The sequence below is a fragment of the Flavobacterium sp. LAR06 genome, from assembly GCF_041946075.1.
GTDB lineage: Bacteria > Bacteroidota > Bacteroidia > Flavobacteriales > Flavobacteriaceae > Flavobacterium.
The window spans coordinates 1-57,671 of record NZ_JAUTYT010000010.1; the positions used below are offsets into that span (position 1 = coordinate 1).

Sequence of the window (57,671 nt, forward strand, 5' to 3'; positions counted from 1 at the left end):
TCGAACCCCCGGACCTGTTACAGTCAACAGTTTTCAAGACTGCCGCATTCGACCGCTCTGCCATTTCTCCAGTATGTTGCGATCATTTGCTGATTGCGAGTGCAAATATAAGGGGTTTTTTCGATTGTAAAAATTTTTTTGGAACTATTTTACAAAGAAAATAATATAGTAAAAAAAAAGAAACCCTTAACAAAAGTTAAGGGTTTCAAGTTCAGCGGAGAAAGAGGGATTCGAACCCCCGGACCTGTTACAGTCAACAGTTTTCAAGACTGCCGCATTCGACCGCTCTGCCATTTCTCCAGTATGTCGCCATCATTTGCTGATTGCGAGTGCAAATATAGTGCGCTTTTCCGATTATAAAAACTTTTTCATTGATTTTTTCAACTTAATTTTCAAGTATCTAATAATCAGTATTTACTAAAAGGATATTTTTGTGTTAAATAATATAATTAATCCAAAATAGGCATTGGTTTCTTGTTTTCATCGATTGCAACAAACGAAAAAGTTCCTGAAACTACGGTTTCACGAAGCTCGGAATACATTTGTTCCATGAAAATATCCACATGAATTTTGCAACTTGTTCTTCCAACGCTAATCACTTTTGCAACTAATTCGATTAAAGTTCCTGCCGGAATTGCTTTTTTAAAGTCAATTTGGCCTGTAGAAATGGTTACCATTTTCTTTCGGCTGAATCTTGTAGCGCAGATAAAAGCAACTTCGTCCATCAAATGAAGCGCAGTTCCTCCAAATAAGGTGTCATAATGATTCGTCGTACTCGGAAAAACCGCCTTGAATATATGAGTCTCAGATTTTGAAATTCTCTCTTCTAATGTACCCATATTAGTAGTTTACGTATTCAGTAATTTCAAGACCGTAGCCAATCATTCCGACACGTTTTGTTTGTTCAGTATTGGATACTAATCTAATTTTAGAAATATCGATATCATGTAAGATTTGAGCACCAATTCCGTAGTCTTTACTGTCAATGATTACTTTTGGAGCCTTCATTGTACCCCCTGCCTGTAATGATTTAAGTTCAGAGATACGGCTTAATAAGTTTACTGCCTGCATATCCTGATTAATAAAAATTACAGCACCTTTTCCGTTTTCATTAATAACTTTAAACATACCGTCTAATTGTTGTTCGGCGTTGTTGGTTAGAGTTCCTAATAAATCATTATTTACCTGAGAGGAGTGGATTCTGGTTAAGATTGGCTCTCCAAGATTCCATGTTCCTTTAGTTAAGGCGATATGAATTTGTTTATTGGTAGTTTGCTCGTAAGCTCTTAGTCTGAAAGTTCCAAAACGGGTTTCGATATCAAAATCTTCTTTTTTAACGATCAAACTGTCGTGCTGCATTCTATAGGCAACTAAGTCTTCAATTGAAACTAATTTTAAATTGAATTTCTTTGCCACTTTTACCAATTCAGGTAAGCGAGACATAGTTCCGTCTTCATTTAAAATTTCGCAAATAACACCGGCAGATTTAAATCCTGCTAATCTTGCGAAATCAATTGCAGCTTCTGTATGACCAGTTCTTCTTAAAACACCACCTTGTTTTGCGATTAAAGGGAAAATGTGCCCTGGGCGCGCTAAATCATGTGGTTTTGTATTGCCATCAACTAGAGCCTGTACTGTTTTAGATCGGTCTGCTGCTGAGATTCCTGTTGTAACACCATGGCCTTTTAAATCAACAGAAACGGTAAAAGCAGTTTCCATGTGATCAGTGTTATTGCTTACCATGGCGCGTAAATCAAGTTCCTTGCAACGGCTTTCCGTAAGTGGTGTACAGATTAACCCGCGTCCGTGAGTAGCCATAAAGTTGATCATTTCCGGAGTTGCTTTTTCGGCCGCCGCCAGGAAATCACCTTCGTTTTCGCGATCTTCATCATCGACTACAATGATTACTTTACCTTGACGAATATCTTCTATAGCTTCTTCAATGGTATTCAGTTGTATTTTTGTTGACATAATTATTATGGTTTTTGAGCAGGAGTAAACCGTTCAGAAATTTTTTGAAATAGTTGTGAAATCGGAGTTGTAATCGCATCAAAGTTTATTAAGCCGTTGTCGTTTGTAGCACGATACGTCAATAAAATAGCTAATGGAAGTAATATAAAGGAAGACATCCATGATCCCATAAAGGGAGTCATTCCGCCTTCCTGTGAAAGCCTTTTTCCAAAAGTATTGATGAAATGAAAAGTAATAAAAATTAATACCGCAAAGACAATAGGTAAGCCCAGTCCACCTTTACGAATAATAGCACCTAATGGAGCACCAATGAAAAACATTAAAAAGCAGGCAAAAGCAATCACAAACTTTTCGTATAAAGCAGTTGAGTGTTTGTTGATATCTCTTTGTTTGTCTTTTAGTTCTTTTTGAGTAGCTTCTATGGAATAAATGTTACTGGTAACGTTGCTGGTCGCCATTTTAAGTATGTCCAGCTTTTGTTTATTGTCATAAAGAGATAAAAGATCGTTAGGTAACGATTTTTTCTTTTTAGGGTTTTTTATTACTACTGGAGGTTGTTTTTTAAATCCAACACGCTGATTTATATTTTCTGAAAAGGATAAAATTTCATTGTCCAGGTTTTTATTTAAAGAGTCTAATGTATAACGAAGTTCGCTTACGTTCAGCATTCCGTTGGTACTGCTGATTTCCTGATTATCATCAACTTTATTAAGTTCCGATAAATCAATATTAATGATTTGCTTTTTGAAAGAGGCTTTTACAAATGGCAATTTAGCACGATCCTCATATTTTTTCGGCGTGACGTCCTGATAGTAATATCCATCATTTAAAACGAGTTTTAAAATACTGGATTTCTCATTACTGATCAGTTTACCATTTTTAGCTTTGATAACGGTTTTATTTTCTCCAACGTTATTCGCTTTTTCGTGAATCGTAACTCCGGTAAGGATGTTTCCGTTTTCTCCTGATTTCTTATTTACTTTAATGTTATAAGTTCCAACATCGTTAAACTGACCTTCTGCAATTGCCATGGCCGGTTTGGCCTGAGCAATGTTTTTTCGGAAATTAACAAATTTGTATTCAGCGAACGGAATCACATTATTGGCGAACCAAAAGGCTACAATACTCAAAACAAAAATAAATGCGATTAAAACACGCATTGCTCTTTGAAGGGATATTCCGGAAGATTTCATAGCAGCGAATTCATAATTCTCGGCCAAATTTCCGAAAGTCATAATGGATGCTAATAAAACTGATAGTGGTAATACTAACGGTATAATTCTCGGCATTGAAAAAAGAAGGAATTTTACAACCAATATCAAATCAAGGTCTTTACCTGCCAATTCAGAGATAAAAAGCCATACGGTTTGAAGTATGAATATAAAAAAAAGGATTACGAATACCGTGGTAAACGTAATCAGAAATGTTTTTAGTAAGTATTTGTCTAAAATTTTCAACCTTGGTTTAATCTAATTTGTTGATGTAGTATTTTGGATATTTGCTCGCTACAAAGGTAAATTGATTTTTTGATAAAGGCTGATTGGTTTTAAAAGAATTAACGGTTAAAGTGGTTTTTGTTCCATTTTTTCCAGTTTCAATCAAATTATAGATGTGTTTTGTTTGTACATCAATTCCTAAAAGAATCTCTTTTCTTTGATCCTTAGTGTTTGTTGGTGCTAATTTGATGTATTGAATTTTTCTTCCTTTAATATTTTGAACGATGTCCATATTGTATTTGTATCCGGAATTGAAAAAAGTCAACATTTTTGAAGGCGTGATCGCATTGTCATCTTTCTCATTAACTTTAGAGATAGTAACTTCTTCGTCTTCAGGGTTGATAGTGTAGCTTTTTTGCCCGTCAAATATCTTAGTAACACCCATAAAATTCAATACATATTGATTGCCTTTCATGATCACGTTTCCTTTGCTGTCCTGATTAATATTTTCTTTTGCGTTATTTAAAGAGTATTTAAAATCAATAGAAATATTATCGTAGCTTTTTATTTTTGCTGTTACCTGGTTCAATAAATCTTTGGCTTTTTTATCCTGTGCCTGAATAGAAGTGAAGCTCAAAAGCAATAAAATTGCCATTTGAAAACACTTTTTAGTCATGTTAGTGATAGAATTGTTGTTGATTTCCTGAATTTTCGTTTTCATGATGGGATTAATTTTGTTCATTGTTAAAAAATTGATCAAGAGCACTTAAGTCAGAAATGTTTACACTTCTTGCTTTACTGCCTTCAAACGGACCAACAATTCCAGCTGCTTCCAGCTGATCGATCAAACGACCGGCTCTGTTGTAACCCAATTTTAATTTTCTTTGCAGTAATGAAGCGGAACCTTGTTGTGCATTGACAATAATCTCTGCAGCTTCTCTAAATAAAGTATCTCTTTCGGAAATATCCATATCAAGATTGATGCCAGTTTCTTCTCCAACGAACTCTGGAAGCAAATAAGCCGTGGCGTACGCTTTTTGTGAACCAATGAAATCTGTAATTTTTTCAACCTCCGGAGTGTCAATGAAAGCACACTGAACACGAACGACATCATTTCCGTTTGTGTACAATAAATCTCCACGACCAATCAACTGATCCGCTCCTTGTGTGTCTAAAATTGTTCTTGAGTCAATTTTTGACGTTACCCTAAAAGCAATTCTCGCAGGGAAATTCGCTTTAATTAAACCTGTAATTACGTTAACCGATGGTCTCTGTGTCGCGATAATCAAGTGAATACCAATAGCACGCGCTAACTGTGCCAAACGCGCAATCGGAATTTCGACTTCTTTTCCTGCAGTCATAATCAAGTCGGCGAACTCATCGACAACCAATATAATATAAGGTAAGAAGCGATGTCCTGCTTCTGGATTTAATTTTCTGGCTTTAAATTTATCGTTGTATTCTTTAATATTACGAACCATCGCATCTTTCAATAGTGAATAACGATTATCCATTTCAACACAAAGAGAGTTTAAAGTGTTCACTACTTTGGCGTTGTCTGTAATAATGGCATCTTCAGTATCAGGAAGTTTGGCTAAATAATGTCTTTCAATTTTATTGAATAAGGTTAACTCTACTTTTTTCGGATCTACCAAAACGAATTTTACTTCGGCCGGATGTTTTTTGTATAAAAGAGAAGTTAGAACTGCATTCAATCCTACCGATTTTCCTTGTCCGGTAGCACCCGCCATCAAAAGGTGAGGCATTTTGGCTAAATCGACAACAAAAGTTTCGTTTGAAATTGTTTTTCCCAGAGCGATTGGTAACTCCATTTCAGCTTCCTGAAATTTAGCTGATCCAATAACGCTTTTCATTGAAACCATAGTTGGATTCTTGTTCGGAACCTCGATACCAATTGTTCCTTTTCCTGGAATTGGCGCAATAATACGAATTCCTAAAGCGGATAATGACAACGCAATATCATCTTCTAAACTCTTAATTTTAGAGATTCTGATTCCGGCTTCCGGTACAATTTCGTATAAAGTTACCGATGGACCAACGGTTGCTTTAATCTGTGCAATTTCAATTTTGTAGTTACGAAGTGTGTCTACAATTTTGTTTTTATTTTCTTCTAATTCTTCCTGATTGATTGTAATTCCGCCAGTCGAATATTCTTTTAATAAATCGATAGTTGGGAATTTATAATTCGATAAATCCAAAGTCGGGTCAAATAAACCAAAATCGGCAACCAGGCGAGAAGCCAGGTTTTCTTCGATAATATCTTCCTCTTCAGGTTTTTCAACAACAAATTCTTCAGTATGAACCGGAGCAGTTACTGTTGCTGGTTTGATATCCATTTGAACTGGTTTTATAACCGGATTTAAATCAATTTCTGATGAATTTGAAATGGTTGGTTTTAAAGCCTCTTTGTTGATTTCGAATTGAGTGTCTTCTGTTTTTAAATGAATATTGTCTAATTCAGGATCTTCTTCTTCAATAGCAAATTCTTCTAAATTGTAAGCACTTTCAGGTTGTTGCGGTGTTTTTAAAGCATCCAGTTCTGATTTGAATTCATTTTTAGTGGAATCAAAATAAGATTGAATTTTCTCCGGAGATAGCTTTATTTTGAAAATTAAATACACGATCAATCCAAAAAGCAAGGCCAATAAAGTTCCTGTTTTTCCTATGTAATCCTGTGAAAATAAATTCAGTTCGTACCCAATAGTTCCGCCTAATTCAGGTGCTGAAGTGGCGAAAAATCCAAATAAGACAGAAACAATAATAATGGCAAATAAATCCCAGAACCAAATGCTTTTCAGTCTTTTGGTTGACATTTCTAAGGCCAGAAATAATCCGGTTAAGAAAAATAAACGCACTAATATAAAAGAAGCAAGGCCAAAACCTCTGTATACAAGCAGATCAGCAAGAAAAGCTCCGAATTTTCCGAGCCAGTTTTGCACTTCTTCAGAGCGATCGCCAAGATGGCTTACCGCGCTTTGATCTGTTTGCCATTGTCCGTTGACATAAAAAGAAATAAATGCCACTAATAATGCAATAGAAAAGAGTACCAAAAGACAGCCTAAAACAAATTTTTGTTGTTTGGTTATCTTCCAAGATCTTTTATTCTCGGTGTTTGGTTCGTTTTTTTTATTTACAGTTTCTTTTTTGGTTGTTTTTGCCATTCTTGCGTTCCTTGCCTATATAAATTTGGGTAAATAAATAATTAAGCCTATTGCTATCGCTGTCATTGCAGCAAAAAATACTGCACCAGCCGCAATATCTTTAATAAATCCGATTCGTTTACTGTAATCAGGGTGAATAAAATCGGCAATTTTTTCAACTGCTGTATTCAATCCTTCAATGCCTAAAACTAAACCGATTGCCAGTGTTTGGCAAAGCCATTCTGTTTGTGAAATATGAAAGTAAAACCCGGCAATTGTCATTATGATTCCCAATGAAAATTGAACCATAATGCTATGCTCTGTTTTTATAAGTTTAACAGCTCCGTTAAAAGCATATGTCATGCTTTTTAACCGACCTGTTACAAAAGTATTGTCTTTTTCGAATGCCATTTAATGGATATTATAGTGCTGCTAAAGCTGCTTCGTAATTTGGTTCGTTTGCAATCTCTGCAACTTGTTCTGTGTGCAATACTTTTCCATCAGCATCAACCACAATGATTGCTCTTGAGTGTAAACCTGCCAATGGTCCATCAACAATTTCTAAACCGTTTGTTTTACCAAAATCTCCAGCCTGGAAATCAGATAAGTTTACTACATTTTCCAAACCTTCAGCACCACAAAAACGTTTTTGAGCGAATGGTAAATCTCTTGAAATACAAAGTACAGTTGTGTTTTCTAAATTGCTTGCATTTTCGTTGAATTTTCTAACAGAAGTTGCACAAGTTCCTGTATCAATACTTGGGAAAATGTTTAAAACTAATTTTTTACCAGCGAAGTTGCTTAGTGAAGCTACTGATAAATCGTTTTGTACTAATTTAAAATCAGCTAGTTGTGATCCAACTGTTGGTAATTCTCCTGAAGTATGAATAGGATTTCCGCCTAATGTTATTGAAGCCATGATATTTGTTTAAATTAATGAGGTTCAAAAGTAAGGATTAATATTTGAATCTAAAAGTATTTGTTATGGGTTGTGAGCACAATTAGGCGAGTTTTAAGAGTAACGGGAAAAGGGTGTGTTTTAGTATTTGATTGGGGTGAGAGGGCACGCGGATGACACGGATTTTGGCGGGTTTGGACTGTTTTTTTTTTTATTTGTTGTTTTGTGTTGAATAAAGGTTTGTTCGCATTTTTGTCATCCCGAGGAACGAGGGATCCCCGTAAGAAACTCCTCAATCTAAATCGCCAATCTAAATCGCCAATCTTTGTCGAACTACTTACGTGGATCCCTCGTTCGGGACGACATACTTTATGTTTACTATTTCTTTATTCTTTCCTCTTTGTTTTATTCTCTTTACTCTATGATCTTTTTCCGCTCGCCAAAATTATAATGATAGTTAATTTTGAATTTTAATAAACAATTAACCAAGAACTTCTAACACCTAACTTTTCCCCACAAAAAAAGCGTCTCTTATCCAGAAACGCTTCTTCAGTCCTATTTTTTTGTTTTTTCTTTGAAAGAGGCCGACTATTTGTCGATAGAACCTAAAACACGTTTCATGAACGCATTTAAAGCTTCTTTTTTATCTGTGCCCTGAACTACCATTTTATGTACTTCAAGCGCACCATACATGTTGGAGATCAATTCGCCAATTACATCTAATTCTTCATCTTTTAGAGACGGAATCTCAGTCATCGCTTCCAGAACTTCAATCGTTTCGATGATATAATCCTGGTCGTTTTCTTCGATAAATTGGGTCAATTGCTTTATTACGGGTAATTTCATTTTTTAGATTTTTAGATTACTTACGCAATTGCGTTTACCAAGTCGATTAAAACTTCTTGTTTGTTGGTTTGTGTTTCTCCAACCAATTGTCCGTTTACGAAAGTAGCGAAAGTAGGCAAGTTGCTTACATTGGCTAATTTTCTTGATTCCGGAGAATTTTCAGCATCAACCAAAACAAAAGTGATAGCTTCATTTTCTGTTGCTAATTTTTTGAATTTTGGTTTCATAATACGGCAATTTCCACACCATGAAGCTGAATATTGTACTACTACTTTTTCGTTTTTAGCAACTAAATCTGCTAACGTATCTTCGTTTAAGTCGATTAACATACCTTATAAATTTAAATTCCAAATTTTTTAAATCCAAATTCCAAATCTTGTGATTGAACGTAGAAATCTATTTTGAAATGTTATTTTTTGAAATGAAATTCCAGCTTTATAAATTCCAAATTCCAAATCTTACAATTGAAATTTAAAAGATTAAATATTGAAATGTTATTGATTTTTTTGAAATGAAATTTCCAATTTAGAAATTCCAAATCCCAAAATTGGAATTTGGAATTTCAAAAATTTGGAATTTATTTTTTCTTAGTTAGCACTCAAGTACTCAGCAGTACTCAATCTGTCTGCAGACATCGCTTCTTTACCAGCTTCCCAGTTTGCAGGACAAACTTCACCTTTAGTTTGAATGTGTGTGTAAGCGTCAACCATACGTAAGTACTCGTTTACGTTACGTCCTAATGGCATATCGTTAACACTTTCGTGGAAGATTTTTCCAGTTTCGTCAATTAAGTAAGTCGCTCTGTAAGTTACGTTTGAACCTTCGATGATAACTGAATCAGTTTCTTCGCTGTATTCTGTAGAATCGATATCTAAAATTCCTAAAATGTTAGATAAGTTACGGTTTGTATCCGCTAAGATTGGGTAAGTTACACCTTCGATTCCACCATTGTTTTTTGGAGTATTTAACCAGGCAAAGTGAACTTCGTTTGTGTCGCATGAAGCTCCAATTACGATAGTATTTCTTTTTTCAAATTCTGGTAATGCAGCTTGAAAGGCGTGTAATTCAGTTGGGCATACAAAAGTAAAATCTTTTGGGTACCAGAACAATAATACTTTTTTGTTGTTGTTTACTGCTTCTTCAAAAATGTTGATTTTTAAGTTATCACCCATTTCTGAGATAGCATCTACTGCAATACTTGGGAATTTTTTTCCTACTAAAGACATCTTATTCGTTTTAAAGTTAAAAATTTATTTGTGATGCAAAAGTAGGGTATAAGTAGAGTTACTTACAATAAGATGTAATTATAAAAATTTATTAAGTGATAGTATTTAGTTATGTCTGGCGGTAATGTTTTTGTAAGTTATTGAAGGTCAATGTTTACAGGAAGAATTCCATTGCAGGTTTTGTTTTCTAAAAATTGAATTCCTGCATTTTTTTGAAATTCTTCAAAATCCTGATACACCTGAATGAGTCCCGAAGCCTTAGAAAGATTCGGAATAATAGGTAAAACGTACGGATTTCCGAAAACATAAACGATACATTTTTTGGTTTGAAGCAGGTCTGAAAGCAATGCTAAAACTTCGTCATTAATTTCGAAATTGTTCATAGGTTTTGCCTTCGGAACAAATAAAGAAATTAGAATCGTTTCGAAATTATCCAACTCTTTTTTAATTATATCAATATCAGAAACTTCCAGGCTTTCAAAAGCAAATTCTGGCGACTTTAGTTTGGAATTTATAGTTTGGAAGAACGTATTTTCTACATTTTTATACAAACTCAATTTGGCGAATTGATTGTTTTTCTGCGCTTCAAAAGCCAATTCTGTATTGGAATTGTCAATGATTTTTGTAATGGAATCCTGAGCGATTTCTAAATTAAGTTCTGATGCTTTTTTGAAGTTTAATTCGCCTGAAGTAAAGTTGTCTTCAGATAAAATTCCAACTTTTTTCTTGGCTTTCATAATTCTGTTGAAACTTTCTTCGATTCTTTCCGGAGAAGCATTTTTAAGAATAGATTCAATTCCTTCCGGAACATTTTCAGCAAAACATAACACATCGTTTCCGGCGTTGAAGGCTTCCCATTCTAAATCGCCTTTTGTTTCGTACAATTTAGAAACACTGTGCATGTTTAAAGCATCAGAAATAACCAGACCATCGTAACCTAATTTTTCACGCAAAAGGGTCTGAATAACCGCTTTTGATAAAGTAGCCGAAGTATCTTTTCCGTCATTTAAACTTGGAACCGCCAAATGTCCAATCATAATCGAATCGACATTATTTTCGATTCCTTTGATGAAAGGATATAATTCGTTTTCTAATAATTCTTCTAAAGTTTCCTTTAAAACCGGCAATCCTAAATGCGAATCGACATTGGTATTTCCGTGTCCGGGAAAGTGTTTCAGGCAGCCTAAAACGCCAACTTCAGACATTCCATTCAAATATTCAACAGCAAAATGGGCTACTTTTCCTTTGTTTTCGCCAAAAGAACGATAACCAATAACCGGATTATTCGGATTGTTGTTGATGTCTGCCAGAGGCGATAAGTTATAATGAATTCCGGCTGCTTTTAAGTCTAAACCAATTTGTTTTCCAACTCCGTAAACCAAATTAGATTTGCTTTCCGGCAAAGCGCCAAGCGTAATCGCGTACGGATATTGCGGTGTTTTTTCGATGCGCATGGCTAAACCCCATTCGGCGTCTATGCTGATTAAAAGTGGGGTAGAAGCCGATTGTTGATAACGAACAATCAGTTCTTTTATTTTTTGATAACTGTCATCATTAAGCACCACTTTTTTCTTGCTTTCATAGTTCGTAGCCGCACTTGCACGGCTGTGAAAAAAAGTCAGTCCGCCGATATTGTGTTCTTTTATTAAACGTTCGGTTTCCTGAATATTTTCTTCGGTATCGTTGATGAAAACTGCGGGAAAAAAGAATTGTCCCACTTTTTGTCTTAATGCTTCAGCTGTCATTTTCATTATTATAAAGTCTTTTTCATGCAAACACTATTCTCCATAGCCTCGTAAGGCGGATAATTTGAAATGATAGTGTAATCTTGTTTTTGGTATAGATTAATAGCTTCCGGCTGTTTTTTTCCGGTTTCTAAAATCGTGTAATCATAACCTGTTTCTTTCGCCCAAATTTCCAGTTCCTTCAGAATGGCAGATGCAATTCCTTTTTTTCTGTAATCGGGATGAACGAACATACGTTTGATTTCGACTGTATCTGATTCTTTTTCCCTAAAAGCGCCACAGCCTGCAGGAACACCGTTTTCATAATAAACGATAGTATGTTTTATCTTATCTGTTTTATTAAACTGATTGTAAAAGGCGTGATCTTCTCCGTCTCTAATTGCTAAATCTTTATCTAACAAAGCAACGAGATTTATAAAATCAATATCGTCAGAGTTTGTTCTTTTGAGCGTAATCATGATAAATGCGTAAAAGTTTATGCTTTATTTCAATTTTGCTTTCTTTTGCTTAGCCAATTGTTTTTTGGTTTCAATTGCTTTTTCTAATCGGTTTTTGAAACGGAAAAGTTTCGGTAAACCTTCCAGTCGGTCTTCGAGTGTGATTTCTTCAAAAACAATGATAGCTTTTTCAAGAACCCGAATTTCGTTGTCAATATCATTTTGGTTTTTGTAGATCGTAGCTAACCGATCATAAGGATGATTTCCTTTAAAGCTTTCCGCGACATTTTCTTCATATACTTCAATTGCTTTTTCAAAATCTCCTGTTTTCTCGAACTCAGCTCCTTTTAGGTTGCGTTCGGCTTGTAGATTTTCGTTGAATTCCATATTTAAGATGTTTGATTTGGGGTTAAACTTCTTCCGATTTTTTCCCAAAATCTTTCGGGAAAATTAAAAAACGTGATAAAATAAGGCCTGGAATTGTAGCTAACAGCACCCATACAAAAAAGTTCTGATAGCCTAAAAATTGTTGTATATAACCGCTTAACATTCCAGGAAGCATCATTCCTAAAGCCATAAATCCGGTTGCAAGCGCGTAATGTGCTGTTTTTGATTCTCCTTCGGCAACATGTATTAAGAACATCATAAAGCCGGTAAATCCAAAACCGTATCCAAACTGTTCTAATATGACAGTGATGCAAGTATAAAGATTAAGTGGGGAATTTATTTCGAAAAAATAAAGGTTTATATGCAGATGGAAAATTTCTTCCGGCTGAAAATGAGCCAATCCAATAAAGCCAATGATTGGTAAATGCATAGCCAAAAACATAGGAAACATCCATTTGGTAAGCCCTTGTTTAGAGATCGCAATACCGCCCAAAATACCGCCAACTGTTAAAGCGAAAATTCCTAAAGTTCCGTAGATAATTCCAACAGCTTCAGTGTCTAATCCCATTCCGCCTATTTCTTTTTTGTCTAATAAAAAAGGACTTAGCATTTTAAGTAATTGTGATTCGCCTAAACGAAATAACAAAATAAAAGCCAATACTAAACCGATTTGTTTTTTCTTAAAGAAACTGATAAAGATAGTGGCGAAGTTTTGATGATGAACTTCTGCCGTATTTTCACTAGCATTGATTTCATTTTTTGGAGTAAAAACGAAATTATAAATGGTAATAACCGTCATTAACAAACCAACAGCAATCATCGTGTACGACCATGCTTTGGTATTATCTCCATATTTGTGTTCTAAATATCCGGCAAACAAAACGATTAATCCGTTTCCTGCTAAAAGTGAAAGTCGGTAAAAAGTACTTCTGATGCCGAGGAAAAACGATTGCTGTTCTTTTGGTAAAACCAATAAATAAAAACCATCGCTGGCAATATCATTAGAAGCCGAAGCAAAGGCCGCAACCCAAAATATCGCCAATGTCATGATGAAAAATCCACTAGCTGGAATGGTGAAACCGACCAACAGAAACGCAATCGAAATAAGCAATTGCATCGAAAGAAACCATTTTCTTTTGGTTCCGTTTAATTCAATAAACGGACTCCAAAGTGGTTTGATAACCCAGGGCAGATATAATAAACTGGTGTAAACTCCAATGTCTTCATTAGAGATTCCGAGATTTTTGTACATGATAACCGAAACGGAAATGATGACGGCGTAAGGCAATCCAGACGCAAAATTTAAAAGCGGAATCCAATACCAGGGTTTATTATCTGTTTTCATTTGGTTGGTTAGGGTAAGCTATTTTAAATGGCTTTTTTAAGTCAATAATAGTAGGTGTACTTTCGTTTGCAAAATAATCAATAAATGTTACAGCGCAAGCTTTATACGGATTCATTTTTGCAGCAGTAGCCGAAATTAAAATATCCCCGGTGTCCTGGCGTACTACCACTTTGTCGATGATTTGACGGGCATCATTAATATCGATTTTCGAAATATGATCTGCACCGTAAAGTACCATATAGCGCACTTTGGTATTCAACGGATCCTTAATAGTGAACCTGTATTTCAAACTGTCCTGTCCAAATTCAGTAACCACAGGTGTGTCAATAATGACATGTTTTAAATTGGGAACCGGAGCCGGAAGTGCAGGATATTTATATTGATTTTCTTCTAAAAGACGAACAATATCAAAATTTTTATCTGTAAACCATTTGGCACTGAAATAAGCACTTCCGCCTACTTTTTTGAAACTTCTGGCATAATCAATCTGGGTTGGAATTTCAGTTAAATAGTTCCAGCTTTTATCAGCATCGCCTCTGATTTTGTAGGAAGCGTGACCGATATAAAGGGCAGTATTATTAGAGTTTTCTGACCACCATTTTACCAATTTAGAATAAGAAGCTCTCGGATTATTCATGCTCCAATACAATTGCGGCATGATATAATCGATCCATTTTTGGTCCATCCATAAAACAGGATCAGCGTATAAATCGTCGTAGTTGGATGTCGATTGCGTTTCAGAACCTTTAGGGTCCTGTGATTTATTTCTCCAAACTCCAAACGGACTGATTCCGAATTGCACCCACGGTTTGCTGGCTTTTATAGTCGTAGAAATCGTGTGCACAAAATTACTCACATTCGCACGACGCCAATCGGCAAGGCTTAAGCCTGATCCGTATTTTTTGTATGAGGCGTTGTCGTTAAATGTTTTTCCGGGAACGGTGTAAGGGTAGAAGTAATCATCAAAATGAATCGCGTCGATGTCGTATTTATCAACAACTTCTTTTACGACTTTCGTTAAATGTTCCTGAACTTCAGGCAACGCAGGATCGTAATATATTTTTCCGGCGTATTCGATCATCCATTCCGGATGTTTGAAAATGTCGTGAGTTGGACTCAATTGCTGTTTGTTTAAATCGAAAGTCGCACGATACGGATTCAGCCAGGCGTGAAATTCGAAACCTCTGGTATGTGCTTCCTCAATCATCCAGGCCAATGCATCGTAATACGGATTGGGAGCCTGACCTTCCTTACCCGTTAAAAAACGGGACCAAGGCGCTAATTCTGAAGGATAAAAAGCATCTCCAACACTACGAATCTGAACAATTACGGCATTATAATTTAATTTTTTATACGCTTCTAATGTGGCAATGTAGTCTGCTTTTTCTTTGTTAACACCGTCCATGGCTGTTTTGGGCCAGTCGATATTGACGACGGTAGCGATCCACACCCCTCTAAATTCGTTTTTAGGATGTAGTAGTTTTTCCTGCGCGTTGGATGTCCATCCTAAGAAAAGTAAGAATATGATAGAGAATAGTAGTGGCTGATTTTTATGCATTGCAATCTTTTTTAACAGAAACCAAAAATAGTTTTTTTAGCTGATTATCGTAAATAATTAATAGATTATAATTTTAACGGTATTAATTTGAATTTCTTATGTGTGTTTTTTGCCACAGATTACAGGATTATAATGATTAATGCTTTTTTTTTCGCCACGAATTCATGAATTATTTTTGTACAAAGTATTAAAAAAAATAATTAGTGAATTCGTGGCTATTTTTTTCTCTCAATCTGGAAATGAAATTTTTCCCATTGTGACGGAGGGAATTCCTTTTTTTGTGCCAAAGTTATAATCGCCACCAGCAACCGTTTCATTGGCTAAAACGGCAAATAAAACCGCTTCTTTCGCGTCACCTGAAATGCCGAGATCGTCACTTTTTTGAAACGGGCACGACAATAATTCTTTTAATCCCTTTACCAATAACGGATTGCTTGCGCCTCCGCCGGACATATAAACTGTGAAATCTTCGATTGGCGTTCCCGTGTTTTTTACGACAAACAGTATCGCTTCTGCAATCGTTTCGGCGCTTAGTCTTGTTAAAGTGGCAAGCAAATCTGGTGCCGAAATATTTTCGAGTTTGGTTTTTGCCAAAGCCGAATCGACAAAAGCTTTATTGAACAATTCCTGACCGATGGTTTTGGGGAAGCTTTTCTGGAAGAAAGCATTGCTTTTTAATTCGGTTAAAAGGGTTTGGTTTACGGTTCCGGTTTGGGCGATTTCGGCATCTTTATCGTAACTTTTTTCAGGGAAAAAGTGTTTCGTAAAAATGTCGATTAAAGTATTTGCCGTTCCGGTATCGGTTACAAAAACTTCCTCGGCGTTTTGGGAAGCGGGTAAATAGGTGAAATTAGCGATGCCGCCCATGTTGAGCATAATGCGGTTTTCGCCTTTTTTGCTGAACAATAAATAATCGCCATAAACCGCCAAAGGCGCACCTTCGCCACCGCCAGCCACGTGTTTTTGTCTGAAATCAGATAAGGTTATAATTCCGGTTTTTACGGCAATATGATCGCCGTCACCAATTTGCAAAGTCGCATTGGGGAATTTTTCCTGCTGATGTAAAAACTTCGGAGCGTGCAAAACCGTTTGCCCGTGTGAGGCAATTAAGTCGACTTCGTGCGCGGGGATATTCCATTTTTGAAGACAATCGTTGACCATACCGGCGTGCAAAAGACCGATCCATTCGTTTAATAAAGCCAAATGCTGAAAATCGATGGTTTTCTGGGCAAACACTTTACGGATTTCGGATTTAATGTCTTCGGTATAAGGGATGGTTTCGAATTCCAGAATTTTTACAGCGGTATTTTCGCCCGCGCCAGAAATAGCACAAAGCGCAATATCCAATCCGTCAAGCGAAGTTCCGGACATTAAACCTATTATTTTTCGGGTCTCTTTTTGAGCGATTTCAAAAAGGGCACTTATATTTTTATTCATTAAATGCTGTTTTAAGGAAGTGTTTTATTTGGTAATGCTAAAATGGGATTTATTTGGGGATAAATTTAGGGAAAGTTGAGGATTTTTTTTAGGTAAGGTTTTCCGTAAAAAAGCTATTTTCTGAGGTGTTTATTTGGGTGTGAAGGATTTCATGTTCCCTCAAAACTCCTAGCGAGTAAATAATTTAATTGCCTTATTGCCTTGGCCATTCCTTCAGGTTCTATTGTATGGTTGAAAAAATCTGTCAGCCTTTTTTCGGCTTCTTTTGAAAGGGTGTTGGTACTCATAACTCTGTAATTTAGGAAATATAAAACCCATGAGGCTAAGGTGTCCTACACTTACAGAAGTGTTACGGTTGTTTCCAATACCGCCACCAAACCACATGGGCAAAAGTTTTTTAGATGTCATGATTCTGTAATTTAGGAAAGGCAAATATCCTAAAACCCTTATGTGTAAAAAGAAGTTTTTGAATTAATTCCGAGTATTATTGAAAATAACTTATATTCGATTCCAATTAGGAATTTGCAATAATTATGATCGAAGAAATTTTAACCAACTACGTCAATTTTATAAGGCATTTTGAAACTTTATTAAAAACTAAGGACAAACAAGATATAAATCCGTGTTCATTTTCAAGTACTTATTTTGAAAGAAAAGGAAGTATAGACGGAATTGAATATTGGTTTCACGGAAGCGGTTGTACGGCAGAGAAAGATGGAGTTATTTATGCTTATGATATTACTGTAGATGAAATTAAGTTTTCACAATGGAAATTTTCAGAGCTTATTAGAACACATCCTGAATATCAAAAATTAAATTATACTCCTGAATTTATTGAACATGAATTGTATCAACTTATAAATAAAAGGAATTTTGGGTTGGGTCATTATTGAGGGAATCGAGGGAAAAGATTTTGGATGTGTTTTTATGTCGTATAGAGTTCTTCTGGAAGTATTTAATTAAATATAAGTTCAAGTATGGTTAAAAAAAATCTTCTACTATTATTGATAATTTCCTTTTCAGCAAAATCTCAGGATTTAGCTGAAAAAATAGTCATTTCTAAAATTACTTATGTTAATCAGTTTGATGACACTGACAAAGAGTTTAAAACAGAAAGGAAGGTTATTAAAAATCAAAAAGCAATCAAGAATTTATTGCTGGAATTACAAAAAGTTGATGATACAACTCAATTATTATCAAAATTTAAAATTGACACCAACTACATAAAAAATAATCCTGAGAAATTATTGAGCCTTTACAATAGTGAACCTGAAATTGCATGGAATCAGGAACAAAAAGAATACATTTTTAAAGTTTTAAAGAACATAGATCTATACAAAAAGCAACTTAATGAGTATCTATCTAATGGCTGTTGTTATGGCATGCACAATTCTTATCGCAATCAATTTGTGATTGAGATTTTTCAAAATACGCAGTCTAAAAAAACTTTTAAATCCAGAAAGTATGTTTGGAGTTACGCAATGCCTTTTGAGAATGATAATAAGGATCTCATTTATAATTTTGAAATTGAGAAAATACTAAATGAAGTTTTTAATACTAAATCTAAAATTCAGAAACCTCTTGAAGGAAATGAATTGCTGAAATATTTAGTCAATAACATAATTAGAAATAATGATGATGCGCTTTATAAATTATCGGCTTATACTTACTCAAAAGAGATAAATGAATTAAAATCCGATTTTAATATTTTATCCTTTGGAGAAATGTATGCCTTTGGAAGATACATAGGGCATGGGACAAAAACTTTTAAGATCAAATTGAAAAATGCCAAAATGCTTCCGAATGTCTATCTTCAGTTTTTAGTAACAAAACAAGGGAATTCACTGTATTCAAGAGACTCCATAAAATCAGATTATGAGGAAATTGTAAAAAGAGTTCAGTCAATAAAATTCATTAGAGAAAATTTAGAAAACAATCCAAATTTAAAACTTGACATTTATTACACGAATAATAATGCCGTGAATGCTTATAATATTGATGGCGTAAATAAAAATCCGACAGAATGGAAAAAGCAGGATGATTATGTAAAAAGTTTAAATTGGTATGCAGTAAATGATATCAAACCAACTTTTGATATTAGTGAAGCCATAAAAACTTCAGAAAAAAATCATTGCGGCTGTAATTATAGATTTGATCAAAAATTCATTGAGAAAACCATATTTTTTGAATTAAATGACGAACAGAGCACCGATAATTCAGTTTGGTTCTTATTACCAGATAATAGGGTTTTATTGTATATATTGGAGGGAGAAAAAGTACTTAATCATGATTATTCAGAATTTGGGAAGTTTTCCGGAATTCAATTTCCGTGTGTCCTGTTTAATGAGAACGGAGAAATAACGAATAGAAAATTATAAGAGGATAGACTTTCTTATGAAAAAAGTCCCCTAGCCCTGATGGTCCCGAAGTGTCGGGAGGAAAATCCTTTCGTATTCCAACTCAAATAAGGATTTAAAACTTCGGCTAATTCATTCAACCAAAAAAAGCTGTTTTCTAAAGTGTTTATTTGGGATTGAAGGGTTTCATGTTCCCTTATCAATTAGGATAAAATGAATATTATCATCTGATTGAAAAATATTTTTCTTAAATTAGAGAAACAATTAAATTCAAAAAACATGAATCCATCAAAAATAATAGGAATAATTCTAATCGTTATTAGTCTCGGTGCGGGATATATTGGTGTCAACAAAATAGCTGATAATACAAAAGAAATTAATTTATTAGGACTAAAAATTAATGCGTCCAACGAATCCGGTAAACAACAGGGATACCTTTATTTAGGGCTGGGTGTCATTTTACTTGTGGGTGGAATTTACACTGTCAACAAATCAAAATAAAGTGCTGTAAGCAGGGATTGTAAATATTGCATGTGGGCATTGTTGGGTAACTATTTCTTGTCAATTAATTTTATAACAAAACTTCTTATGAAACCTACAGCCCAAGCCCTAATGGCAGCGGCATCCTTTTGTGCCAGTCCCGATAGCTATCGGGAGGAATATAAGATACAGCGTACAGCAGGACACGAGCGCTAGCGACTGACGAAGTAAACAGCTCCTGATTAAAAATGAAATTCCAATAAATAAACTCCAAATTCCAAAATTTTGCTTGTTTTAATGATTGAGATTTAGTTTTCAAAAGTCTTCGACTTCGCTCAGGATTACACTAGTTAAAAAAACCTTAGAACCTTAGAACCTTAAAAAAATAACTATTTTTGTCAAATCATATTCAGCAAAAATGTCACTACTTAAGGATTTAGAACAATTATCAGCATCGTTGGAAGGAACACTTTTATACGATGATCTTCATAAAACACTTTATTCGACCGATGCTTCGGTTTACCGGATTAAACCAAAAGCGGTTGCCATACCTAAATCGATCGCAGATATTAGTAAACTGATTCGGTTTGCGCGGGAGCATCAGATTTCGATTACGCCAAGAACGGCGGGAACTTCGCTGGCCGGACAAACGGTGGGCGACGGAATTGTGGTCGATGTTTCGAAGAATTTTACCAAAATCCTGAATTTCGACCCAATTAAAAAAACAGTTACGGTCGAGCCAGGTGTGATTCGCGATGAACTGAATTTGTTTCTGAAACCTCATGGCGTGTTTTTTGGCCCGAATACTTCGACATCCAACCGCTGTATGATTGGCGGAATGGTGGGCAATAATTCTTCGGGAACGACTTCGATTCGCTATGGCGTGACGCGCGATAAAATTGTGGAGATTAAAGCGATTTTGAGTGATGGATCGGAAGTAGTTTTTAAGGAACTGACTTCGGCGGAATTTATCGAAAAAACAAAAGGCGATACCTTAGAAAATAAAATATACAAAAGCGTTTACGACGAACTTTCGGTAAAAGCTACGCAGGATGAAATTGTAAAAGAGTTTCCGAAACCGGAGATTCACAGACGAAATACGGGTTATGCGGTTGATATTTTACTGAAATCGGATTTGTTTGGTGGAACAGAACCGACAATCAATCTCGGAAAATTACTCTGCGGAAGTGAAGGAACTTTGGCTTTTACTTATGAAATTACCTTAAAAGTAGACGATTTACCGCCGGCGAACAATATTATGGTGGTGGCGCATTATCATAGTATTCAGGAATCGCTGGAATCTGTTGTAGTGGCGATGAAACATTATTTGTACACCGCAGAAATGATCGACGACACGATTTTAGATTGTACGAAAACGAATCGCGAACACATCAAAAACCGTTTCTTTTTGGTTGGAGAACCGAAAGCGATTATGATGTTTGAAGTGGCTTCGCACGACGCACAAGATGCCGAAAATCAGGCGAATGCTTTAATTGCCGATTTAGAAAAAAACAACTTTGGTTACGCACTCGTAAAAATTTACGGAGCCGATATTGAAAAAGTAAACGAACTTAGAAAAGCCGGCCTGGGACTTTTAGGAAGTATCGTAGGAGACGACAAAGCAGCCGATTCTATTGAGGATACAGCTGTTGAGTTGAGCGATTTACCGGCTTATATTGCGGAGTTTTCGGCCATGATGCTGCGTCACGGACAAGGTGCGATTTATTATGCGCATGCAGGTGCGGGCGAACTGCATTTGCGTCCGGTTTTGAATTTGAAGAAAACATCTGACTTAAAACTATTTAGAACCATCGCGACCGATGTGGCGATTTTGGTGAAGAAATACAGAGGTTCGCTAAGCGGGGAACACGGCGACGGAATTGTGCGCGGCGAGTTTATTCCGTTTATGATTGGCGAAACAAATTATGAATTGCTGAAACGCATTAAACTGGCTTTCGATCCGAATTCGGTTTTGAATATCGGGAAGATCGTAAACGCTTTAAAGATGGATGAAAACCATCGTGTGGTTTCGGGAAGGGTAGAACCGGATATTAAAACGTTTCAGGATTTCTCAGACAGTTTAGGGATTTTGCGCGCTGCCGAAAAATGCAACGGCTCTGGCGATTGCCGAAAATTGCCATCGGCAGGAGGAGCAATGTGTCCAAGTTACCGTGCAACTAAAAACGAAAAAGAAACCACGCGTGCAAGAGCGAATGCATTGCGTGAATATTTGACGTATTCGGAGAAAGAAAATAAATTCGACCAGAAAGAATTATACGAAGTTTTTGAGTTGTGTGTGAGTTGTAAAGCCTGCGCCAGCGAATGTCCGAGTAACGTGGACGTTGCCACTTTAAAAGCGGAGTTTTTATATCAATACCAAAAAGCAAACGGTTTCTCAACCCGAAATAAGATTTTTGCCCACAACGCAAAACTGAATAAAATGGGAAGTTTGTTTCCGTCGATAACCAACTTTATTTCGAATCAGTCTCTGGTTAAAAAAAGTATGGGAATTGCACCGGAAAGACAAGTGCCGCTTTTAGCAAAAAAGACTTTCAGAAAATGGTATGAAAATCATAAACCTACAGTTATGGATTTTCCGAACGGAAGATTGTATTTGTTTGTAGATGAATTTACCAATTATTATGATGTAAATATAGGAATCGATGCTTTCGAATTATTAACCAAATTAGGTTATCAGGTTCTGGTTATCGATCATGAAGAAAGTGGAAGGGCCTATTTATCTAAAGGTTTTTTGGAGGAAGCCAAAAAAATAGCCAATCACAATGTCAACATTTTTAAAGATTTGGTTTTGGGCAATGCGCCTTTGGTTGGTATTGAACCTTCTGCCATTTTAACTTTCAGGGATGAATATCTTCGTCTGGCAGATGACAAGGAAGAAGCAGAAAAGTTATCCCGAAATGCTTTTACCATTGAAGAATTCTTTAAAAAAGAAATTATAGATGGTAAAATTAAACCGGATTCATTCTCTGATGAAAAGAAAGAAATTAAGATTCACGGACACTGTCATCAGAAATCTTTGAGTTCTGTTGAAGCAACTTTTGCCATGCTGAATTTACCAACCAATACTACAGTTACGATTTATAATTCGGGTTGTTGCGGAATGGCGGGATCTTTCGGTTACGAAAAAGAACATTACCAGGTGAGTATGCAAATGGGAGAAGATACTTTATTCCCAAAAGTGCGTGCTACGGCAGGGAATGTAAAAATCGCCGCTGCAGGAACAAGTTGTCGCCATCAGATTTATGATGGAACGAGTAGGGAAGCACAGCATCCGGTGAGTATTTTGAGAAGTTGTTTGAAGGCTTAACCGCGAAGTTGGCAAAGGTTTACGCAAGGTTCGCAAAGATTTATTAAAAAAATAATTCGTGAATTCGTGGCTATTTTTTCCGCCACGAATTCACGAATTGAAATAATGTAAAAACTTTGTGACTTAGAGCCTTTGTGGTAACACTACTTTAGTGAAACTTTCTTTCCGGTTTCGGCCGCTTTGTAAATCGCGTTGATGACTTTAATGTCTTTAAGGCCTTCTTCGCCGGTGATGTGGCTTGGGAGCTTTTTGTTTTCTAAGAGTACTTTTGCAATTTCATCCATTTGTGTTTGCTGTTGGTTGATTTCAGGGAATTTTAGTGGGCCTTTCGAAGTTTTTCCCTCATAGGGACCATAGCTTAAAGACGGACTTAATTGAAAATTACCTTCGTCTGCAGTGGCATAAATTCGGTCAATATAATACCCAACAGAAGAATTACAATTGGCCATTGCACCACTTGGGAATTCCATTTGCCACGAAATGCTTTCTTCCGTTTCTGAGAATCTGTTTTTATCATTTACGGTTCCGAATTGAGCCGTTACAGCGATTGGTTCTTCGCCTAAAATGTAACGGCTTGCCTGAATGCAATAAATTCCCAAATCCATTAACGGACCACCACCGGATAATTTTTTATTTAATCTCCATACACTTGGATCATTTATATCGACAGGTTTTTTGGCAATGGTATCATAGGTTTTATAGCCAAGTGATGTTTCTATATAGCGTACTTTTCCAAAAACTTTCTCTTGCCCCAGTCGTTTAATTTCCATATGCGTTGGTTCATAATGCAAACGATAACCAACTGCCAGTTGTACCTTATTATCGTTGCAGGCTTTGATCATCTCCTCACATTCTGCGACCGTAATTGCCATAGGTTTTTCGGTAATGACATGTTTTCCGGCTTTTGCAGAACGAACAACAAAATCTTTGTGCATGCTGTTAGGCAGTATCACATACACTAAGTCAATATCTTTATTGTTGACGATCTCATCAAAATTTTGATAATTATAAATGTTCTTGTCGGGGATATTGTACTTGGCTTTCCACTTTGTAGCTTTAGCTGGAGTACCGGTAACGATTCCGGCAAGCGTACAGTATTCAGAAACCTGTATCCCTTTCGCTACGAGATCGGCATAAACTCCTAATCCGCAAAGCGCAACATTTAATTTTTTTCCGGTATACGGTATTTTATCAGGATCGGGTGCCGTTAAAAAAGAAGGCAGTGTGGTTATGATCACCGAGGCTCCAACGCCAGCCCCAAATTTATTTACAAATGATCGTCTTGAAATTTTTTCCATGTGGTTTGGTTTTAAGTAAAGTGGTTTGTTAATAGTGGTTTTTGAGAAATCTTACATTAATGGTTTTTGTAAAACACTCATAAAAAAATAATTAGAGAGTATAGTGTGTAATTTACATTTGTCATAATGTAACAAATGTAAAAAAAGAAGCAAGATTTCTTATTAAAGTTTGAGATAAAAAAATGTGAGAATTTTTTTAATTTGTGACGAAAAACAGGGGTGTATTTGAAAGGAGAGATGGCACGCGGATGACGTGGATTTAGACGGATTGGGCTGAGTTTTTGTTTCCCGCAGATTTGGCAGATTTAATTTTGATATGAAATAAATCTGTAGAAATCTATTTAATCAGTGAAATAGAAATCTGGGCAATCTGCCAAATCTGCGAGAGAAATAATTCCTACGCTTGGTTGCAAAAAAAACTTCGTGCCTTAGAGTCTTAGTGGCAAAAAACAATTCGTAGAAATTAGTGCAATTCGTGGCAAAAAAGACTTCATGTCCTGGCGCCTTTGTCGCAAAAAATAATTCGCATTAAAACAAAATGGTTTTATATATTTGAAATCAGGATAATTTTTGCATTATTTGCAAAATAAAACCACAAAGACCGACATAAATTAATTTTAAAAGCAAAACCACATATGGCATTATCAGGTTTATTCCGAAAAAAAACGGTACAAGATATTCTCAAGCAAGTTGCAAAGAACGAAGCAGATGGTCATAATGCATTAGGAAAACATTTAACAACCAGAGATTTAACTGCATTTGGAATCGCGGCAATTGTAGGTGCGGGAATTTTTAGTACCATCGGAAAAGCAAGTGCCGATGGTGGACCAGCCGTTATTTTCCTGTTTTTGTTTACTGCATTGGCTTGTAGTTTTGCTGCATTTGCTTACGCCGAATTTGCCTCAATGGTTCCGGTTTCAGGAAGTGCTTATACGTATTCTTATGTAGCTTTTGGAGAACTTATTGCCTGGATTATCGGTTGGGCTTTAATCATGGAATATGCCGTCGGCAATATAACCGTGGCGATATCGTGGAGTGATTATTTTACGGGACTGCTCCAGAGTGGCGGGATTCATTTACCGCAATGGGTTCAGATGGATTATCTAACCGCTTCAAACGGATTTAATGATGCCACAGCATTAATGCAGGGTGGAAAAACATACGAAAACTTAGGTGCAGGATTACAAGCCTCTTATACTGCCTGGACGACAGCACCAACAATAGGCTCTTTCCATTTTGTTGCGGATTTACCTGCTTTATTCATCATTGTTTTGATTACAGCTTTGGTTTACCGCGGAATGAAAGAATCTCGTAATGCGAGTAATGCAATGGTTGTTGTAAAACTTTGTATCGTTCTTTTGGTTATTGCAGTGGGTGTATTTTATGTAGATACAGCAAACTGGGATCCGTTTGCTCCAAATGGCGTTAGTGGTGTTTTAAAAGGTGTGTCAGCCGTTTTCTTTGCTTATATTGGTTTTGACGCGATTTCTACAACAGCGGAAGAATGTAAAAATCCACAACGTGATCTACCACGAGGCATGATGTGGGCGATTATTATCTGTACGATTTTATATATTGCCATTGCCTTGGTTTTAACCGGAATGGTACGCTATAACGAATTGAATGTTGGAGATCCTCTGGCATTTGTTTTCGATAAATTAAATTTAAAATGGATGTCCGGAATTATTGCCGTAAGTGCAGTAGTGGCGATGGCGAGTGTTTTATTGGTTTTCCAGATGGGACAGCCTCGTATCTGGATGAGCATGAGCCGTGACGGTTTATTGCCAAAGAAATTTTCTACAGTACATCCAAAATTCAAAACACCATCTTTTGCAACTATTGTAACTGGTTTTGTGGTGGCAGTTCCGGCATTGTTTTTAAACTTAACAATGGTAACCGATTTATGTAGTATCGGAACTTTATTTGCCTTTGTATTGGTTTGTGCAGGAGTTTTGGTTTTACAAAACAAAACGGATATTCCAAGAGGGAAATTCAAAACACCATATGTGAACTCAAAGTATATTTTGCCGGTTTTAATGATTGCAGGAATATATTACGCTTTTGCTTTCAACAATAAAGCAACAATGGCTTTTATTAATAACGAAGCGCAAACAAACGATGCAACGACCATTATTACATCGTTAGATAAAGAAGAATCAGCGAAAGTTTTCAATTATTTAGAAAGCATCGATGTTAAAAATAAAACGGCCGAAAGCTCAGATTTAGAGCATTTATTAAGCCAATACCAGGACGACGACGCTAAATATGCTGAAGTTGTAAAAGGTTTGCCAATCAATGATTCTCTAAAATACGAATCAGGTTTCAGTTTATTCAAACACAAAATTCCAATGTGGATTTTCCTTTTCGTTTTGGTTGGATTAGCCGTTTGGTCATTCAGACAAAACCTGTCTTTAATTCCGCTTTTAGGATTAATCTGCTGTCTGTACATGATGGCCGAATTAAGCGTTTGGAACTGGATTTACTTTACCATCTGGTTGTTAATCGGGTTGTTTATTTACTTTACTTATAGTAGAAAGAATAGTAAACTAAACTTCCCTGAAGAGAGTTAGAAGTTAAGAGTTGTATTTAAAAAGCCGTTCTGAGATTGATCAGAACGGCTTTTTTGTTATTGCATTTTTATAAAAATATTCTCATTTTTTAAAAGCTTTTTCTTAGGTTTGTTTATAGCAAGTTTAAATTTAATTTTTTTTAATAAATGGGTTTTCTTAGTAAAATATTGGGTAAAAAAGAGTCTCCAATAACTTCGTACAATGACTTCTGGGATTGGTTTTTAAAACATGAAAAAGAGTTTTTCAAAGTTGTTCAAAATGGTGACAATATTGAACAAGGTTTCTTTAAAAAACTAAGCCCAAAATTGGATGAAATTCATGATGAAATTTATTTTTTGACAGGAATGCTTGATGAACATACAGCGGAATTGATTTTAACCCCTGACGGCGCAATAAGAAATATTTTCTTAGTAGAAGAACTGGTTAATGCTGCTCCTAAAATTGATGGATGGAAATTTACTGCTCTTAAACCTGCATCAGATATTAAGGATGTCAGTATTAATATGGGAGGATTTAAGTTTAACAGTGGCAGTTTAAAGTTTTATCCAAACTTGCATAAAGATTATCCTGATGAAATTGATTTAACTATTGTCTATGACGATTTTGTTGAAGATAAAAAAGGAATTCAAACTAATGGAGTTTATATTTTTCTGGATAATTATTTAGGAGAATTACATTCCGTTACTTTAATAGATAGCTTAAAGGTCGTTGGTGAAAATGATGCTTCTGAGGAATTAATTCCAATTGAAAAATTAAAAGATTATTTAATCTGGAGAGAAAAAGAATTCGTAGAAAAGTATGAAGGTGTACGACATAATACTGAAAATGATAATTATTCGAGTCTGGAAGCAAAAACAAAAGAGGGAGAAATTGTTTTAGCAATAGTTGATAGCGATCTTGTACACTGGGATAAAAAAGCCTCTCATCCATGGGTTTTAAGTATTGAAATTCCATTTGATGGAAGTAGTAATAACGGAATGCCAGATGATAAAACCTATCAATTATTGAACGATATTGAAGATGAAATAATGCTTGATCTTAAAGATTTGGATGGTTATTTAAATGTAGGAAGGGAAACAAGCGGGGGTAAAAGAGAAATTCATTTTGCTTGTAAAGATTTTAGAAAACCACCAAAAGTTTTAAATGCCATAATTAAGAAGCATAATCAGTTTGAGATAAGTTACGAAATATATAAGGACAAGTATTGGCAGTCTTTCAAACATCTTGAGCATAATTGAAAAAAATCCGCTAAGAGAAAGATCTCTAGCGGATTCAAACAAACAAATTAAAAATCGTGCAAATTTATATATAAAGAAATGTTTGCCTTTTTTAAGAGATAATAAAAAAAATGTTAGTGTATCTTTGCGAAAACCCTCCGTGAATCTCTGCGAAATAACAATTATAATTACAAAATCCCAAGCTCCACCATACAAGCCTTCATCATCTCATAAGTACGCTGAATATCATTATCTAACCCAATAGAGAAACGAATTAAACCATCCGTCAATCCCATTTCTGCTTGTTCCTCTAACGGAATTTCGCTGGAAGTGGAGGTTCCAGGCGCGCTGAAAAGTGTTTTGTAAAACCCTAAACTTACCGCCAAATACCCCAAGTTTCTGGCCTGCATTAGCTCCATTAATTCATTCGCTTTCTCTAAAGTTCCAACATCGATTGTCATCATTCCGCCAAAACCATATTCCGGATTAATCATCGTTTTATAAAGCTCATGACTAGGGTGGCTTTTCAATCCCGGATAAACCGTTTTCAGACCATCAGCTTCAAATTTGTCAGCTAGAAAATGCGCATTATGGCTGTGTTGTTTGATACGAATATGAAGCGTACGAAGATTTTTCATTACCGAAGCCGAACGCAAACTATCCATCGTTGGTCCCAAAAGCATACTTGCTCCAGAGTTAACATTTTTCAGTGAATTGATAAATTCTTTAGAGGCACAAGTCACACCACCAACCGTATCACTGCTTCCGTTAATGTATTTCGTCAGACTGTGAATCACGATATCAGCACCTAGTTTTGCCGGAGAAACAGATAAAGGCGAAAAAGTATTATCAACCACCAATTTCAAATTGTGTTTTTTTGCAATTTTAGCCAAACCTGCAATATCAGCCACTTCCAATAATGGGTTACTTACCGTTTCACAATAAATAACTTTCGTTTTTGGTGTAATCGAAGCTTCTACAATATCCAATTTTGTAATGTCAACAAAGCTCGTTTCAATTCCGAATCGAGGTGTAAAATTCTTCAAAAAAGCATACGTTCCGCCATAAATCGTTCGACTTGAAACAATGTGGTCGCCCGCACCGCACAACTGCAATAGAGTAGGCGTAATGGCTCCCATTCCTGAAGCTGATACGTTTGCGGTTTCCGTTCCCTCCATCGCCGCCAATGCCTGATCCAGATACAAATTACTCGGCGAAGAATGGCGCGAATACAAATAACAGCCTTCCATATTGCCTTCAAAAGTATCAAACATGGTTTTCGCCGAAAGGAAAGTATAAGTAGAAGAATCAGAAATCGAAGGGTTCACACCTCCAAATTCGCCAAAGTATTGCAAATCCTGAATTTTATCTGCGGGATTAAAGTTTTTCATACGTGATATTTTATTATTTTTTGAGTTTGCTATTGTAATTGATTTTTGAAATTGCCATTTTTTAGGAGCTGTTTCTTGCTATCCGTTTCAACCTTTTGTGCCGAACCCCGGAACAAAAGGATTTTCCCTCCCATCAGGGCTAGGACACTCGTTTTCAAAAAGGAAATCAGTTCAAAATAACATCTATTGAGAAAATTAATCAATGATTAGCTTGATAATTAGATTTTAAAACTATAAAAATGACTTATAAAAGATTTTTAGTTTAAATTTGTTCAACAAAAGTCAAATAGATAGATTTTTTTTCATCGCAACAACAAACTACAAATGACCTTAGACGCCACTGATAAAAAACTCCTGGTTCTTTTACAAACCGACAGTAAAAAGACAACCAAAGAATTATCCTTAAAATTGAATCTTTCGGTAACAGCAGTTTACGAAAGAATCAAAAAACTGGAGCGAGAAGGAATTATCAAGAACTACGTAGCACTTGTAGACAAAACCAAAATTGAAAAAGGATTTGTGGTTTTCTGTCATTTAAAACTCATCCAGCACACCAAAGAATTCCTAACCAAATTCGAAAGCGAAGTCATCAAACTAAACGAAGTTTTAGAATGCCATCACGTAAGCGGAGATTATGATTATATTCTAAAAGTATTGGTAAAAGACATGGAAGCTTATAGAGAATTTTTGGTAACCAAACTTACTACCTTACAACATATTGGGAGTACTCAAAGTACCTTTATGATTAGTGAAGTGAAGAATTCAACGGTGATTTCTTTTTAGGTACAACGGTTCAGAGGAGCAAAGGAGCAAAGGGTTTTTTCTTTCAAGTTGCAGGTTTCAGGTTGCTTTACTTTGTGTTTTTCGCTTTGCCAGCAAATTCTAAAGAAACCTTTGCGTCCCGATAGCTATCGGGATTTCGAGACTAAAAAAATAAAACTTTGCGAACCTTAGCGTAACTCTTAGCGAACTTTGCGGTAAAATCTCCCACCAAAATTTCACACAAAAAACATTGAAATTTAAACTTTAAACAAAACTTTATTCCTTAATTTTGTATCGCTAAAAATAAAATAGACAAACTATGAGTTCATTTGACGTAGTCATTATAGGTTCAGGTCCTGGCGGATATGTATCAGCAATTCGTTGCGCACAATTAGGTTTCAAAACAGCAATTGTAGAAAAGTATAACTCTTTGGGCGGAACTTGCCTTAACGTAGGTTGTATTCCTTCAAAAGCATTACTTTCTTCCTCTCATCATTATGCAGAAATTGCTCATTTCGCAGATCACGGAATCGAAGTTTCTGGTGATGTGAAAATCAATTTAGGGAAAATGATCGCGCGCAAACAAGCAGTTGTAGATCAAACCGTAGGTGGAATCAACTACTTAATGGATAAAAATAAAATCACTGTTTTCAATGGTTTAGGTTCTTTCGTAGACGCAACACACATTGCAGTTGCTAAAGCAGACGGAACATCTGAAACTATCGAGGCAAAATATACTGTAATCGCTACAGGTTCAAAACCATCTTCTTTACCTTTCATTAAAATTGATAAAGAAAGAATCATCACTTCTACTGAAGCGTTGGCTTTAAAAGAAGTTCCAAAACACTTAGTAATTATTGGTGGTGGAGTAATCGGAATCGAGCTTGGACAAGTTTACCTTCGTTTAGGAGCTCAGGTTTCTGTAGTAGAATTCATGGACAGAATCATTCCTGGAATGGATGGAGCTTTGTCTAAAGAATTGACTAAAGTATTGAAAAAACAAGGAATGAAATTCTACGTTTCTCACAAAGTAAAATCGGTTGAAAGAAACGGTGATGCTGTTGTAGTTCAGGCTGAAAATGCTAAAGGAGAAACTATCACTTTAGAAGGAGATTATTCATTAGTTTCTGTTGGTCGTCGTCCTTACACAGACGGATTAAACGCTGACAAAGCAGGAGTAAAAATTTCAGACAGGGGACAAGTTGAAGTAAACGATCATTTACAAACTAACGTTCCAAATATTTATGCAATTGGTGATGTTGTTCGTGGAGCAATGTTAGCACACAAAGCGGAAGAAGAAGGAACTATGGTTGCTGAAATCTTAGCGGGTCAAAAACCGCATATCGATTATAATTTAATTCCTGGTGTAGTTTATACCTGGCCAGAAGTTGCTGCAGTTGGACAAACAGAAGAGCAGGTTAAAGCTTCAGGAACGGAATACAAAGTAGGTAGTTTCCCATTCAAAGCTTTAGGTCGTGCAAGAGCAAGTGGAGATTTAGACGGATTCGTAAAAATCATTGCTGATGCTAAAACAGATGAGGTTTTAGGAGTTCACATGATTGGAGCCCGTACAGCTGATTTAATTGCTGAGGCAGTTACTGCAATGGAATTCAAAGCTTCTGCTGAAGATATTTCAAGAATGAGCCACGCGCATCCAACTTTCGCGGAAGCGATAAAAGAGGCAGCATTAGCAGCTACTGACAACAGAGCGTTACACGTATAATTTTACGTAAATCATATTTCAAAACCCATCATTCCCAATTCGGAAGTGATGGGTTTTTCTTTGCTGTAATTTTATGCTTCATAAAATATAAAATTCAAAAATAATTTTGTAAATTAGATGTGTAATTCAGGTGCTATCTTTACTTGTATAAAAAGATAACATTATGAAAAGTAAATATATAGCTCCAATTCTAATAGGAGCAGGAATTGCATTTGTACTTTCTTCGTGCAAAGCAACCATTCCCAAAAAAGCTGTTGCAGTCACTAATTTTGACAAAGCAAAGTATTTGGGAAAATGGTTTGAAATTGCAAGATTAGATTATAAATGGGAGAAAAATTTAAATAACGTTACTGCCGAATATTCCCTTAAGGATGATGGCACGATTAAAGTTGGTAACAGGGGCTATAATGTCAAAAAAGACAAATGGGAAGAAAGCATCGGGAAAGCCAAGTTCGTCAAAAAGGACAATGTTGGTATGCTTAAGGTCTCATTTTTTGGTCCTTTTTATTCCGGTTATAACGTAATTGCCGTTGATCCGGATTATAAATATGCACTTGTAGTAGGAGAAAGTTTAAAATACATGTGGATTCTTTCCAGAGAAAAAACTATTCCTGAAAGTGTAAAAGCAGATTATCTTATCAAAGCACAGGAAATTGGTTATACTGTTTCAGACCTCGTTTGGGTCGAACATAATAAAGCCAATTAAAAGCAAACCCGACAAGTTTTGATTTGTCGGGTTTGTTATTTAAATTCTAAGTGAAATTTATGCTTTGAAAACACTTTTGTAATTATCCCAATATCTGTAAATCAAAAATAAATTGGCCAGAAATAATAATGCCGCAATTGGCAGACCTTCCGGGGCCAGAAAATAATTGATAAACAAAATGTTTACCGTAATGGGTAAGATCAAAATATTAGCCAATGTTACATAACGTCCTGTTACAAATGCAATTCCGCAAAGTAGTTCGATTGATTTAGCTAAAGGCATTAAATACGTAGAAGCCATTAAACCTACATTAAAAGCTTTGAAATTCCCTGTAGTTTCTGGTTCTGGCATTAGGTGGAAAAAATAACTGATCGAAGCAAAAAGCAGCAAAAGACCAATTAACACGCGGACAATAATTGTAGCAATTTTCATAATACTTAGGATTTTTAAGAGGTTAAAAAATATAATTATCTGCTGGAAATCGTATTTATTTGAATGCCCTTATAAAAATGAAATTCAGTTTTAAAGATCATTTTATTGAGGATTTTGTAAACAAAACAATCCTATTTTGGGATTAATTGAATGCTATATCAAATATAACGATTTTTTCATTATGATATTGCTATTTTATTAACACTTTTCTTATTTCTTAAGATATCTTTTATAAAGAAAAAATCCACCTAAACTAAGTAATATAAAAGGCCATAGATTGATAAAGAACACTAATATCGACTGTAGAATGTACCAGCCACTTTTTAGAGAATCAATAATTTGAATTCCTAAATTAGGTTTGTAATAAGCAGAATCTTTTTCGCCTGCAGTTATTTCCTGTTTAATGGTTTCGTTTTGATAAAGCTGTAAAGTAACGGTGCTGAAATTAACTTGATCCTGCATCGATAAATGATCGATGGTTTTGTTGTCATTCGCTTCTTTTTGGCTGGCCAAAGCATTTTCGGCTTCCATAATGTCGTTTATTTTTTTGCCTTTTTCATCAATCGCTTTTTCAACTCTTTTTTCATTTACAGTACTTCTTTTTTGCGAAAGCTGATTGGCTAAAAGTTTCAAAGAAACATCATCGGCTTTGATCACTCTGAAATCCAGGAAGTCAATTTGTTTTGCAATGCTTTTAATTACGGTATCAAGCTGGGTGTTGGGAACACGGATTGTAATATTATTTTCGACTGAAAATTTGGTAGTTTCCAGCGTGCTGTCCTGGCTAATTTTTGTTTTAATCTGATCGTGAATATTGCTTTTCAGGTTGGTGTAAGTAACAAAACCTCCAAATTTTGCCACGGCGTTTTCAATTGCATAAGTAGATTTGACGACGTTTTTAACCTTGAATTTGATATCAGCGGTTCGAATAAATTTCTGTGTGCTGTTTTTGGGCTGCACTGCTGCTGTTGAGGAAACAGCTGTGCTGTCTGCTGTGGTTTTGTAATCTGCGGATTCTTCAGAAGCGTAATCTGCTTTTTTACAAGAAAATAGTAATGCGATAATCACCAAGGTAGTCACACCTAATTGTGCAATTGTTTTCATAAAGGTTATAAAATTTGATTAATAAATAGACTATTTACACGATGTAAATAGGTTTTTGTACGTAATAAAAGCGCGAGTAATTTTTTAATCAAATGGCAAGAAAAGTTTTAATAATTAGCACTAATTCGATATACTAAAAAGTGTGCCAATAATTTTTGAGGATTACTTTATTGAAGGATTTTTTTTGTCGTAATTTTGAAGTCTAAAATTTATACTTTTTTGAGAGTTTCCATTCATAAACCTATTTCAAACCCGGAGCAGTTTAAACAGCAACTTCTAACCTGGTCACAGCAATTTCGTGAGGTTGTTTTTTTAGACAGCAATTCGCATACACAGCAATATTCCAATTTTGATTGTGTTTTGGCTGTAGATGCCTTTACCTCTTTAAAAACCGATTTCCAGAATGCTTTTGACGATTTAAAACAATACCAACAAACTACTAAAGACTGGCTTTTTGGTTATTTAACCTATGATTTAAAAAATGATGTTGAGGATTTAAAATCAGCTAATTTTGACGGATTAAATTTTCCGGATTTGTTTTTCTTTCAGCCCAAAAAAATATTTTTCCTGAAAGGAAATCAGCTTGAAATTCGATATTTATTGCTTTGCGATGATGAGGTTGAGGAGGATTTTAGTGAGATAGTCGAAAGTGAAAAGTTAGAAATTAAAAGCTTAGAATCTTTAGAGATCAAACAGCGTATTTCAAAAGAATTATACATTGAAAAAGTAAATAAAATACTTCATCATATTCATATTGGGGATATGTATGAAGGGAATTTCTGTATGGAATTTTATGCTGTGAATGCGGTTATAAATCCATTAGAAAAATTTCTGAAATTGAATGAAATTTCAAAAGCGCCATTTTCGGTTTTCTTTAAAAATTACAAACAATATTTACTTTCTGCTTCTCCGGAACGTTACCTTAAAAAAGAGGGAGAAACTATTATTTCGCAACCTATAAAAGGAACTTCCAAACGATCTGTAGATCCGATTGAAGATGAAAAGTCAAAACAATTTCTGGAATCAGATTCGAAAGAACGTGCTGAAAATATCATGATTACCGACTTGGTTCGAAATGATTTGTCGCATACTGCACAAAAAGGTTCTGTTGAAGTTGCTGAGCTTTGTAAAATCTATTCGTTTCTGCAGGTTCATCAAATGATTTCGACGATAACTTCAAAACTAGATTCTCAATATGCTCCCGTTGATGTTTTGAAAACGACTTTCCCAATGGGAAGTATGACAGGGGCTCCGAAGATTTCGGTAATGAAAATTATTGAAAATCTGGAAGAAACCAAACGTGGCTTATACAGTGGAGCTGTTGGATATTTTACACCAGAAGGCGATTTTGATTTTAATGTGGTGATCAGGAGTATCTTGTATAATCAGGAAAATCAATACGTCTCCTTTTCAGTAGGAAGCGCCATTACAGCGCAATCTGATCCTGAAAAAGAATACGAAGAATGTTTGCTGAAGGCTAAGGCAATGCATGAGGTTTTACGATAAAGGTTTGCCACGAATTACACTAATTTTCACTAATTTCTTTTTAATTGGTTAATTGGTAAAAAAAAACATTAGCCACAGATTAAAGGGTTAAAAAAGATTAAAAAATCTGTGCTAATCTTGTAATCTGTGGCAAAAAAAATATACTGCTTAACATTTCATTTAAAAATTGATAGAATTTAATTCTTTACATTTATCAAATGTTTTCAAAATTTCAAAATCACATCATTTCGAGGTTTCCATTTCTGGAAGATAAAAAACTGTTTCTCGCTGTAAGCGGTGGTTTAGACAGTATGGTTTTATTGCATTTGCTGCAACAATTGCCTCTTGAAATTGCGGTTTTACATTGTAATTTCCAACTACGTGGATTAGAAAGTTTTGGGGATCAGAGTTTTATTCAAAACTATTGCGATCAGAATAATATTCCAATTTTTACTACTCAATTTGATACCGAAGCTTTTGCTAAAGACTATAAGTTGTCAACTCAGGTTGCTGCGCGTGAGCTGCGTTACAGTTGGTTTTACGAACTTTTAGAAACCGAAAATTTCGATTGCATTTTAACCGCGCATCACGCCGATGATAATTTAGAAACTTTTATCATCAATTTAACCCGTGGAACCGGTTTGGATGGTTTGACTGGAATTCCGGAACAAAACGATAAAATTATCCGTCCGCTTTTACCATTTTCAAGAGATGAAATTCTGAGATATGCAGAGGAAAATAACATCGAATGGCGAGAAGACAGCAGCAATGCATCCAATAAATACCTGCGAAATAAAATCCGCCATGATCTAGTTCCGATGCTAAAAGAAATCAACCCTAACTTTTTGAATGCTTTCCAGAAGACACAATCTTACTTGCAGGAATCTCAGAAAATGGTTGAAGATGCTTCGATTATGATTTACCAGCAGGTTGCGAAAGAAGTGGGCGATGATATTCACTTCGATTTAAATCAGCTTCAAAAATTACCCAATTATAAATCGTATTTGTACCAATGGCTGAATGAATTTGGCTTTTTGGCATGGAATGATATTTATGATTTGGTTGATGGACAATCTGGCAAACAGGTGTTTTCTTCAGCATTTAGGTTGCTGAAAAATAGAAATACTTTGATTTTAAGTCCGATTTTAGAAGAGGATACAAAGGAAGAATATCACATTAATAAAGAAGAGCAAGAAGTTAATTTTCCCTTAAAATTGAGGCTATGTAACGTAGGTCACATAACATTAGATTCAAATAAAGCTATCTTTGTTGACGCCGAAAAAATCCAGTTTCCTTTGGTTTTGCGTAAATGGAATGAAGGTGATGTTTTTCATCCGTTTGGAATGAATGGAAAATCTAAAAAAGTCAGTAAACTTTTTAAAGATGAAAAATTATCGCTGATCGAAAAGGAAAAAAAATGGATTTTGTGCTCTGATAATCAAATTGTCTGGGTTATCGGAATTAGGCAGGATGAACGTTTTAAAATAGAAAATACCACTAATAACATACTTAAAATAGAATTACAATAATGAACTTTACTCAATCCTATCAAACGATAACTTCAAAAAGTATCTGGAATAAAACCATGGTTTTTTTGTTATTTTTCATTTTTGCTTTTGCAAAAGGTAACGCTCAAATTTTAGAACCGGTAAAATGGACGGCTAAAATTGAAAAAAAATCAGGGACAAATGCTATTTTAATTTTTGATGGAACTATTGAAAAAGACTGGCATATGTATTCACAATTTACTCCAGATGGAGGGCCGCTTCCGTTGGAAATTGTGTTTAAAAACCAAAAAGGAAATTACAATTTGGTTGGCAAAGCCAAAGAAGGAAAAACCAAAACAGCTTTCAATGATATTTTTGGTGTGAACGAAACTTTCTTTGAAGGAAAAGCACACATCGAACAGGAAATCACCATCACAAACCCGGATTTAAAAACGGTTGAAGTCGATTTTGACTTTCAGGTTTGTAAAGAGGTTTGTATCAATTCGAGTAAAAAATTCTCTATTGCGATTCCGGCATCTTTCAAAATGGAAGCAGTTGCAACAGTTTCTGAAGTAAAAAAAGATGAAACAAAATTAACGGGAATAGCTATTGACACTTTATCAACTGTAACAAAAGAAGTTAAAAAGGAAACCGCTAAAGATGAAGTTACTGTTTCAAAAGATAATGACATTCCGCCTCCGGCACCAACCAGAAGTCTATGGTCAATCTTCTTTATTGCATTCATATCTGGATTTGCAGCGTTATTAACGCCTTGTGTTTTCCCAATGATCCCAATGACGGTAAGTTTCTTTACCAAACAAAGTAAAAGCAGAGCAAAAGGAATTCGTAATGCGGTTATTTATGGATTAGCAATTATCGCGATTTATGTAATATTAGGCTTGATTGTGACTAAAATATTTGGGGCAGACGCATTAAATGCTTTGTCGACAGATGTTTGGTTTAATTTGATATTCTTCGTTTTATTGATAGTGTTTGCTGTTTCATTTTTAGGAGCGTTCGAAATTATGCTTCCAAATTCGTGGGCAAACAAAGCAGATCAACAAGCAGACAGAGGCGGAATAGTTGGGATATTGTTCATGGCATTAGCTTTGGCAATTGTATCGTTTTCTTGTACAGGACCTATTGTTGGAACTTTATTGGTTGAAGCCGCTTCAAATGGCGGAATTGCTCCGGTTATTGGAATGTTAGGTTTCTCATCTGCTATGGCATTGCCGTTTATGTTGTTTGCTATGTTCCCAGGTTGGTTGAATTCTTTACCAAAATCAGGTGGCTGGTTGAATACGGTAAAAGTGGTTTTAGGATTTTTAGAACTGGCTTTGGCATTCAAATTCTTGTCAAATGCTGATTTAGTATTGCAATTGCATTTATTAGAAAGAGAAGTTTTCTTAGCGATCTGGATTGCGATTTTTGGAACTTTAGCCCTTTATTTATTTGGAAAAATTACATTGCCACACGATAGTCCGACAAACCATATTTCAGTAGGAAGATTATCTTTCGGATTATTGGTTTTAAGTTTCACGGTTTATTTAATTCCGGGACTTTGGGGAGCGCCATTAAAATTAATTAGTGCTTTCCCGCCACCACCAACTTATAGCGAAAGTCCTTTAGGAGTTGGAGGTTCGACAAACTCAAATGTTGGTACTGGTGAAATAAAAGGTTTGCCTAATGGCGCCGAATTAGGTCCACACGGTATTATGGTTTTTACTGATTATGAAGATGGATTGGCTTATGCAAAATCAATCAATAAACCAATAATGCTTGATTTTACTGGTTATGCGTGTGTAAACTGTAGAAAGATGGAAAACAATGTTTGGTCTGATGAAAAAGTTTTGCCAATCTTAAAAAATGAAGTTGTTTTGATTTCGCTTTATGTAGACGACAAACGCGAATTACCAAAAGAAGAACAATTTGTTACCGCAAAAGGAGATAAAATCGAAACAGTTGGTGATAAATGGACTGACTTTATGATCTCAAAATACAAAACAAATACACAGCCTTTATATGTTATTACTGATCTGGAAGGAAAGAATTTAAATAGTTCAAAACCAACGATTAGTTATGTAGATGTTGAGGAATATTCGACTTGGTTAAAAACCGGGATTTCGAATTTTAAATAGATTTTTGAGAGACAGGAGTCAAGAATATAGAATAAGTAGGTTACGAATCTAAAATCTACAGTCTAAAATCTAAAATCATAAGGAAGTAATTCAAATAAAAATCCCTCTAAGTGTGAGCTCTTAGAGGGATTTTTTTATTAAGGCAAAAAGGGGGGATTAAATTCTTATAGGTATTCTCCGTGTTGAGAGATATCTAATCCTAATTCTTCTTTCTCTTCAGTAACTCTTAGAGGAGTAATTTTATTTACAACGAAGAATAAAATATATGAAGCAACAAATGCGAAGATAGATACGATTACTAAAGCGATTAATTGGTTGATGAACAAAGTAGGAGTTCCGAAAATCAAACCTTGATTATCACCAACTACCGGGTTAACCGCTTTTGAAGCAAAAACTCCGGTTAACAACATACCTACCATACCACCAACACCGTGACATGCAAAAACATCTAAAGCATCATCAATTTTTCCTTTAGGGAATTTACTTACTACCAAGTTACTTACGATTGCAGCAAAAGCTCCAATAAAAATTCCGTGAGGAATACTTACGAAACCAGCAGCAGGAGTAATAGCAACAAGACCTACAACAGCTCCAATACAAGCTCCAAGTGCAGATAATTTGTGTCCTAATATTTTGTCAAGGAAAACCCATGCCATTGCAGCGGCTGCAGCAGCTACAGTTGTAGTTCCTAAAGCTTGTACAGCTAAACCATTTGATCCTAAAGCAGAACCTGCGTTGAAACCAAACCATCCAAACCATAATAAACCAGTTCCTAATAATACATAAGTAATTCTTGCAGGGTTAACTTTTTGAACTTTTCTTTTTCCTAAGAAGATTGCTCCGGCTAATGCAGCCCACCCAGCACTCATGTGTACTACAGTTCCTCCAGCGAAGTCTAATACTCCCATTTTGAAGAAAACTCCGTCAGGATGCCATGTCATGTGACATAACGGTGCGTATATTAATAAGATAAATAAGACCATGAATAATAAATATGCCCAGAAACGTACACGCTCTGCAAAAGCACCTGTAATTAGTGCTGGTGTAATGATGGCAAATTTTGCTTGAAACAATGCGAATAACATAAATGGAATTGTAGGGGCAAGACTCCAGGCAGTACTTGTACCAACACCTTGAAAGAATAAATTAGAAGTAGGATCTCCAATGATTCCGCCAATAGTAGGGCCAAATGCTAAACCAAAAGCAACAACAACCCATAAAATAGTAACAATTACCATTGCCATAAAACTTTGCAGCATGGTACTGATAACGTTTTTCTTACCTACCATACCTCCGTAGAAAAATCCTAAACCTGGCGTCATTAGCAATACAAATGCAGTTGCTACGATCATCCAAGCAGTATCTCCGGTATCAAACTTTACAGCTTCTGCTGGAATTGGGTTGTCTGATAAGATGAAATTTGATACAAAAGTCAGTACCAAAATAGTGATAAGAATCACACTTAAAATAATTTTTCGCATAGTTATTTAGTTTTTAAAATTTTTATAAAAATATAAAATCATTCGACACCCCTATTAAAAATAGAGTCTAATGTTTAATTTTTGTTAATTTTTAAATTTAACCCCCTATATTTTATGTGTATTTGTTAAAATGAACTTAAATTTTACAATTTATTAAACTGAAATCAGAAATGTGTAGGTTTTTTCGTCAGTGTTAACAGAAAACAATGAAAATAATTCTAATTTTAAGAGTAATTATGATCAAATATTTATGAAAAACGTCAAATCGTTTCATTTTTTAAATAAAAAAGGCATCATATGAAGATTTCACGTGATGCCTTTTTGATAGAATTATTTTAGACTACTTCTGTCCGTACTTCGCTTTGAATTTGTCGTTCAGCTTACTTTGAAATGTTTCGAGATTAATCGTTCTTCCCTGAATGAAAGCCGTTGTTAGTTTATTTGTTCTCATATCTAATGCATCACCTTCAGAGATAAATAAAGTAGCATCTTTACCTGATTCTAAAGTGCCGCAACTTGCATCAATACCTAAAAGTTTAGCGGTATTTAAAGTAATCAGCTGTACCGCTACTTCTTTATCTAAACCAAAAGCGGCACAGGTTCCAGCTAAGAAAGGTAAGTTTCTAACACTCATACGTTCGTGATCTCCACTATTTTCCAGACCCACCACAATACCTTTGTCAGTTAGTATTTTTGCCATTTTATATGGTAAATTTACATCTTGATCATCGCTTATTGGCATATCATGAACACGTCTGAGCAAAACTCCAACATTGTATTTTTTCAAAACATCAGCGGCTTTGTAAGCTTCAAATCCTCCGATTATTACAATTTTTTTGATTTGATGATTTGCTGCAAGCTGAATTGCATCTACAATTTGCTTCTCTTCGTCAGCATGAATGTAAAGGGTTTGTGTTCCGTCAAATAAACCTTTTGTAGCTTCTAAAACAATGTTTCTTTCTTTGGCAGCCGTTTGATTGTATGCTTTTGAATTGATAAGGAAAGCGTTTATTTCCTCCACTTGTTTGACATAATCTTTATTAGCTTCAATAACTCCCGGCTCAAACCATGATCCTGATCGTCTAAAACCTGATGGGAAATTAAGATGAATTCCGTCGTTTTCTTTCAAAATAGCATCTTTCCAGCTCCATGCATCTAATTGTACTACTGAAGATGTTCCTGAAATTCTTCCTCCTCGTGGCGTAACCTGAGCTATCAAAACACCGTTCGGACGAACCGTTTCCACAACTTTTGATTCTGAATTATAAGCAATAATACTTCTCACATTCGGATTAAATGTTCCAATTTCTTCCTCGTCAACTGATGATTTCACGGCATCAATTTCTACTAAGCCTAAAGTAGAGTTTGCGGCAATAAATCCGGGATAAATATGTTTTCCTGTGGCATCAATAGTACTATCGTAAGTATCAGCAGCAAGTCTGATAGTTGTGGCATCGGCTACTAAAGTAAGTTTTCCGTCTTTGAACCCAATCGCACTATTTTGAATAACCTGTCCATTACCTAAATGCGCCGTAGCATTTAAAATCAAAACCGATTTGCTTTGTTTTGGTGCCGGGATTTGCTGTGCATTTATTTGTACAGAGGCACAAAACAGGAGCAGCAATTTATATATGTTTCTATTTATCATGTTGTCTTTTTTTATCATTATGAATTTTCTTAAGCTCTTATAACTGTTCTAAAGTATCACAATGATATTCTTTTTTCTCTTTTCTGGTTGGTGGCTGTTGCGTTCCGTTTCCTTTATTTTTTTCCTGCAACATTTGTCCAATCAATTCGCTTCTTTCTTTAGCAATAGCCAATTGTTTCTGAGCATCTTTTTCGATATCAAAATAAACAACACCTTCAATGATAGTTTTTTCAGCTTTTGCATAAATAGAAAGTGGGTTTTCGCTCCAAAGCACAACATCGGCATCTTTACCTACTTTTAAACTGCCTACTTTATCATCAATATGTAAAAGTTTTGCAGGATTTAAGGTTACAAATTTCCAGGCATCTTCTTCAGAAATATTTCCGTATTTCACTGCTTTTGCTGCTTCCTGGTTTAATCTGCGTGACATTTCAGCATCATCAGAATTGTAGGCAACAACTAATCCCTGGTTGTGCATAATTGGTCCGTTAAACGGAATTGCATCATTAACCTCAAATTTATAGGCCCACCAGTCAGAAAAAGTTGAAGCGCCAACGCCATGCTCTTTCATTTTGTCAGCTACTTTATAACCTTCCAAAATGTGTGTGAACGTATTTACTCTGAAATTGAATTTCTCTGCAACATTCATTAACATCAAAATTTCAGACTCTACATAAGAGTGACAAGTGATGAAACGCTCTTTGTTTAAAATCTCAGCAAGAGTTTGCAATTCTAAATCTACTCTTGGTGCTTTTCCTTTTTTAGAACCAGAATTGAATTTTTTCCAGCTTTCGTCATATTCTTTGGCCAATTGAAAATAATCTGTAAAAACCTGTTCAACTCCCATTCTTGTTTGTGGAAAACGAGTTGGGTTATCAATTCCCCAATTCGCTTGTTTTACGTTTTCACCTAAAGCAAATTTGATAAACTTAGGTTGATTTTTATATAACATTTCATCAGGAGAAGAACCCCATTTCCATTTTACGATCGCAGAACGACCACCAATCGGATTCGCAGATCCATGTAATAATTGCGAAATGGTAACACCACCCGCTAAATCTCTATAGATATTAATGTCTTCAGAGTTGACAACATCCTCAATCGTAACTTCTGCGGTCGAGTTGTGCCCGCTTTCGTTAACCCCTTTAGAAATCGCGATATGCGAATGCTCATCGATAATTCCACTCGTAAGGTGTTTTCCTTTCGCATCAATAACAGTTGCGCCGGCATCTGAAAGATTTTTACCAACAGCAGCGATTTTTCCGTTTTTGATTAAAACGTCCGTTTCTGTTAGGATTCCCTCTTTTTCATTCGTCCAAACCGTAGCATTTTTAAATAATAAGGTCTGTACTGTTTGTTTTTTAGTATCACCAAAAGCAATGTTTGGATAGGTTACTGGCATAATTGGAAGTGGTTTCTCCACTTTAGAAGAATCTTTTGCCATAACAAATGGACTCGTTTTTACAGCTGTCCAAATCAATTCATCTCCGTTTGATAAAACTGCTTTTCCGGATAGCGCATCTGTTTTTTCGATAAACCCCGTCAAACGTGTGTAATTTGACTTGATTGTATCTGCAGGTTTGATTACCAACGATATCCAATTTTTAGCAATAGAAAAAGTATTCTTTACTTTTGTCGCATCAACAGTAGTTACTTCTGATTTTTGAGCATCAGCTGTTCCGTCAATTTTCCATTTATAAGTATCTTTTCCAACTGTTAAATCATAATTACCACGGATATCTTTGGCACTAATATCGTTTACAATAAATTTAGATCCCTGAACCCAGTTTTCATATAGAACTGTTTTCTCGTCAAAAAACTCACCGGAAGTAATGATAAAGTTAGCGTAAGTGCCCACTTTCAAACTGCCCACTTCAGCGCTTTTTCCTAAAATAGCAGCCGGAACTGTAGTTAAAGATTCTAATGCTTTCGTTTTATCAAAACCTAATTTTATGGCTTTTAGAAGATTGGGTTTGAAATCTTCAATTTTTTTCAATTTTTCTGTAGTAAGCGCAAAAACAATCCCGTTGTCTGAAAGCACTTTTAGGTTTGTTGGTGCCTGATTCCAGAAACGCATATCAGCCAATTCGATTTGATTGGATAAGTATGGATTTGAAACATCATATGCTTCAGGGAAACTGATTGGAATAATGAATTTTGCATTAGTAGCTTTAATTTCCTCAATTCTTTCAAATTCATTTCCGCTTCCTTTTAAAACATAGTTTAAGCCAAATTCTTTAGCGATTTTGGCAGCTCTCAAACTGTTTAATTTATCTTCAGAAGTAAAGATTTGAACCAGTTTTTCATTGTTAGCCAAAGCTTCTAATGATAAATCTTTGGTTTCAGAATTTCCTTTTTTGTACCAATCCAGATCTAAATACATTTGGCGAATTAATGCCATGGATCCCATTAAAGAGCTTGGATAATTCTGATTGGTAAGGGCACTTTTTGAGAAAGATAAATGATTGGTTAATTTATTGGCAATAATTTGTTTGCTGTTATCCTCATTGTTCAAAGCAACCAAAGCTCCGGTACCTTGTGCAATCCCGTCCGGAATATGAGTTCCGACAACTCCAAAACCTGCTTTCAGTAATTCATCTGCTTTTGGCTGGTCGTATTTAAAAGTTTCATAAGTATTTATTTCCGGACGAACACTTTCATTCCAGTAATATCCAACTCTTTTAGTATCATACAACGGGTTACGACTGCTGCCCGGTGTAATATTTGCTTTAGGTTTTTCAACACCAAAACTGGTATAGATATCAATAAAAGAAGGATAAATCGTTTTTCCGGCTAAATCTATCGTAATAGCATTTTTCGGAATGGATATGGCATTTCCAACCGCAACAACTTTACCGTCCTGAATCAGTAAAGTTCCTTTTTCGATTTTGTTACTAGGAGTAACATAAATAGTGGCATTAGTAAAAACAGTATAGTTCTTACTTTTGTTGTGCACACTTTCATTAACAGGGAAGTATTCCTGAGCGTAGGTTTTTGTTAAAAAAACACTCAAAAAGAGTAGAAGTAGGGCTTTTTTCATATGTAATTTGGTAAATTTTTGCTAAAAATATGAAATATATGTTACAACGGATTTATTTATTAGTAATCTTTTTTCCCTATTTTCGTAAGATCTTTACTCACCCTTTAGGTAGAAGTGTAAAATAAAACATTATGAAAAATAAGGATAGAATAAATTGGGGAATTATTGGTTTAGGAAACATAGCCAATCAATTTGCTTCCGATTTATTGTTGATAGAAGAGGCTAATTTGGTTGCTGTTGCCTCAAGAAATTTTGTTAAAGCAAATGATTTTGCAAAACAATATAATTGCCAAAAAGCATATGATTCTTATGAAGCCCTTTTTGTCGATGACCAGGTTGATATTGTTTATATTGCAACACCTCACGATTCGCATGCCGAATTATCGATCAAAGCATTAGAAAGCGGGAAACATGTTTTATGCGAAAAACCACTTTCACTTTCTTATAAAGATGCGGTTCGAATGACGGAAGCTTCTAAAAAGTATAATAGATTTTTTATGGAAGCATTCTGGACGCGTTTTATGCCGTCTGTAAAAGAAGTTTTAGAAAAAGTAAACCATGGAATAATTGGTGAAGTAAATTATGTAAAAGCCGATTTTGCTTTTTATGCTGATGAAGCATCAGGCGGAAGGCTTTTTGATAAAAATCTTGGAGGGGGTGCTCTTTATGATATTGGAGTTTATCCTTTATTTCTCTCCTATATATTACTTGGAATTCCAAAAGAAATTATAGCGAAATCGGTTTGTAATGAAAACGGAATTGATTTGCAGACTTCTATGATTTTAAATTACGAGAATGCACAAGCTATTTTAAACGCTTCAATAGTTTCCGAATCAGATATGAAAGCCGTTATCGGAGGAACTCAAGGGCATATTCAATTGAATGCTCCCTGGTTTATGGCGGATGGCTATTCAATTGTGAAAGATAATCAGGAGAAAATAGTTTGTCTTCCAAATCTTGGAAAAGGATATACGCATGAAGCAATTGAATGTCATGATTGTATTAGAAACAATCAAATGGAAAGCCAATTTTGGTCCCATCAGAATAGTTTGGAATTGAGTAAGATTGTGGAGGAGATTAAACTTCAGATTAAGCTGCCTTTTTAAAAATACATTTTCGCAGTAAAATGGCTACAATATAATTATTTTCATTAGATTTAAAAACATTTAATGAAATTGAAATTATGTTCGTAAAAGTTTACGGAAGTGCCGTTTCTGGAGTAGAAGCAACTATGCATTAGACGAGCAATCAAAAGAATTATTAAAAACCGCGATGGAACGCCTGAATCTCTCCGCAAGGGCCTACGACCGAGTCTTAAAAGTAGTCAGACCATAGCCTACTTAGATGTCGCACCAACTATAATCACCCAACACATAGCAGAAGCCATTCAATACAGAAGCCTGTATCGTGACGGCTGGCTCGGATAGAAAAAAATCTCGCAAAGTCGCAGAGTCGCAAAGAAAACTTAAAAAGAAAAATTTTGCGACTCTGCGACTTTGCGAGATTAATTTATACACAAAGCTTAACGAACCTTGCGTAACACCCTTGCGACCCTTGCGGTTAAATCAACGCCCAGAAAGCGCAACACTACCCTCAATATTAATCTGCTCCAAAAAGACTTCATCATGCGAAACCACAATCAAAGTCCCCTGATATTCATTAACAGCCGCCGTAAGAATCTCAATATTCTGAATATCTAAATTGTTAGTAGGCTCATCCAGAATAATAATATCTGGTGCCTGATTATTAATCGTCAAACAACAAAGCATCAAACGCATTTTCTCACCACCACTCAACGCACTACACGATTTTTCCAATTCATTTTGAGAAAACAAAAAACGATTCAATCGCATCCTGATGTCATGTTCCTGCAAACCGGAAACATTGAATTTTTGAGCCTGTTCGTAAACTGTAAGTTGATTTTCGATTAAAGAATAATCCTGATCGATATAAACAATTTTAGCTTCTGCTTTATAAATATTTCCCTGCGTCGGAACTATTTTGCCTGTAATAATCTTGATTAAAGTGGTTTTTCCGGAACCATTCGATCCCTTCAAAACAAGACGTTCACCACTTAAAATTTGAAAACTTAGATTTTCCCTCCAAAGCAATTTTTCATTGTAACTAAAATTAATAGCAGTAGCCGTAAAAAGTATTTTGCCTTTATGTAAATCAGCATTGTCAAAACCAAATTTCATTTTATCAATAGCTGGTAAACCTGAACGGAGTCCTTGTAATTCCTCAGAAATACCACCAATTTTTTCAGCATGAATACTCTTAGTTTTAGAGGTGCTGTTTTCGGCATTATTCCGCAAAGTATTCATCATGATTCGGGACACGCCTGCTTTTTGCTGTTTCTTTTTTCCTCGTGCGTCCAGTTTTTGTTGTCGTTCGACTGTTTCGCGTTCTTTTTCTTTGGCTTTGCGCAACGCTTTTTCTTTACTATTGATATCCTGTTGTAACGCGTTGTTTTCTATTTGTTTTTGTTGGGCATAAAAATCATAATTTCCTCCATAAACCGTAATACCATGTTTACTTAATTCATACACAGTATTCAAAAAATTAAGTAGTTTTCGATCGTGGCTAACGATTATCAGCGTGCCAGTAGTGTTTTGGATGAAATGATAGAGCAATTTTCTGGCAGCCAAATCCAGATGATTACTTGGTTCATCAAGTAAAATAAGTTCAGGCTGGTGAATAGAAATTCCGGCAAGAAAAACTTTTGTTTTTTGCCCGCCACTTAAGTTTTCCAGTTTTTGCGATAAATCTAAATCGGTTAATTGCCAATATTGTAGTGCTTCATTGCAACGATCTTCAATAGTCCAGTCATCGTTTAAGATTTCCAGATTTTCTTCGGTTACATTGCCATCCAATATATTTTTAAGGGCATTACGTTTGTCTTCCACTTGCAAAGCCTGACCAATGGTGAAATGATTGAATTGCCCAAAAATCTGCGGTACATAATAAGGTTTTGCATCCGTTTTAAGTAATCCTGCAGAAGCTTGCAATTCACCGGCAATGATTTTTAAAAGTGTCGATTTTCCAACACCATTATTTCCAATTAAGGCAATTTTTTCCTGCTGATTGGCAGTAAAAGTAATTTTATCGAATAGCAGATCTCTATTCGTATGTAAATAGGATATATTTTGTGAAATAAGCATAATTTCTTTCTCTTGGGAATAAACAAATAAGCAAACTGTTTTTCAGCTGCTTTTATAATTGTCTGAAAGAAATTTTATTTCACATGGAATTTTCTAGTTGGTTTGTGGTTGCAAAGATAAAAATATTTTTTAACTCTATTTCATTGCTTGCAAAATGGAGATCGAGTTTTATTTGGTGATATTCCAGAAACTCATTTTACGTCTGGTAGTAAAACCCAACTTTTCATATAAGGCGATAGCACCAATATTGTGTTCTGCAACATGCAAAAACGGAATTTTACCCTGATCAAAAATAGCATTTACTACATGAGTGATGAGTTGTTTCGCGTATCCTTTTCCGGTATGTTCAGGATGTGTAATTATTGCACTAACCTCAGTAAAAGCATTCATTTTCATGCGTTCTCCTGTAATTGCAATTAACTGATTGTCTTTGAAAATCCCATAATAATCTCCCAGTAAAAAGGTCTTGTTTTTAAAATAACCAGGTTGTACCAAATTAACCAAATCGCATAAAACTTCGTTATGGTCTCTACCCAACTTCACGATTTCAACATCGATTGGAAGCTGAATTTTTTCGTTAATAACCATTTGGAGACAAACCAGTTCTTTTGCAATTTTTAAATCATTGGCTATTTGAGGTTTTTCACCTACAACAAAGAAATTATCACTTAATGCCGAATATTCTTGTGTTGCAATTGCAGTATTCTTTAGTTCTGTAAAACCTCCAAACGGTCCATAATTCGGTTCGTAGAATTTAATACTGCCATATTCAACAGCAAATTCCTGATGGTTTTCTGATAACGAATACCAAACCGGATTGTCTAATTTATTTTCTTCTCTACTTTTCATTAATTAGGATTTTACTTTTATTCTTGTGCTTTAGGATATAAAACTCTAAACGAATTAGAAACTGCGGGATGCAATATCGTAGCGTGGTTTTCTCCAGGAAAATATTCAAAGTGTACTTTTAAATTTTTGTTTTTAGAAGCTTTAATTCTTTCAGCTAATAAATTGGCGTCAACTTCCATCACTCTCGGGATTTCTGTTGGAGTAAGCCCTTCTTTGCCAACTGCAATGTAAATAGCAGTTGGTTGAGTAAAACTTTGCTTAAAAATAACCGAATCTTGATTTAACAATGAACCGCTATTCCACCATAAACTCGGACTTACGATGATGTATTTATTAAAAAGGGTAGGGGTTTTTAATAGTATTTCCGTTTCTAATAATCCACCTAATGATTGCCCAATAATCGTTTTAGAATCTGTTGTTTTGTATTTTTTTTCTATGAACGGTTGTAATTCTTTTTCGATAAAAGCTATGAATTTATCAGAATGCCCAGAAGTTGGAAAACGCTTTAGGTCTTTTTCTATAGTGGTCGGAAAAGTAAAATCTCTTCTTCTGTCAACCGTAGCAATTCCTACAACAATTGATTTTGGAACCTGATTTACCCATTCAAAACTATTAAATTGAACTAATCCTGAAATATGAATAAAATCTTCATCGGCCGATCCGTCTAATAAATAAATCACGGGATATTCTGTAGCTTCATTAGAATCATAACCTTCAGGCAAATAAATATTCAAGGTTCTTTTTTCGTTTAATTCTTTGGATTGAATTTCCTCAATAACGCCTAATACAAAAGGTTTGGCAGTATCGGTTGATTTAGATTTACCAGTTTGGCTGAAAATTAAAGTTGTAGAAAAAAATAAGCAGACAAGGAAGTGAAATTTATTCATTTTGAGATATTTAATAACCAGTATTGGCTATTATATTAGTTTGGTTTACTTTCTTAGAACAAGTTTCTAAGAAGCTAAAATACAAATTTTGATTTATAGTTACTACCAAAAAAAATCCCATTAGTCATAAAACGAACGGGATTCCATAAAATATAATAGTAAGAATTACTTTGTTCTCGCAGCAAAAATTTGGTCCAAACCTTCCATGGCAATTGTGAAACCTTCTTTGAAACCCATTTCGATGATTTTTTCCAAATCAGAAAGGTTTTCATGTTTGATCGCAATATCTACAATAGTTGAATCACCTTGTTCAGAGAAATTCACATTCCAGTCAGAACGCGGAAAATCTTTGTTCAAATTGCCTTCGCTATCACTAAAAGCATCCAGATATTTAAAGTTAGATTTTGGCGTAATCGAAGTAAAATCTGCAATAGCCCAATGTTCTTCACCTTCCGGACCCACCATGGCATATAATCTTCGTCCTCCCGTTGTAAAATCCATGCTTTTTGTTTTGGCTTTCCACGGAGCCGGAGCCCACCATTGGTCTAATATTTGGGGTTCTGTCCAGGCAGACCAAACATTATCAAGTGAGGCGTTAAATTCGCGTTTTACGTTTACCGTACTATTTTCTTTGTCCACGGTAAAATTCATCAATAGATTAGATTTCATTTTCTTTAGATTTTAGATTCATTAATACTTGATCCAATTGACTGAAACGGCTTTCCCAAATTTCTTTAAACTGTGCTAACCATTTGTCAATTTCTTTCATTTTGTCAATTTTTAGCTGGTAATAGATTTCTCTACCCACTTTTTTTTCGTCTAATAATTCACATTCGTTGAGAATTTTAATATGCTTAGAAACGGCTTGTCTGGTCGTATTAAATTGCTCCGCAATCGCATTGGGTGTCAGGGCGTTTGTAGCTACTAATACTAAAATTGCTCTTCGGGTTGGATCGGCAATGGCCTGAAAAATATCTCTTTTCATTTTGAATTATCTAAATACGCAACTAATTAGTTGCAAATATAAGCAACTTTTTGGTTGCGCAAAATGTTTTTATGATTTTTTTGAAATAATTTATTCTTCAGCAAAAGCCGAAAGCGTATTTTTAAATTTTGACAAAAAAAAAGACGTACTATTTGTACGTCTTAAAATGTTGCTTTTTTCGGGATTATCCCTTAAATTTATTCTTAACAATAATATCTTTAAGTCTGGCTTTTAAATCTTCACCCGTATCATAAATCATTTGCTCATTATTCGGAAACGGAACTGCTCGTTTTGTAAAATACGTTCCGTAAGAATCGTCCCATGCGTTTTTATCGCCTTTGTAAGTCGAATAAATATTCTCAAAAATAAACTCACTAGTTATCGGAAACGTTTGCAGCAAAGCATTTGTCTTACTGTCAACATAATCTACTTTTGCTGTTACCTGACACGATTTAAATTGTCTAAACTCGTATATGTTCGCACGAAGCGTTCTGTAATTATCCACTTTTATTTCCTTGCCCAGACTATCCTTCACAGGTTTTCCTCTGCTGTCCAAAAGTGTTTTTACACCATCTTTAACTTGTTTTTCTTTGATGAATTCTTTTTCTTTAATCTGCTCAGGTGAGATGTTTATTTGTACAAAATTCACAATCAGACTATAATCGTACTTTACATTTTTTTGTCTGGCGCTATGGTAAACCGTCCATTTGTCGTTTAATCCGTAAGTCTTAATATCTAATAAATCATCCTGAAGCTGTTTGGGAATCACCATATTGGTTTGATTTTTAGCATAAACATCTACAAAATCAGTTCCTTTAAATAGGGCATCATCCATCAGTTTTTTGGTATTCTGATATCCCGGATTAATGCTTTCCAAATAAAATAAATCATCATAGGCTTTTCTGAAATCCAGTTTGTTATTCGATTTTAAAAGCGCTGTAGCATTTCCATATAAATATTTTGACAACGCATTTTTGCTCTTCACAATCTGATCAGAGTAATTGTCGAATGCAAAATAAGCATTTTTTCCTTGCTTAAGCAGCGGTAAAGGCAGTAAAGGCCTAATTTTCTCCTGACGGTTATTCAGTTGCAAATACGTATTATAAACACGTTCGGCATTCGCCGGATTGGCTTCTTTCGTCATCAAATCCAGATTACGTAAATCCCTGTCTTTCGCTTTTGCAAACGCTTCTTCCAGTAAATACACATAATCCTGTTTCCCTTTCGACTCTTTTTTAGTTTTTAAAGCCTCTACAGCTTTATCTATGGCAGCATCATAATTCCCATCGCTAATTAACGATTGTGTGGTTTTTACACCACAAGAAGAAAGCGTTAAAAATAATATTGAAAAGAAAAGGCTAATTTTTTTCATTCTAAAGACCTGTTGATTTGAAGGCGTAAATATATTGGTTTTGAAATTGTATTACACCTTTTTTTGAATGAAAAACGACTGGTATTATATTTTGGATTTTAATTTTTAGAAGTAGAAATTTTCCTTTTCATAAGAACGCCCCGTCCCGTTGTTTCTCCCAATTTTTTGTGGTGAACCCACCAAAAAAAGATTTTCCCTCCCATCAGATTGGAAATTTAGTGTTTCAAAAGGAAAATTGGCATCACTTTACGAATAAAAAGTGATCTTATTAAAATCTCTCGTTATGATTTCCTATTATTGCGGCCAGTATAAAACATTAAATTTATGACCATCAGGGTCCGAAAATCCAAAGAAATAACCTTTTTCAAAACTTTGAGGTTCGGCAAAAATTCTTCCACCGGCATTTTTAACAGCCAATAACCGCTGATGCACTTCATCTACACTTTCAGCTGAAAGCGAAAATATAATTTCATTACCTTTTTGTAGATCGGCCGCTTCATCATTTACCGCCCATTTAAATCTTTCTTTTGTAAAAAAGTGAATTATAAAATTATCATCTCCAAAACAAAAACTAGTCAGTTCTTCGTTTGTGCCATTTGGTTTAAAACCCAATTCGCTATAAAATTTGGTAGTTCGTGCTAAGTCTTCTACTGCCAAATTAGCCCATATTTTTTTAGTTTTCATAAGATTCATTTTAAAAAATTAAAACTTAATTCCCACTATTAAATAATAGTCGTAGAATAAATTTACGAATTTTAAATTAAAACACATGAAAAGGGTATGCGCTGCTATACACTTCGTCTATTATGGCTCAAAAATAAAGCTATTTTCTATTCTCAGCGTATTTGAATTTTTCAAAATTCTTCGGTAATTCATTCGTTACCGTCAATTTATTAGAGGTAAGATTAGGTTTGATTTTGATAACTTTTGTGATTTCAGTAATTTCCACTTCATCTGTACTTCTCATGTTTACCATATCAAGATGTAGTGCCTTAAATTTATATTTACCATTTTTAAGATCAATAATAACATATTCACTCGCTCTCAATTGGCCTAATGGTTTATCATCAATCCAGATGTTTAATCTCGAAGTATTATCTATTTTATGCATAATATCAGCACCATTATAAACCAAAACTTTACCGTTTCCGAGTTTGTCTAAATCAACTTTCTCAAAATTAGTTTTTACAAAAGTATATTCAGAAGGAATAGATTTTAATCCACAAGAGCTTATTAATATAAAAGATGAAAATAATAAAGTTTGTTTAATTGTTTGTAGAAGTTTGTGTTTCATTTAAAATTTTGGTTTGAAGATTAATTTGATAAAAATAATTTTAGGTACTATATTGTGATGAATTTGAGACAGTCTTTTTGCCCAATTTAAAGACCACAGCGGTGCGTCTAACGTGCAGTATGTATTCTAATTTTCAACTGGTAAACAATTTCCCAAAGTATAATAGAGAAAACGGCATTGGCCAATATTGCTGTTTTAACCTGATAGGGATCATAATTTAAAAACAGATGCAAATTAGTAAATTTCAAAGCTAAGAATAAGGCGAAAACTGCAATAGCAAGAGAACAGATTATATTAAGTAAAACATTCCATTTTAAAGCAAAGAAAGCATAAATAAGATTCAATAAAGCAAAACCGCAGCCTAAAGTGATAAAGGGATCCGTTTTTAATTTTTCGCCCAACGTTAATAAAAGTGGCGTTGAAGAAAGGTATAAAAAAAATAGTATGGAGTAGATTAAGATTCGGATTTGTGGTTTCATTTTTTATGTTTTTTTAAGTTCTGCTTATTTAGAATTGAATGCCATGAAATGATTGTATAAATATACAAAACCTAAAATCAGAAAAAATAAACCGACGAAAAAGAAAAGATATTTTACTAAAAAATCTTTTTTTGCAAAGTAGAATTCAGTTTCAGGATTTTTAGGGTCATAGTAAACAACTGTAGTTTCATTAATTTTACACATAGAATTACTAACCCCTTTTACACGAACTTTATTATTAGAACTATCATTAAATTCGAAAACAGGCACGGTAACTTTTACGCCATCTGAAGTTTCTTCATCACTAAAATCGATAACTTTAGCAATAGTTTTAATACCGATTTCCTGAAGTTTTTTTTCTTTTTTATAAGTGTCAATTCCCAGAACCATAGCTAGAAATCCCATAATGACAAGAAAAAGATCCCAAAAAGAATCGCTGAGAAAGGAAAGGATTTCCAATTTTTTTTCTGTTTTTTAGATTTTACTATTTTTAATCAATCTGCATTCCGCTTTCAGCATCAAATTGCTTTCTTTCACTGTCAGACATTTGATTACGTAGTACTTTTATTGTGTAACCACCAAATAATTTTCCGTTTTCAATATACATCCAATCGCTAATATCTTTGGTATCAACATTAATTGTGTCTCCAATTTTATGGCCTTTAATATATTCAGGTTCATTGTCTAAAATTCCTGAATATTTACCATCAATGAACTTAACGTCATTTATCCAAATATGTTCAACATCAGTTTCATTTTGAAATTTAACTTTCAATGCTTTAACCTCAATTTTTGGGTTGATCAAAGCAGAATTGAAATCAGCTAAAGTTTTATTGGCTTTTTCTATTGCTTCATTCATTTCTTTGTCAGTTTCTTTAATACCATAAATGTCAGGTTGATTTTCTCTTTCAACTTTATCTGAATTTTTGCAGCTTATAAAACAAAGCAGCATTAACGACAATAAGATTTTTATTTTCATTTTTATTTTCATTTTTAATTGAGAGTTTATTTACTGCAAAATCGCATCAATTTTAGCTTCCGATTTTTCTTTGATAGTACTATCCGGATGAAAACTCCAGATGATTAGAAATTTTCCTTTAGCAAGATATTCTTCCGGATGCTCGTCTGTTGGCTGACCGTCTTTTCCCCATAACAATCCTTGCAGAAATTTATCACCTTTGAATCTGTTTTCAAATTCAATGTACATAATAGAACCGCTGTCTGCTTTACTTTTGAAACTTTGAATTTCTTTGCTTTTTACAACACCAATAATATTGCTGTAAGTAGTAATATCAGTATAAAAATTACAAGCCTGATTGGTAACACAAATCTGGCCATCGCTTAAAAAATAACTTTTTGGAATTTCTTTAGGTTTTAGTTTTAAATCAGCAATAGTCTGGCTGAATAGAGTAGTAGTAAGTAACAGGAATAATGCCGACAGGGGAATCGTAATTTTCATTGGTTTTTAGGTTTAATTTGGCTAAGTTAAAATAGTTTTTTATTTCTTCTATATTTTGATGGCACTATGTTAATAAAGTTAGTCCTGTCAGGTTCGCTTTTCCGTTTTTAAGGAATTCATAAGTTATTCGGTCAGCAGTACAGTCAATAAATTGAATGCCTTTTAACTTACCTTTAAAAAAAGTATTGATAAGGGTTGCATTCTTAAAAGTCACTTTTGAAAAAGAGCAGTTTTCAAAAGAACATTCTTCTATTGTACCATTAAAAACCACATCAGAAATACTGGATAGTTTAAATGACGACAGGTTCCAAACCGCATTTTCCAGAATACAACTTTTAAAATCTGATGTCTTTAATTCAACTCCTGAAAAATTCGCCTTTGAAAAATTACAGTTTTTAATTTCACTCGACGAAAATTCCGTGTCTATGAGTGAACATTCAACAAACTGATTGTTTTGTACGTTAGAAGTCTGAATTTTACTATTTCTCAAATCTGAATTAGAAAAATCGCATCCTATAATATTGTTGGATTTAAGTATTAAGTTCGACAAGTCGGAATCAAGAAATTGACAATTCTTCATATTTGAAGTGCTGAATTTGTCTTTAAGGTTATTTAACCCCGAAAAGTCAGCGTCAACCCAGTTTCCCGATGACATATTCCAGCTTAAACCTGAATTAGTCTTAACTTTTGTTGTTGAAATTTCTACAGCTTGTTTTTGGGTTGTTTCAAATTGGTTTTCAGAAGCATTAGATTTGAATGTTTCCGAAAAATAGTTTAAGTCCACACCGAGAATTTTGGCAAGTCTATTTAATGTAGAAATATCCGGCATTGACTCACCTCTTTCCCATTTACCAACCGCTTGTGCACTAATTGAAACTTGTTTTGCAAGGTCTGCTTGCGAAAGGTTCATTTTCTTTCTGGCTGCAGCAATTTTATTGCCTACTGATTTTGAATTTAGCATCATAATTATATTTTTTATTTGATACTGCAAAGCTATAGTGCCCCATAGCCTGTTCGCAAATAAAGTCAGCTACCAATAGTTGTAATTGCGCTACTTATAGTTGTTATTGACAACCTTTGGTAGTTTTTGATAAGTTTTGGGGTTTGTACCAAGCTAAAATAGGTTTTTATTTTAAATGTTGTGGTAAATTTTTAGTAGCAGTAATTTTCATTTTCAAAAGAACGACCCGTTCCGCTATCCGCTAAATCTTTTCCTGTCCGCCGCGGCGGACAGAAAAAGGATATCGCTCCCATCGGGGCCTAGATTAGAAGTTTATTTTTTCAGGACAAGACAAAGATGCCATATTTTTCTGAATTAAACTGCGCTATTCCAAAGTGCAGTTTTGAATCTCAATTATCCAAAATCTTGTCATTTCCGACGTAAAGAGAAATCATAATGGGGGGTAAAAAAAATCCCATCTCAATTAAGAAACGGGATTCAATAGATATTCTCTTTTTTTTTATTTTTAAACTGTTGCAGCAATTTCTTGTGGCAACGGAATTTGATTTTTAAGTAAATCTTCGAAAGTTTCGTGTTGACGAATTAAAATTCCTTTTCCGTCTTTCCATAAAACTTCGGCTGGTTTGTATCTTGAATTGTAGTTAGAAGACATTGAGAAACAGTATGCTCCTGCGTTTCTGAAAGCTAAAATATCACCTTCAGTAATTTCTGAAATTTTGCGGTTGTTAGCAAACGTATCAGTTTCGCAAATGTATCCTACCACAGAGTAAAAACGCTCTTTTCCTTTTGGATTTGAGATATTTTCGATATGGTGTGAAGATCCGTACAACATTGGACGAATTAAATGGTTGAAACCACTATCAACTCCGGCAAAAACTGTTGAGGTCGTTTGTTTTACTACGTTTACTTTTACTAAGAAATGACCGGCTTCGCTCACCAAAAATTTTCCTGGTTCGAAAATCAACGTTAAATCTCTGCCATATTCTGCACAGAATGCATTGAATCTTTTTGATAATTTTTTACCTAATTCTTCAATATCTGTTTCGATATCGTCTTTTTTGTAAGGCACTTTGAATCCGCTTCCGAAATCTAAAAACTCTAAATCTTTGAAGTGTTTAGCGGTGTCGAAT

General features: G+C 34.9%; 51 protein-coding genes, 1 tRNA gene and 1 pseudogene (1 of these 53 running past the window's edge). 14 read left to right on the forward strand and 39 right to left on the reverse strand.

Translation table 11 applies throughout. The features are described 5' to 3' along the window. Positions 1 to 215: 215 nt before the first annotated feature. The 18 genes from Q7C23_RS14785 to Q7C23_RS14870 form a co-directional block, all read right to left on the reverse strand. Positions 216 to 300 (reverse strand) — tRNA-Ser (locus tag Q7C23_RS14785). Between the two features lie 149 nt (positions 301 to 449). After that, complete coding sequence (locus Q7C23_RS14790; protein ID WP_375033268.1) at positions 450 to 839, reverse strand: acyl-CoA thioesterase; 390 nt, start codon at positions 837 to 839, stop codon at positions 450 to 452. A 1-nt stretch (position 840) separates the two neighbouring features. Further along, positions 841 to 1,971, reverse strand: coding sequence for a 3,4-dihydroxy-2-butanone-4-phosphate synthase (ribB, locus tag Q7C23_RS14795; RefSeq protein ID WP_375033269.1), 1,131 nt, complete (start codon positions 1,969 to 1,971; stop codon positions 841 to 843). A 5-nt stretch (positions 1,972 to 1,976) separates the two neighbouring features. Continuing rightward, the gene (locus Q7C23_RS14800) at positions 1,977 to 3,428 is read right to left on the reverse strand and encodes an LptF/LptG family permease (RefSeq protein WP_375033270.1); all 1,452 of its coding nucleotides are present in this window, start codon (positions 3,426 to 3,428) and stop codon (positions 1,977 to 1,979) included. A gap of 7 nt (positions 3,429 to 3,435) precedes the next feature. Then, a complete protein-coding gene (locus Q7C23_RS14805) occupies positions 3,436 to 4,128 on the reverse strand; it encodes an outer membrane lipoprotein carrier protein LolA (protein WP_228519085.1) in 693 nt (230 codons plus the stop codon). 7 nt (positions 4,129 to 4,135) lie between these two features. Further along, positions 4,136 to 6,589, reverse strand: a complete 2,454-nt coding sequence (locus Q7C23_RS14810) for a DNA translocase FtsK (protein WP_375033271.1) — start codon at positions 6,587 to 6,589, stop codon at positions 4,136 to 4,138. A gap of 15 nt (positions 6,590 to 6,604) precedes the next feature. Further along, complete coding sequence (locus Q7C23_RS14815; RefSeq protein WP_375033272.1) at positions 6,605 to 6,979, reverse strand: diacylglycerol kinase family protein; 375 nt, start codon at positions 6,977 to 6,979, stop codon at positions 6,605 to 6,607. A gap of 10 nt (positions 6,980 to 6,989) precedes the next feature. Beyond that, positions 6,990 to 7,487 carry a thiol peroxidase gene (gene tpx, locus Q7C23_RS14820; RefSeq protein WP_375033273.1) on the reverse strand — a complete coding sequence of 166 codons (498 nt, stop codon included), beginning with the start codon at positions 7,485 to 7,487 and terminating at the stop codon, positions 6,990 to 6,992. 567 nt (positions 7,488 to 8,054) lie between these two features. Next, on the reverse strand, positions 8,055 to 8,312 hold the full coding sequence (locus Q7C23_RS14825; RefSeq protein ID WP_017495510.1) for a DUF6952 family protein: 258 nt from the start codon (positions 8,310 to 8,312) through the stop codon (positions 8,055 to 8,057). A gap of 20 nt (positions 8,313 to 8,332) precedes the next feature. After that, the gene (locus tag Q7C23_RS14830) at positions 8,333 to 8,641 is read right to left on the reverse strand and encodes a co-chaperone YbbN (protein WP_007805605.1); all 309 of its coding nucleotides are present in this window, start codon (positions 8,639 to 8,641) and stop codon (positions 8,333 to 8,335) included. A 258-nt stretch (positions 8,642 to 8,899) separates the two neighbouring features. Continuing rightward, on the reverse strand, positions 8,900 to 9,538 hold the full coding sequence (locus Q7C23_RS14835) for a peroxiredoxin (RefSeq protein ID WP_026985957.1): 639 nt from the start codon (positions 9,536 to 9,538) through the stop codon (positions 8,900 to 8,902). A 137-nt stretch (positions 9,539 to 9,675) separates the two neighbouring features. Continuing rightward, positions 9,676 to 11,289, reverse strand: coding sequence for a glycoside hydrolase family 3 protein (locus tag Q7C23_RS14840; protein ID WP_375033274.1), 1,614 nt, complete (start codon positions 11,287 to 11,289; stop codon positions 9,676 to 9,678). Between the two features lie 2 nt (positions 11,290 to 11,291). After that, complete coding sequence (locus tag Q7C23_RS14845; RefSeq protein WP_375033275.1) at positions 11,292 to 11,741, reverse strand: GNAT family N-acetyltransferase; 450 nt, start codon at positions 11,739 to 11,741, stop codon at positions 11,292 to 11,294. Positions 11,742 to 11,765: 24 nt separating this feature from the next. Further along, entirely contained in the window at positions 11,766 to 12,107 is a 342-nt protein-coding gene (locus Q7C23_RS14850) for a tetratricopeptide repeat protein (protein ID WP_056188821.1), read from the reverse strand. Between the two features lie 22 nt (positions 12,108 to 12,129). Beyond that, entirely contained in the window at positions 12,130 to 13,452 is a 1,323-nt protein-coding gene (locus tag Q7C23_RS14855) for an MFS transporter (protein WP_375033276.1), read from the reverse strand. Continuing rightward, positions 13,439 to 15,010, reverse strand: coding sequence for a glycoside hydrolase family 10 protein (locus Q7C23_RS14860; protein WP_375033277.1), 1,572 nt, complete (start codon positions 15,008 to 15,010; stop codon positions 13,439 to 13,441). The genes Q7C23_RS14855 and Q7C23_RS14860 overlap by 14 nt, the downstream gene beginning before the upstream one ends. Positions 15,011 to 15,238: 228 nt before the next feature. After that, a complete protein-coding gene (locus Q7C23_RS14865; RefSeq protein ID WP_375033278.1) occupies positions 15,239 to 16,447 on the reverse strand; it encodes an anhydro-N-acetylmuramic acid kinase in 1,209 nt (402 codons plus the stop codon). Between the two features lie 149 nt (positions 16,448 to 16,596). Further along, positions 16,597 to 16,734, reverse strand: coding sequence for a hypothetical protein (locus Q7C23_RS14870; protein WP_375033279.1), 138 nt, complete (start codon positions 16,732 to 16,734; stop codon positions 16,597 to 16,599). Between the two features lie 246 nt (positions 16,735 to 16,980). Here Q7C23_RS14870 and Q7C23_RS14875 point away from each other — a divergent pair, with 246 nt between their 5' ends. The 4 genes from Q7C23_RS14875 (at position 16,981) to Q7C23_RS14890 (ending at position 22,612) form a co-directional block, all read left to right on the forward strand. Continuing rightward, positions 16,981 to 17,340 (forward strand): hypothetical protein, encoded by a 360-nt coding sequence (locus Q7C23_RS14875; RefSeq protein WP_375033280.1) that lies wholly within the window; start codon positions 16,981 to 16,983, stop codon positions 17,338 to 17,340. 84 nt (positions 17,341 to 17,424) lie between these two features. Next, positions 17,425 to 18,825, forward strand: a complete 1,401-nt coding sequence (locus tag Q7C23_RS14880; protein WP_375033281.1) for a hypothetical protein — start codon at positions 17,425 to 17,427, stop codon at positions 18,823 to 18,825. Between the two features lie 258 nt (positions 18,826 to 19,083). Beyond that, entirely contained in the window at positions 19,084 to 19,305 is a 222-nt protein-coding gene (locus Q7C23_RS14885) for a hypothetical protein (protein WP_375033282.1), read from the forward strand. A gap of 397 nt (positions 19,306 to 19,702) precedes the next feature. After that, entirely contained in the window at positions 19,703 to 22,612 is a 2,910-nt protein-coding gene (locus tag Q7C23_RS14890) for an FAD-binding and (Fe-S)-binding domain-containing protein (protein WP_375033283.1), read from the forward strand. A gap of 143 nt (positions 22,613 to 22,755) precedes the next feature. On the opposite strand, the gene Q7C23_RS14895 is transcribed toward Q7C23_RS14890, so the two are convergent. Then, on the reverse strand, positions 22,756 to 23,910 hold the full coding sequence (locus tag Q7C23_RS14895) for a Gfo/Idh/MocA family protein (protein ID WP_375033284.1): 1,155 nt from the start codon (positions 23,908 to 23,910) through the stop codon (positions 22,756 to 22,758). A 635-nt stretch (positions 23,911 to 24,545) separates the two neighbouring features. On the opposite strand from Q7C23_RS14895, the gene Q7C23_RS14900 reads away from it, so the two are divergent. Both Q7C23_RS14900 and Q7C23_RS14905 read left to right on the forward strand, forming a co-directional pair. Then, entirely contained in the window at positions 24,546 to 26,480 is a 1,935-nt protein-coding gene (locus tag Q7C23_RS14900) for an amino acid permease (protein ID WP_375033285.1), read from the forward strand. Between the two features lie 146 nt (positions 26,481 to 26,626). Further along, positions 26,627 to 27,718: a DUF695 domain-containing protein gene (locus Q7C23_RS14905; RefSeq protein ID WP_375033286.1), complete on the forward strand. Its 1,092-nt coding sequence runs from the start codon at positions 26,627 to 26,629 to the stop codon at positions 27,716 to 27,718. A 167-nt stretch (positions 27,719 to 27,885) separates the two neighbouring features. On the opposite strand, the gene Q7C23_RS14910 is transcribed toward Q7C23_RS14905, so the two are convergent. Next, positions 27,886 to 29,088, reverse strand: a complete 1,203-nt coding sequence (locus Q7C23_RS14910; RefSeq protein WP_375033287.1) for an aminotransferase class I/II-fold pyridoxal phosphate-dependent enzyme — start codon at positions 29,086 to 29,088, stop codon at positions 27,886 to 27,888. Positions 29,089 to 29,412: 324 nt separating this feature from the next. On the opposite strand from Q7C23_RS14910, the gene Q7C23_RS14915 reads away from it, so the two are divergent. The 3 genes from Q7C23_RS14915 (at position 29,413) to Q7C23_RS14925 (ending at position 32,279) form a co-directional block, all read left to right on the forward strand. After that, positions 29,413 to 29,871, forward strand: coding sequence for an Lrp/AsnC family transcriptional regulator (locus Q7C23_RS14915; protein ID WP_121318474.1), 459 nt, complete (start codon positions 29,413 to 29,415; stop codon positions 29,869 to 29,871). Between the two features lie 298 nt (positions 29,872 to 30,169). Continuing rightward, entirely contained in the window at positions 30,170 to 31,573 is a 1,404-nt protein-coding gene (lpdA, locus tag Q7C23_RS14920) for a dihydrolipoyl dehydrogenase (RefSeq protein WP_375033288.1), read from the forward strand. 163 nt (positions 31,574 to 31,736) lie between these two features. After that, complete coding sequence (locus Q7C23_RS14925; RefSeq protein ID WP_375033289.1) at positions 31,737 to 32,279, forward strand: lipocalin family protein; 543 nt, start codon at positions 31,737 to 31,739, stop codon at positions 32,277 to 32,279. Positions 32,280 to 32,336: 57 nt separating this feature from the next. Here Q7C23_RS14925 and Q7C23_RS14930 read toward each other — a convergent pair whose 3' ends face one another. Together Q7C23_RS14930 and Q7C23_RS14935 are read right to left on the reverse strand one after the other, a co-directional pair. Further along, positions 32,337 to 32,711 (reverse strand): DoxX family membrane protein, encoded by a 375-nt coding sequence (locus Q7C23_RS14930; RefSeq protein WP_072975927.1) that lies wholly within the window; start codon positions 32,709 to 32,711, stop codon positions 32,337 to 32,339. Between the two features lie 210 nt (positions 32,712 to 32,921). Beyond that, positions 32,922 to 33,815 (reverse strand): DUF4349 domain-containing protein, encoded by an 894-nt coding sequence (locus Q7C23_RS14935; protein WP_375033290.1) that lies wholly within the window; start codon positions 33,813 to 33,815, stop codon positions 32,922 to 32,924. A 219-nt stretch (positions 33,816 to 34,034) separates the two neighbouring features. On the opposite strand from Q7C23_RS14935, the gene Q7C23_RS14940 reads away from it, so the two are divergent. The 3 genes from Q7C23_RS14940 to Q7C23_RS14950 all read left to right on the forward strand — a co-directional run bounded on the left by Q7C23_RS14940 (position 34,035) and on the right by Q7C23_RS14950 (position 38,925). Then, positions 34,035 to 35,321 carry an anthranilate synthase component I family protein gene (locus Q7C23_RS14940; protein WP_375033291.1) on the forward strand — a complete coding sequence of 429 codons (1,287 nt, stop codon included), beginning with the start codon at positions 34,035 to 34,037 and terminating at the stop codon, positions 35,319 to 35,321. A gap of 197 nt (positions 35,322 to 35,518) precedes the next feature. Next, entirely contained in the window at positions 35,519 to 36,829 is a 1,311-nt protein-coding gene (gene tilS / locus Q7C23_RS14945; protein ID WP_375033292.1) for a tRNA lysidine(34) synthetase TilS, read from the forward strand. After that, positions 36,829 to 38,925 carry a cytochrome c biogenesis protein CcdA gene (locus Q7C23_RS14950; RefSeq protein ID WP_375033293.1) on the forward strand — a complete coding sequence of 699 codons (2,097 nt, stop codon included), beginning with the start codon at positions 36,829 to 36,831 and terminating at the stop codon, positions 38,923 to 38,925. The genes tilS and Q7C23_RS14950 overlap by 1 nt, the downstream gene beginning before the upstream one ends. A 164-nt stretch (positions 38,926 to 39,089) precedes the next feature. On the opposite strand, the gene Q7C23_RS14955 is transcribed toward Q7C23_RS14950, so the two are convergent. The 3 genes from Q7C23_RS14955 to Q7C23_RS14965 all read right to left on the reverse strand — a co-directional run bounded on the left by Q7C23_RS14955 (position 39,090) and on the right by Q7C23_RS14965 (position 45,094). Continuing rightward, positions 39,090 to 40,406 (reverse strand): ammonium transporter, encoded by a 1,317-nt coding sequence (locus tag Q7C23_RS14955; RefSeq protein WP_375033294.1) that lies wholly within the window; start codon positions 40,404 to 40,406, stop codon positions 39,090 to 39,092. Between the two features lie 340 nt (positions 40,407 to 40,746). After that, positions 40,747 to 42,054, reverse strand: a complete 1,308-nt coding sequence (locus tag Q7C23_RS14960; protein WP_375033295.1) for an amidohydrolase family protein — start codon at positions 42,052 to 42,054, stop codon at positions 40,747 to 40,749. 37 nt (positions 42,055 to 42,091) lie between these two features. Further along, the gene (locus Q7C23_RS14965; RefSeq protein WP_375033296.1) at positions 42,092 to 45,094 is read right to left on the reverse strand and encodes an amidohydrolase family protein; all 3,003 of its coding nucleotides are present in this window, start codon (positions 45,092 to 45,094) and stop codon (positions 42,092 to 42,094) included. A gap of 131 nt (positions 45,095 to 45,225) precedes the next feature. On the opposite strand from Q7C23_RS14965, the gene Q7C23_RS14970 reads away from it, so the two are divergent. Both Q7C23_RS14970 and Q7C23_RS14975 read left to right on the forward strand, forming a co-directional pair. Then, positions 45,226 to 46,200 carry a Gfo/Idh/MocA family protein gene (locus tag Q7C23_RS14970; protein ID WP_375033297.1) on the forward strand — a complete coding sequence of 325 codons (975 nt, stop codon included), beginning with the start codon at positions 45,226 to 45,228 and terminating at the stop codon, positions 46,198 to 46,200. A gap of 127 nt (positions 46,201 to 46,327) precedes the next feature. Beyond that, positions 46,328 to 46,521: pseudogene (locus Q7C23_RS14975) on the forward strand (magnesium chelatase); the annotation flags it as partial. 138 nt (positions 46,522 to 46,659) lie between these two features. On the opposite strand, the gene abc-f reads toward Q7C23_RS14975, so the two are convergent. The 14 genes from abc-f to lysA form a co-directional block, all read right to left on the reverse strand. Continuing rightward, positions 46,660 to 48,255: a ribosomal protection-like ABC-F family protein gene (gene abc-f / locus Q7C23_RS14980; protein ID WP_375033298.1), complete on the reverse strand. Its 1,596-nt coding sequence runs from the start codon at positions 48,253 to 48,255 to the stop codon at positions 46,660 to 46,662. Between the two features lie 168 nt (positions 48,256 to 48,423). Further along, on the reverse strand, positions 48,424 to 49,104 hold the full coding sequence (locus Q7C23_RS14985) for a GNAT family N-acetyltransferase (protein ID WP_375033299.1): 681 nt from the start codon (positions 49,102 to 49,104) through the stop codon (positions 48,424 to 48,426). A gap of 17 nt (positions 49,105 to 49,121) precedes the next feature. Then, a complete protein-coding gene (locus Q7C23_RS14990; protein ID WP_375033300.1) occupies positions 49,122 to 49,991 on the reverse strand; it encodes an alpha/beta hydrolase in 870 nt (289 codons plus the stop codon). Positions 49,992 to 50,156: 165 nt separating this feature from the next. After that, positions 50,157 to 50,660: an SRPBCC domain-containing protein gene (locus Q7C23_RS14995; RefSeq protein WP_375033301.1), complete on the reverse strand. Its 504-nt coding sequence runs from the start codon at positions 50,658 to 50,660 to the stop codon at positions 50,157 to 50,159. After that, on the reverse strand, positions 50,650 to 50,976 hold the full coding sequence (locus tag Q7C23_RS15000; RefSeq protein WP_072975905.1) for a helix-turn-helix transcriptional regulator: 327 nt from the start codon (positions 50,974 to 50,976) through the stop codon (positions 50,650 to 50,652). Before Q7C23_RS15000 ends, Q7C23_RS14995 begins: the two co-directional genes overlap by 11 nt. Positions 50,977 to 51,160: 184 nt before the next feature. Next, complete coding sequence (locus tag Q7C23_RS15005; RefSeq protein WP_375033302.1) at positions 51,161 to 52,348, reverse strand: hypothetical protein; 1,188 nt, start codon at positions 52,346 to 52,348, stop codon at positions 51,161 to 51,163. Positions 52,349 to 52,642: 294 nt separating this feature from the next. Further along, positions 52,643 to 53,032 (reverse strand): VOC family protein, encoded by a 390-nt coding sequence (locus Q7C23_RS15010; RefSeq protein WP_375033303.1) that lies wholly within the window; start codon positions 53,030 to 53,032, stop codon positions 52,643 to 52,645. Positions 53,033 to 53,171: 139 nt separating this feature from the next. Continuing rightward, the gene (locus Q7C23_RS15015) at positions 53,172 to 53,642 is read right to left on the reverse strand and encodes a hypothetical protein (protein WP_375033304.1); all 471 of its coding nucleotides are present in this window, start codon (positions 53,640 to 53,642) and stop codon (positions 53,172 to 53,174) included. 107 nt (positions 53,643 to 53,749) lie between these two features. Continuing rightward, entirely contained in the window at positions 53,750 to 54,121 is a 372-nt protein-coding gene (locus tag Q7C23_RS15020) for a hypothetical protein (protein ID WP_375033305.1), read from the reverse strand. A gap of 24 nt (positions 54,122 to 54,145) precedes the next feature. Beyond that, positions 54,146 to 54,580 (reverse strand): DUF3592 domain-containing protein, encoded by a 435-nt coding sequence (locus Q7C23_RS15025; protein WP_375033306.1) that lies wholly within the window; start codon positions 54,578 to 54,580, stop codon positions 54,146 to 54,148. Between the two features lie 31 nt (positions 54,581 to 54,611). Then, positions 54,612 to 55,100 carry a YegJ family protein gene (locus Q7C23_RS15030; protein WP_375033307.1) on the reverse strand — a complete coding sequence of 163 codons (489 nt, stop codon included), beginning with the start codon at positions 55,098 to 55,100 and terminating at the stop codon, positions 54,612 to 54,614. Between the two features lie 30 nt (positions 55,101 to 55,130). After that, complete coding sequence (locus Q7C23_RS15035) at positions 55,131 to 55,580, reverse strand: hypothetical protein (protein ID WP_375033308.1); 450 nt, start codon at positions 55,578 to 55,580, stop codon at positions 55,131 to 55,133. A gap of 64 nt (positions 55,581 to 55,644) precedes the next feature. Beyond that, positions 55,645 to 56,544, reverse strand: a complete 900-nt coding sequence (locus Q7C23_RS15040; protein ID WP_375033309.1) for a pentapeptide repeat-containing protein — start codon at positions 56,542 to 56,544, stop codon at positions 55,645 to 55,647. A 502-nt stretch (positions 56,545 to 57,046) separates the two neighbouring features. Then, positions 57,047 to 57,671, reverse strand: the 3' portion of a protein-coding gene (gene lysA, locus Q7C23_RS15045; RefSeq protein ID WP_194657692.1) for a diaminopimelate decarboxylase. The gene runs 599 nt beyond the window's last position; only the last 625 of its 1,224 coding nucleotides appear in the window; the start codon falls outside the window, past its right edge; the stop codon is at positions 57,047 to 57,049.

Excerpts from the sequence above, each read along its gene's own strand:
- Q7C23_RS14790 (WP_375033268.1), bottom strand. The coding sequence starts at position 839 with ATGGGTACATTAGAAGAGAGAATTTCAAAATCTGAGACTCATATATTC.
- ribB (WP_375033269.1), bottom strand. The coding sequence starts at position 1,971 with ATGTCAACAAAAATACAACTGAATACCATTGAAGAAGCTATAGAAGAT.
- Q7C23_RS14805 (WP_228519085.1), bottom strand. The coding sequence starts at position 4,128 with ATGAAAACGAAAATTCAGGAAATCAACAACAATTCTATCACTAACATG.
- Q7C23_RS14810 (WP_375033271.1), bottom strand. The coding sequence starts at position 6,589 with ATGGCAAAAACAACCAAAAAAGAAACTGTAAATAAAAAAAACGAACCA.
- Q7C23_RS14815 (WP_375033272.1), bottom strand. The coding sequence starts at position 6,979 with ATGGCATTCGAAAAAGACAATACTTTTGTAACAGGTCGGTTAAAAAGC.
- tpx (WP_375033273.1), bottom strand. The coding sequence starts at position 7,487 with ATGGCTTCAATAACATTAGGCGGAAATCCTATTCATACTTCAGGAGAA.
- Q7C23_RS14825 (WP_017495510.1), bottom strand. The coding sequence starts at position 8,312 with ATGAAATTACCCGTAATAAAGCAATTGACCCAATTTATCGAAGAAAAC.
- Q7C23_RS14830 (WP_007805605.1), bottom strand. The coding sequence starts at position 8,641 with ATGTTAATCGACTTAAACGAAGATACGTTAGCAGATTTAGTTGCTAAA.
- Q7C23_RS14835 (WP_026985957.1), bottom strand. The coding sequence starts at position 9,538 with ATGTCTTTAGTAGGAAAAAAATTCCCAAGTATTGCAGTAGATGCTATC.
- Q7C23_RS14840 (WP_375033274.1), bottom strand. The coding sequence starts at position 11,289 with ATGAAAATGACAGCTGAAGCATTAAGACAAAAAGTGGGACAATTCTTT.
- Q7C23_RS14845 (WP_375033275.1), bottom strand. The coding sequence starts at position 11,741 with ATGATTACGCTCAAAAGAACAAACTCTGACGATATTGATTTTATAAAT.
- Q7C23_RS14850 (WP_056188821.1), bottom strand. The coding sequence starts at position 12,107 with ATGGAATTCAACGAAAATCTACAAGCCGAACGCAACCTAAAAGGAGCT.
- Q7C23_RS14855 (WP_375033276.1), bottom strand. The coding sequence starts at position 13,452 with ATGAAAACAGATAATAAACCCTGGTATTGGATTCCGCTTTTAAATTTT.
- Q7C23_RS14860 (WP_375033277.1), bottom strand. The coding sequence starts at position 15,010 with ATGCATAAAAATCAGCCACTACTATTCTCTATCATATTCTTACTTTTC.
- Q7C23_RS14865 (WP_375033278.1), bottom strand. The coding sequence starts at position 16,447 with ATGAATAAAAATATAAGTGCCCTTTTTGAAATCGCTCAAAAAGAGACC.
- Q7C23_RS14870 (WP_375033279.1), bottom strand. The coding sequence starts at position 16,734 with ATGAGTACCAACACCCTTTCAAAAGAAGCCGAAAAAAGGCTGACAGAT.
- Q7C23_RS14875 (WP_375033280.1), top strand. The coding sequence starts at position 16,981 with ATGATCGAAGAAATTTTAACCAACTACGTCAATTTTATAAGGCATTTT.
- Q7C23_RS14880 (WP_375033281.1), top strand. The coding sequence starts at position 17,425 with ATGGTTAAAAAAAATCTTCTACTATTATTGATAATTTCCTTTTCAGCA.
- Q7C23_RS14885 (WP_375033282.1), top strand. The coding sequence starts at position 19,084 with ATGAATCCATCAAAAATAATAGGAATAATTCTAATCGTTATTAGTCTC.
- Q7C23_RS14890 (WP_375033283.1), top strand. The coding sequence starts at position 19,703 with ATGTCACTACTTAAGGATTTAGAACAATTATCAGCATCGTTGGAAGGA.
- Q7C23_RS14895 (WP_375033284.1), bottom strand. The coding sequence starts at position 23,910 with ATGGAAAAAATTTCAAGACGATCATTTGTAAATAAATTTGGGGCTGGC.
- Q7C23_RS14900 (WP_375033285.1), top strand. The coding sequence starts at position 24,546 with ATGGCATTATCAGGTTTATTCCGAAAAAAAACGGTACAAGATATTCTC.
- Q7C23_RS14905 (WP_375033286.1), top strand. The coding sequence starts at position 26,627 with ATGGGTTTTCTTAGTAAAATATTGGGTAAAAAAGAGTCTCCAATAACT.
- Q7C23_RS14910 (WP_375033287.1), bottom strand. The coding sequence starts at position 29,088 with ATGAAAAACTTTAATCCCGCAGATAAAATTCAGGATTTGCAATACTTT.
- Q7C23_RS14915 (WP_121318474.1), top strand. The coding sequence starts at position 29,413 with ATGACCTTAGACGCCACTGATAAAAAACTCCTGGTTCTTTTACAAACC.
- lpdA (WP_375033288.1), top strand. The coding sequence starts at position 30,170 with ATGAGTTCATTTGACGTAGTCATTATAGGTTCAGGTCCTGGCGGATAT.
- Q7C23_RS14925 (WP_375033289.1), top strand. The coding sequence starts at position 31,737 with ATGAAAAGTAAATATATAGCTCCAATTCTAATAGGAGCAGGAATTGCA.
- Q7C23_RS14930 (WP_072975927.1), bottom strand. The coding sequence starts at position 32,711 with ATGAAAATTGCTACAATTATTGTCCGCGTGTTAATTGGTCTTTTGCTG.
- Q7C23_RS14935 (WP_375033290.1), bottom strand. The coding sequence starts at position 33,815 with ATGAAAACAATTGCACAATTAGGTGTGACTACCTTGGTGATTATCGCA.
- tilS (WP_375033292.1), top strand. The coding sequence starts at position 35,519 with ATGTTTTCAAAATTTCAAAATCACATCATTTCGAGGTTTCCATTTCTG.
- Q7C23_RS14950 (WP_375033293.1), top strand. The coding sequence starts at position 36,829 with ATGAACTTTACTCAATCCTATCAAACGATAACTTCAAAAAGTATCTGG.
- Q7C23_RS14955 (WP_375033294.1), bottom strand. The coding sequence starts at position 40,406 with ATGCGAAAAATTATTTTAAGTGTGATTCTTATCACTATTTTGGTACTG.
- Q7C23_RS14960 (WP_375033295.1), bottom strand. The coding sequence starts at position 42,054 with ATGATAAATAGAAACATATATAAATTGCTGCTCCTGTTTTGTGCCTCT.
- Q7C23_RS14965 (WP_375033296.1), bottom strand. The coding sequence starts at position 45,094 with ATGAAAAAAGCCCTACTTCTACTCTTTTTGAGTGTTTTTTTAACAAAA.
- Q7C23_RS14970 (WP_375033297.1), top strand. The coding sequence starts at position 45,226 with ATGAAAAATAAGGATAGAATAAATTGGGGAATTATTGGTTTAGGAAAC.
- abc-f (WP_375033298.1), bottom strand. The coding sequence starts at position 48,255 with ATGCTTATTTCACAAAATATATCCTATTTACATACGAATAGAGATCTG.
- Q7C23_RS14985 (WP_375033299.1), bottom strand. The coding sequence starts at position 49,104 with ATGAAAAGTAGAGAAGAAAATAAATTAGACAATCCGGTTTGGTATTCG.
- Q7C23_RS14990 (WP_375033300.1), bottom strand. The coding sequence starts at position 49,991 with ATGAATAAATTTCACTTCCTTGTCTGCTTATTTTTTTCTACAACTTTA.
- Q7C23_RS14995 (WP_375033301.1), bottom strand. The coding sequence starts at position 50,660 with ATGAAATCTAATCTATTGATGAATTTTACCGTGGACAAAGAAAATAGT.
- Q7C23_RS15000 (WP_072975905.1), bottom strand. The coding sequence starts at position 50,976 with ATGAAAAGAGATATTTTTCAGGCCATTGCCGATCCAACCCGAAGAGCA.
- Q7C23_RS15005 (WP_375033302.1), bottom strand. The coding sequence starts at position 52,348 with ATGAAAAAAATTAGCCTTTTCTTTTCAATATTATTTTTAACGCTTTCT.
- Q7C23_RS15010 (WP_375033303.1), bottom strand. The coding sequence starts at position 53,032 with ATGAAAACTAAAAAAATATGGGCTAATTTGGCAGTAGAAGACTTAGCA.
- Q7C23_RS15015 (WP_375033304.1), bottom strand. The coding sequence starts at position 53,642 with ATGAAACACAAACTTCTACAAACAATTAAACAAACTTTATTATTTTCA.
- Q7C23_RS15020 (WP_375033305.1), bottom strand. The coding sequence starts at position 54,121 with ATGAAACCACAAATCCGAATCTTAATCTACTCCATACTATTTTTTTTA.
- Q7C23_RS15030 (WP_375033307.1), bottom strand. The coding sequence starts at position 55,100 with ATGAAAATAAAAATCTTATTGTCGTTAATGCTGCTTTGTTTTATAAGC.
- Q7C23_RS15035 (WP_375033308.1), bottom strand. The coding sequence starts at position 55,580 with ATGAAAATTACGATTCCCCTGTCGGCATTATTCCTGTTACTTACTACT.
- Q7C23_RS15040 (WP_375033309.1), bottom strand. The coding sequence starts at position 56,544 with ATGATGCTAAATTCAAAATCAGTAGGCAATAAAATTGCTGCAGCCAGA.